The following is a 53,190-nucleotide window of genomic DNA, read 5'->3' as shown; positions in this document are numbered from 1 at the left end:
GCTGGTTGATCAGCGTGGCGTAGCGGGAGCTGTCCAGCGTGCGGATCAGCCGCCGTTTCGCGTTGCCGCGCTGGGTGACGAACTTCGACACCAGCCTGCGGGCGGACGGCTGATCGACGGCGCCGAACCCGGCGGTCACCGCCCGCAGCCGGATGATCAGCACGTCGAGGTCGCGGACCTCGCCGAGCGTGGTGCCCAGCCAGCCCAGCTCCGCCCGTACCGGCTCGGTGGTGGGGCCGAGCAGGTCACCGGACATCTTCAGCACGCTGCGCATGCGGCGGATGGCCACCCGCATCTGGTGTACGTGCTCCGGGTCGCTGCCCACTCTCGCGCCCGCCTCGTGGCCCAGCAGTGCACGCAGCTGCGCGTCCAGTTTGACCCGCAGGTGGGTGGCAGGCGGGTCCTTCGGCTTCGCGGCAGCGGGCTCGGCGGGCAGGCCGAGCTCGGCTGGGGAGAGGGCGCTCATCGGCCCAGTTTACGAAAAGTTCGACTCTCAGTCGTTGGCGTGCAACGCCGCGTTCAGCTCGATCCCCGTGCCGGTGCGGGCGACGACCTCGACCGCGCCGGTCGTCGAGTTGCGGCGGAACAGCGCGCCGGAGATGCCGGACAGCTCGCGGGCGCGGACCGTCCTGCCGTCCATGGTGACCTTGGTGCCTGCCGTGACGTACAGCCCGGCCTCGACGACCGAGTCGTCGCCGAGCGAGATGCCGACGCCGCCGTTGGCGCCGATCAGGCAGCGCTCGCCGAGGGAGATGACCTCCTTGCCGCCGCCGGACAGCGTCCCCATGATCGACGCGCCGCCGCCGACGTCGCTGCCGTCGCCGACCACCACGCCCGCCGAGATACGGCCCTCCACCATGGAGGCGCCCAGCGTCCCGGCGTTGTAGTTGACGAAGCCCTCGTGCATGACCGTGGTGCCGCTGGCCAGGTGGGCGCCGAGCCGGGCGCGGTCGGCGTCGGCCAGCCGCACGCCGGACGGGACCACGTAGTCGACCATGCGCGGGAACTTGTCGATGCCGTAGACGGTGACGTTGCCCCTGGCCCGCAGCCGCAGCCGGGTGGCCTCGAAGCCCTCGACCGGGCACGGGCCGTGGTTGGTCCACACGACGTTGGCCAGCAGGCCGAAGATGCCGTCGAGGCTCTGCCCGTGCGGCCGGACCAGCCGGTGCGACAGCAGGTGCAGGCGCAGGTAGACGTCGTGGGCGTCGGCCGGCGCGCTGGACAGCGAGCCGATCCGGGTGCGCACGGCCACCACCTCGACCCCGCGGGCGGTGTCCGGGCCGAGCAGCGCGGCGGCGTCCTCGCCGAGGGCGTCGGCGGCTTCAGCGGGCGAAAGTCGCTCGGTGCCGGTCTCGCCCTGCTCGGTCAGCTTGGGCTGGGGGTACCAGGTGTCCAGTACCGTGCCGTCGCCTGCGACGGTGGCGAGGCCGACGCCGTGGGCGCCGGTGGTGTCCGGGTTGTGCTCGGGGGCGTGTGCGGTCACGCCGACACCGTAACGCGACCGGTCAGCGGCTTTCGGCGGTGGTGTCCAACCGGGTCTTGACGGCCTCGACGGCGGCGGCGATGTCGGTCAGCGCCTTGCGGCACGGCTCGGCCGGGCCGGTGGTTCCGCAGGTGGCGGCCCGGTAGGCGTCGATGCCCGCGCGCAGCGCCCGGCCGGGCTCGGCCAGTGCGGGATCGCGCAACGCCAGCTCGTCGACCGAGCCGACGACCCCGCCGAGCTGGGTGACGTACTTCTCGCACCCGGCCGGGCGCTGCCGCGCCGGCTGGAGGAAGCACTGGTCGGTGGTCTGCGCGCCGAGCTTGGTCCGCAGCGAGGTCGCGTTGACCTCGGCCGGTACCCGGGTGCCGGTCTCACCACACGCGGTCAGGGCGAGCAGGAGAACGGCGAGCAGGGCTGGGATGCGCACGGGCTCACGGTACGGTGCGGCCCATGGACCTGGCTGCCGACCCTGTCGAGATCACCGCTGCCCTCGTCGACATCGAGAGCGTCTCCGGCGCCGAGGCGCGGATCGCCGACACCGTCGAGGCGGCGCTCCGGGAGCAGGCACCGTGGCTGGAGGTGCTGCGTAGCGGCAACGCCGTGCTGGCACGTACCGCGCTCGGCCGGCATCGCCGGATCGTGCTGGCGGGGCACCTGGACACCGTGCCGGTCAACCGGAACCTGCCGCTGCGCCGCGAGGGCAGCGGGCAGCAGGAGGTGCTGCACGGGCTGGGCACGGTCGACATGAAGGGCGGGGACGCGGTGTTCCTGCACCTGGCGGCCACCGTCGCGGAGCCCAAGCACGATCTGACGTTCGTGTTCTACGACTGCGAGGAGGTCGAGGCGGCCCGCAACGGCCTCGGCCGCATCGAGCGGGACCACGCCGGGTGGCTGGCCGGCGACCTCGCCGTCGTGGGGGAGCCGACCAACGCCGTCATCGAGGCGGGTTGTCAGGGCACGATGCGGGTGGAGCTGCGGATCACCGGTCAGCGGGCGCACACCGCGCGGGCCTGGCGTGGCTCCAACGCCATCCACGGCCTGGCCGAGCCGTTGCGGAGGCTGGCCGAGTACACCCCGCGCACGCCGAAGATCGACGGGCTGACCTACCGGGAGGGCCTGCAGGCGGTGAACGTCGCCGGTGGCGTGGCAGGCAACGTCGTGCCGGACGAGGCCGTGCTGGCGATCAACCACCGGTTCGCCCCGGACCGCAGCCCGGAGCAGGCCGAGCAGCACCTGCGCGAGGTGTTCGACGGGTTCGAGCTGACCGTCGTCGACACCGCGCCCGGCGCCCTGCCCGGTCTCGCCGCCCCGGCGGCGGCCGAGCTGGTGACCGCCGCGGGCGGTCAGCCGATGGCCAAACTCGGCTGGACCGACGTGGCCCGCTTCGCCGCGCTCGGGATGCCCGCGGTCAACTTCGGCCCCGGCGACCCGGCCCTTGCCCACACGCGGGGCGAGCACGTCCCGGCCGTCCAGATCCGCCAGGTGGCCGCGGTCCTGACCCGCTTCCTGTCCCCCTGACGGGTTTACCGCGGGTCACCGGAGCGGGCGCGCTCGATACTGCGCTCGGTTCCCAGTTCGGCGCGAGCTGACGGATTATTCAGGTAGAACATGACGAGGTGGTACAGCAGATTTCGATCGATGGCGAAGGCCGCGCAATTGATCGCGATCATCGGCTTCGGCGGTAGCTTGTCGATTTTCCAGACAGGCGTGTGACTTCGGCGTTCCCAGTGGGCATTCGCGTACGCGATGGCCAGTACATAGGGCGCCCCGCGGTAGGCGGAGGCCTTGCCTCCGGCCAGCGCCTCCCAGGACAGCTGTGACGAGAATGTCCAGCCTCGCTGGTAGATCCCATTGGGGGTGAGGACGACGTGGCCGGGGCGAATGCGGCCCGCCAGGACCAGCAGAGGGAAGCTGCCGAAGTAGAGCGCCGCCACGGCGCAGAGCCCGGCCGGTATCTGCTTGGCCGGAACGTCCGGGCCCGCTTGAAAGTAGTCCACCGCCGCCATGCCGAAGAAGACCGCCAAACACGATACTGTCCCGAAAACGAGCAGGATGATGAGTGCGGATCCACGTATTTCGGTTGCGGGCTCGTTATTGTTCCTGAGGGCGATGACTCGATCTGGGTTCCGGCGTCGCGGGGCCAGTTGTGTGACGTAGCCGTACGCCGCGACGAAGAACAACATCGCCGAGAAAACGAGAGAGTACCGAAGGCCGCCGGGAATTCCGGCGGCCACGAAGCCGAAGCCGACAGGGATAGCGAGTACCGCGAGGACGAGGACGAATGCCAGGCCTGCGGTAACCCGGCCGACGCGAGTACTTGGCCACTCCTCGGGCCGAGGAAGAGTGCTGGAAGACGGCATGCCGTTGCCCCCGTCGCATCGAGTGATGTAACGCAGTGCCATCGGCAAGTTACCGCGAGGGGCCTCTCACGGCACCAGGTGCCGTGAGAGGCCCCTTCACGGCATTCTCGGTGTAGGTGGCTTGTCTCGTTCGTGGTGGCCGGTGGGGCTGCTGAGTCCGTTGTGCCTGCTGTGCTCGCTGTGCTTACCGAGGTGGAGGCACCCAGGGCGGGAAGCGCATGAAGGCCACCTTCATCACGTCAGACGACACAAACTCGGCCTTCACACGACCCCGCCTGCCCCAGCCACCACAGCAGCACCAGCGATCACCGCGACAGACCCCACACCCGCAGCCAACGGCACCATCCTTGCGAGTTACGCAACCAAGGTGCCCCTCGTAACAGCGCCGCAGCCGCGGCCACCGGGCCGGGGCCGGGTCGGACGACCGTTGACGGAAATGGGCATTTCGGCTTCACTGTCTCTCTCGAAATAAACAGGAAACTTTCCTAACAATTCCAGATTCTCCGCCGCCAGAAACGGGGAAGCCATGCCCAGAGGTGCCAGAGCCACCGCACTCACCGCCGCCGTCCTCACGGCGACCGCCCTGTTCGCGGCGCCGGCCACGGCCGCCCGGGTCACCGGGGAGGTCCGGGTCGACCAGGTCGGCTACGCCATCGGCGAGACCAAACACGCCTACCTGCTCGGCACGGCCGCGACGCCCGGCGCGGCGTTCACCGTCGTCGACGAGCGCGGCCGGACCGTGCACCGCGGGACCGTCGGCGCCAGCCGGGGTGGCTGGAACGCCCGGTACACCGCCGTCCACCAAGTCGACCTGACGCCCGTGCGGCGGCCCGGCACCTACCGGGTCGTCTTCGACGGGGCGACCTCCCCGGCCTTCCGCATCGCACCGGCCGGACGCCTGTTCTCCCCGCTCGCCCGCGCCAACAACGAGTTCTTCCAGGCCCAGCGCGACGGCGCGGACGTCGTCCCCGGCCGCCTGAACCGCAAGCCCGCCCATCTGGCCGACCGCGCCGCGAGCGTCTACGAACCGCCGGTCTTCGGCGGGGAGTTCGGCGACGAGATCATGGAACCGCTCAAGCCCACCGGCGCGACGGTCGACGTCGAGGGCGGCTGGTTCGACGCCGGCGACTTCGTCAAGTTCACCTCCAACTCGGCCTACTCGCTGGCCGAGATGGGCTGGGTGCTGCGGGAAAGGTACGACCGGGCACTGGCAGGCGAGCTGCGGTTCGGCCTCAAGTGGCTGGACAAGATGTGGGACGCCGGCAGCGGCACGCTCTACGCCCAGGTCGGCATCGGCACCGGCAGCGAGAAGTTCGGCTTCCTCGGCGACCACGACGTCTGGCGTCTGCCGGAGACCGACGACGCGCTGCAGGTCAAGCCGGGCGACCCCAAGTACTACGTCAAGCACCGCCCGGTGTTCCCCGCCGGACCGGCCGGAGCCCCGATCAGCCCGAACCTCGCCGGCCGGGTCGCGGCCGCGTTCGCGCTCGGCGCGCAGGTCGAGCCGGACCGGCGGCTCGCCCGCCACTATCTCGCCGAGGCCGCGTCCGTGTTCGCCCGCGCCAAGACCACCGACGTCGGCGAGCTGGTCACCGCCTTCCCGCACTCCTACTACCCGGAGGACTCCTGGCTCGACGACCTCGAGCTGGGCGCCACCCAGCTGGCACTGGCCGCCCGCGAGCTCGGCGACCCGAGGGCGGGCGACTGGGCACGGCAGGCCACCCACTGGGCTCAGCAGTACATCGCCAGCTCCACCCGCGACACACTGAACCTCTACGACACCAGCGCACTGGCCCACACCGACCTCGCCGAGCTGGTCCGCGAGGGCCTGCCCGGCGCGAAGCTCGGCTACCGCGACCTGGTCGGCGACCTGCGCCGCCAGCTCGACCAGGGGGTGACGGCCGCGAGCCGCAGCCCGTTCGGTACGGCCGTGGACGTCACGCAGTTCGACGCGGCCACCAAGAGCTTCGGCTTCGCCGCCACCGCCCAGCTGTACCGGCGGCTCACCGGCGACGGCAGGTACGACGCCTTCGGCACCCAGCAACGCAACTTCACCCTCGGTACGAACGCCTGGGGTATCTCGCTGGTCGTCGGCGCGGGCACCAGGTACCCGCTGTGCCCGCACCACCAGGCCGCCAACCTGTCCGGTAACCCCGACGGCGGGCAGCGCATCCTGTACGGCGCGGTGATCAACGGCCCCAACGGCGCGAGCAACTTCGAGGGCCTCACCCCGCCCGCAGACTCGGTGCCGTGCACCAAGCCGCTGGACCAGTTCGACAGCACGCAGTCGCGGTTCTTCGACGACCTGAGCTCGTGGCCAAGCTCCGAACCGGCCATCGACTTCACATCCACCGCACTGCTCGCGTTCGCACTGGAGTCCCGATAGCCCTACTAGGCTCGGGGGCGTGACACAGCAAGACGAGGAAGTTCCTGGCGAGCGTTACCCCGAGAACCCGCCGGAGAAGCACCGCGGTCCGGTGGTGCTGCGGCGCGGACGCCGTTCCGAGCCCACCACCACCGACCAGCGGCTGCTCGACTCCCGCGGCCCCTCCGACTGGGTCCACACCGACCCGTGGCGGGTGCTGCGCATCCAGGCCGAGTTCGTCGAGGGCTTCGGCGCGCTGGCCGAGGTTCCGCGCGCGGTGACGGTGTTCGGCTCGGCCCGCACCAAGCGGGACCACCCGGAGTACGAGCTGGGCCGCAAGATCGGCGCCGCGCTGGCCGCCGCCGGGTTCGCCACGATCACCGGCGGCGGGCCGGGCGCGATGGAGGCGGTCAACCGCGGCGCGTCGGAAGCCGGTGGCTTCTCCATCGGGCTGGGCATCGAGCTGCCGTTCGAGCAGGGCCTCAACCCGTGGGTCGACCTGGGCGTCAACTTCCGCTACTTCTTCGCCCGCAAGACCATGTTCATCAAGTACTCGCAGGCCTTCATCTGCCTGCCCGGCGGGTTCGGCACGCTCGACGAGCTGTTCGAGGCGCTGACCCTGGTGCAGACGAAGAAGGTCACCAAGTTCCCGGTCGTGCTGTTCGGCCGCGAGTACTGGGGCGGCCTCTACGACTGGATCGCCGGCACGCTGATGAAGGAAGGCAAGATCAGCGAGAAGGACCTGGACCTGCTGCACGTCACCGACGACATCGACGACGCGGTGAACGTCGTGCTGGAGGCCTACCAGGCGTGGGAGGACACCCACTGATGGCCGGCCTACGGGCGGTCTGTGTGTTCTGCGGTTCGGCGAAGGGCACCGGCACGCACTACGCCGAGCGGGCGGCCGCCGTCGGCAGGCTGCTCGCCGAGCGCGAGCTGACGCTGGTCTACGGCGGCGCGCACGTCGGCACCATGGGCGTGCTGGCCGACGCGACGCTGGCCGCCGGTGGTGAGGTCGTCGGCGTGATCCCGCGGCACCTGCAGGACGCCGAGGTCGCCCACACCGGCCTGACGAAGCTGCACGTGGTCGAGACCATGCACGAGCGCAAGGCCATGATGGCCGACCTCTCCGACGCCTTCCTCGCCCTGCCCGGTGGCGCCGGCACGCTGGAGGAACTGTTCGAGGTGTGGACCTGGGCGCAGCTCGGGCTGCACGGCAAGCCGGTCGGCCTGGTCGACACGGCGGGCTACTTCGGGCAGCTGGTGGCGTTCGCCGACCACATGGTCGACGAGGGCTTCCTGCGGCCGCAGCACCGGGAGATGCTGGCCGTCCACCCGGATCCCGCCGTGCTGCTGGAGCGGTTCGCCTCCTACGTGCCGCCCGCCGTGCCGAAGTGGGCATGATGGCCAGCGACTGGTTCGCCAGCCGCACTTGGCAGACCCCCCGGCTGTCCCGGGAGGAACTGCTGGCGGCCAAGGCCGGGCGCACGGTGTCGGTCGTGCTGCCCGCGCTGGACGAGGAACACACCGTCGGCACGGTGGTCGAGTCGGTCCTGCCGCTGGCGGGCACGCTGGTCGACGAGATCGTCGTGGTCGACTCCGGCTCCACCGACCGCACCGCGGCCGTCGCCGAGGCCGCCGGGGCCAGGGTGGTGCGCCGCGAGGACGTGCTGCCGGAGCTGGAACCGTGGCCGGGCAAGGGCGAGGTGCTGTGGCGGTCGCTGGCCGCCACCCGGGGCGACCTGGTGGTGTTCCTCGACTCCGACCTCGTCGAGCCGGACCCGGAGTTCGTCCCGGCGCTGCTCGGCCCGCTGCTGTCGGTACCGGGGGTGCACCTGGTCAAGGGCTTCTACCGGCGGCCGCTACGGCTGGAGACGGCCGAGGTCGGCACCGGCGGCGGCCGGGTCACCGAGCTGCTGGCCCGCCCGGTGCTGTCGGCGCTGCGGCCCGCGCTGGCCGGGCTGGTGCAGCCGCTGGGCGGGGAGTACGCGGCGACCAGGGAGTTCCTGGAGTCGGTGCCGTTCGCCGCCGGGTACGGGGTGGAGATCGGCCTGCTGCTGGACGCCGAGCGGCGCTACGGGATGGACGGCCTGGCGCAGGTCAACCTCGGCGTGCGCAAGCACCGCAACCGGTCGCTGCTGCAGCTGGGGGTCATGGCGCGGCAGATCCTCGGCACCGCGCTGGCCCGCTGCGGGGTGGCGGCGGGCGACGCGCCGCTGACGCAGTTCGTGCAGGTGTCGGGGGAGTGGCTGCCGGACGCCACCGACGTCCTGGTGGCCGACCGGCCGCCGATGCGAACCGTGCTCGCGGAGCGATAGGTAGACTCACTAGTTATGAAGAGCGGCGCGAAGCGTCTCCGTTGAGGTGGTGGTGGGGCTGTGGATGGCATGAAGGCTGATGCCTTGCGGGGCCACCTGGACGCCCTGCTGCTGGCCGTCCTGGACGGCCGCACGCTGCACGGCTACGCGATCATCGAGGCACTGCAGTCGCGCAGCGGCGGCGCCCTCGATCTGCCGACCGGCACGGTGTACCCGGCACTGCGCAGGCTGGAGCGGGCCGGGATGCTGGCCAGCGAGTGGGATGTGGTGTCCGGCCGCAAGCGGCGCAGCTACCAGCTCACCGCCGCCGGGCGCGAGGAACTGGCCGCGGAACGGAAGCGCTGGCAGGAGTTCACGACCGTCATCGGTGGCGTCCTGCACGCCTGAGCGCGGTTGTCAGGGGCTTATGTCACGATCGTCGTTGTGACCACCGCGCTGTTCTACCTCGTCATCATGCTGCTCGTCGCCGCCGTGGTGTACCTGCTCGCCGCGGTCGTGTTCGGCAGAGGCGAGGAGCTGGCCCCGCTGGCGCCGGGTACGTCCCCGACCCGGTTGCCCGCCGAGGACCTCACGGCCGAGGACCTGCGTGCCGTGCGGTTCCAGCTGGTGCTGCGTGGATACAAGATGTCCGAGGTGGACTGGGTGCTTCGCCGCGCAGGTGCGGAGATCGACCAGTTGCGGGCCAGGGTCGCCGAACTGGAGGCCGGGCGGGCTCCGGCAGAGGAGCGTTCGTGACCGACGTGCTCGTGTCCGCCGACGTGGCCGCACCGGCCGGAACGACGTGGCTGGCGCTGACCGACTGGGAACGCCAGGGGGAGTGGATGCTCGGCACCAGCGTGCGGGTGACCGGCGGGAACGGGCGTGAGGTCGGCTCGACGCTGTCGGCGTTCACCGGCGTCGCCGGTGTCGGGTTCACCGACACGATGGAGATCGTCACCTGGGAGCCGCCGGTGCGCTGCACGGTGCGGCACACCGGGACGCTGGTGCGCGGCACCGGTTCGTTCCACGTCCGCGACGCCGGGCGGCAGCGGTCGGTGTTCGTCTGGTCCGAGCGGCTGGACCTGCCGTTCGGCCTGGTCGGCAAGCTGGGCTGGCCGGTAGCCAAGCCGGGGTTCCTGCTCGGCCTGCGGTACTCGGCGCGGCGCTTCGCGCGCTTCGCCGAGGCGTACTCGGTGGGGCAGCCGTGAGCGAGCTGGTCGGCGCCGACGGCGTCTCGCGGTGCAGCTGGGGCAACAGCGCGCCGGACTACGCCGTCTACCACGACACCGAGTGGGGCGTGCCGCTGCGTGGTGAGGCGGCGCTGTTCGAGCGGATGAGCCTGGAGGCGTTCCAGTCCGGGCTGTCCTGGCTGATCATCCTCCGCAAGCGGGAGGGCTTCCGGCGGGCGTTCGCGGGGTTCGACCCGGCAGCCGTCGCCCGGTTCACCGACGCCGACGCCGCCCGGCTGCTGACCGACGCCGGCATCGTCCGCAACCGCGCCAAGATCGCGGCGACCATCAACAACGCCCGTGCCGTCGCCGAGCTGGACCGGCCGCTGGACGAGCTGCTGTGGTCGTTCGCCCCGTCGTCGCCGGGCCGCCGCCCGCGCACGATGGCGGACGTGCCCGCCACCAGCCCGGAGTCGAAGGCCATGGCCAAGGAGCTGAAGAAGCGCGGGTTCAGCTTCGTCGGCCCGACCACCTGCTACGCCCTGATGCAGGCCACCGGCATGGTCGACGACCACGTGGCGGCCTGCTTCCGGGCGGGCGGCTAACCGGCGAACTCCTCGACCGGTCGCCACCCGACCGCGTCGGGAAGGGCACCGCCGGTTCTGACGAACTGGACAATCGCTTGGCGAAACCGCGTGAGCCCGACGCCCGAGCCTGCCGGAAACCCGACCTCGGACAGTTCCCGGAGGTCCGGCGAGCCGGGTTCGCCAACGCTGAAGCCGTACATGTTCTCGCCCGCGTAGAGCAGGTAGCCGAAGCCGTCGTGGATCTGAACGTCCAGGGTCGCGGTGGCGTCGTCGCCCTGGATCGACGCGTCGTGCGTGCCTGCTCGGCTGAGCAGGGTGATGAGCTGGTTCACGGCCTCGTCCGAGTCGAGGACGAGCCGCTCTCCCCGTCCGTAGCCGGTAGGTATGGCGGCGGTGTAGTTCACGACGCGGTGCCCTCCCCGCGATAGGTCCTGATCGTCCCGTCCGGCTCGGCCACCCGCAACCGCGCTCCTGGTGGGAGAAACCTCGGCAGGTAGCGGTGACAGGTCACCGGGTCTTCTCGATCGTAGTCGCGTGTTCCGCACACCTGTCGGTCGATGACCACGACTTCATCCGTCAGGTTGGCGGCACGCATGAGTACGGCGATCTTGATTTCGACGTGGGTCGCGAGCCGTCGAGCAGCGCGTTCGGTGACCGGCATCTGGTCGCGGACGAAGCGTGCGGCCGCAGCCGCATGAGGGTCGCCGTGACCGCTGTTCACGCGTATCGCCGAGCCGTCCGAGCAGACCCATTCGCCGCGCGCGGCGAGTCCGTCGCGGCCTTTCCCGACGCGACGTCGTGCGGTGCTGATCCGGTCGGCGAGGGGTGTATTCGCCGGGGCGGTCACGAGGTGGGATGGCGGCCGTCGGCCGATGTCGACCCCAAGTGCGGCCGAGTAGCGAGTCAGGGTGTCCTCGACTTCCCGTACGAGGTCGAGCAGGCGCGCACAATCGCCCACGGTCAGGTCGACCTCGCGCGCGATGTCGCCGGTCGCGCCCACGACAGCGTTCGCCCAGAGATCCCGAGCGCCGGACGCCAGGTCGCCGGCGGCCTGGATCGCCGAGCGCGCTCGCGCGCAGGCCCCAAGGACCTGCCGGAGTCGCCCGGCGACGTCGGCGACGGACACCGTGGAGCGGTCAGCGGCCGGTGAAGTCCGGCTTGCGCTTGTTGACGAAGGCGTCGACGGCCTCGGCGTGGTCGGCCGTCGCGCCGAGGGCGGCCTGCGCGGCGTCCTCCGCGGCGAGCGCGTCCTCCAGCGTGCCGCGGGCGGCGACGGCGAGGACGTCCTTGATCTTCGCGTAGGCCACGGTCGGCCCGGCCGCCAGCTTGGCCGCGAGCGCCTGCGCCCGGCCGGGCAGCTCCTCGTCGGGCACGATCTCGGACACGATGCCCAGCCGCAGCGCCTCCTCGGCGTCGACCGGCCGGCCCAGCAGCATCAGCTCACTGGCCCGGCCCAGCCCGATCAGCCGCTGCAGCGTCCACGACGCACCCGAGTCCGGCCCGAGGCCGACCCCGGCGAACGCCATCAGGAAGCTCGACGAGGCCGCCGCGATCCGCAGGTCGGCGGCGTAGGCGAAGGCGGCACCCGCACCGGCGGCGGTGCCGTTGACCGCGGCGATCACCGGCTTCGGGGCCTCGACGATCGCCCGCACGATCGGGTTGTAGTGGTCGGCGACCGTCCGCAGCGGCGACGGGTCGTTCGCCCGCAGCAGGCCGACGTGCTCCTTGAGGTCCTGACCGGCGCAGAACGCCTTGCCGGTGCCGGTCAGCACGATCGCCCGCACCGACTCGTCGGCCGCCGCCTCGCGCAGCGCGGCCAGCAGCCGCTCCTTCAGCTCGACGGTGAGCGAGTTGTACGCCTTCGGCCGGTTGAGCGTCAGGGTGCGGACTCCGCTTTCGTCGGCGGTGAGCAGAACGTCCTCTGTGGTCACTACTGAACTCCCTGTGAAGATTTCTCGTCCGGCGGCGAGTCTGACACCCCCGCGAGCCGCATACCAGCATCGATGTGACGGCAAAAGATCGGTCCGCGCGCGCGGGCCGGTGCTGATGAGGGAGAATGGTGGTAACCCGGTTGGCTTTGGCGAGCGCGAACCCGGGCGCGCCGGTTGAGACGGAGGGAGCACGCTTATGGCGGCCATGAAGCCCCGGACCGGAGATGGTCCCCTCGAGGTGACTAAGGAGGGGCGGGGCCTCGTGATGCGCGTCCCGGTCGAGGGCGGTGGGCGCCTCGTCGTCGAGCTGTCCGCGGAGGAGGCGAAGAACCTCGGCGATGCCCTGCAGAAGGCGACCGGCTGACAGCCGCTGACGCCCCGCAACGCGTACCCCGGTTTCCGTAGTTCCGGCTGGAGACCGGGGTCGCCGTTCGTCTGCCCGACTTTGGAGGAGCCCCGTGCCGACCGTGCCGTCCGTGCCGACCCCGCTGGTGGAGCTGGAGGTGTCCGGCGACAACCGCCGGGCGCTGGTGGCCGAGCTGGTCGCCCCGCCCGACGGCGACCCGGTCCCGCGGTACGGCGTCCGTGCCACCGGCGCGGCGGGCGAGGTGCACACGCTGCCGGCCGGCGGGGCCGTCCAGTGGCTGGTCGGCACCGGCAGCGGCAGTAGTGCCGACTGGCGCGGCGCGGGCGCGGCCCTGGTGCGGGCCGCGAACGAGTACATCGCGGCCGAGTCCGACGCCGGTGCCCGCCCGGCCCGCACGGTGGCGGTGACGCTGCCGGACGACGTGCCTGCGGAGGCCGTCGGCGACTTCGCGCTGGGGCTGCTGCTCGGCGGCTACCGGTTCGTGGTGACCGGCGAGCCGGACAAGCCGGGCTGCCGCACGATCCGGCTCGGCACCCGCCCCGAGCACGCCGCGGTGGTGGCGCGTGCCGCGGAGCTGGCGGCGGCGACGGCGTTCGCCAGGGACCTCGCCAACACCCCGTCCAACATCAAGGACCCGGCCTGGCTGGCCGACACCGCGGTCCGCGTCGCGGGTGCCGTGCCGGGGCTGGACGTGACCGTGCGCGACGAGCAGTGGCTGACCACGCAGGGCTTCGGCGGGGTGCTGGCCGTCGGTGGCGGCTCGGTGTCGCCGCCGCGGCTGATCGAGCTGACCTACCGGCCCCGCGGCGCCCGGCACCACCTGCTCCTGGTCGGCAAGGGCATCACCTTCGACACCGGCGGCCTGTCGGTGAAGCCCGCCGACGGCATGCACCTCATGCGCACCGACATGTCCGGCGGCGCCGCGGTCATCGCCGCGATGCGGGCCATCGCGGCGCTCGGGCTGAAGGTCCGGGTGTCGGCGCTGGTCCCGGCGGCGGAGAACCACGTCTCCGGCTCGGCGTACCGGCCGGGCGACGTCGTGCGGCACTACGGCGGCATCACCACCGAGGTGACCAACACCGACGCCGAGGGCCGCATGGTCATGGCCGACGCGCTGGCCTACGGCGTGCGCAGGCTGCGCCCGGACACGATCGTCGACGTCGCCACGCTGACCGGAGCGATGAAGATCGCGCTGGGGGTACGCACCGCCGGGCTGTTCGCCACCGACGACGACCTGGCCAAGCGGATCGAGCGGGCCGGTGAGCAGGTCGGCGAGGCGTGGTGGCGGATGCCGCTGCTGGACGCGCACGCCGACGACGTGCGGGGCGAGCTGGCCGACGTCCGCCAGGCACCCGGCGGGCCGGGCGGAATCACCGCGGCGCTGTTCCTGCGCGAGTTCACCGGCGGCCTGCCGTGGGCGCACCTGGACATCGCCGGGCCCGCGCGGGCCGACCGCAGCTACGCCGACGTCGTGCCTGGCGGCACCGGGTTCGCCGCCCGCACGCTGGTGGAGCTGGCCGCCTCCTACGCCTGAGCGACCACGTGGTCGCGGAACGCCCGCACGGCGGGCGTGAGCGGGGCGTCCGCCGACCAGACCAGGCCGATGGTGCGGGTGACCGGCGGGTCGATCGGCACCTCGACGACACCGGCGGGCGCGCCCGGTTCGAACCGCGGTAGCAACGCGACGCCGAGCCCCGCGGCCACCAGGCCACGCACGGTGTCGGACTCCTGGCCCTCGAACGCCACCCTGGGGGTGAACCCGGCGGCGGCGCACAGGTCGTCGGTGATCTGCCGCATGCCGTAGCCGTGTTCGAGCTGGACGAAGCTCTCGCCGGCGAGGTCGGCGACGTGCACTTTCGCGGCACCGGCCAGCCGGTGCCCGGCGGGGACGCTGAGCAGCAGGGGCTGCTGTTCCAGCGCGGCCGAGGCGAAGGCGGGCTCGTCGGGCGGGGGCGCGACGAGCGCGAGGTCCAGGTCCCCGGCGGCCAGCGAGTCGACCATCTGCTGCCGGGAACCTTGCACGAGGCTGAACCGGGTGTGTGGCCGGACCGCGCGGAAGTCCCGTACCAGCCGGGGCACGAGCGAGCGGCCCAGCAGGTGCAGGAAGCCGAGTACGACGTGGCCGCGTTCCGGCTCGATCTCCTCGCGTGCCTGCCGGACCCCGGTTTCGACGGCGGTCAGCGCACGCTCGGCCGCCTCGGCCAGCAGCGTGCCGGCCCTGGTCAGCCGGATGCCACGGCCCGCGGGGGCGGTGACCGGCCCGCCGAGCCGCCGGGCGAGCGCGGCGAGCCTGCGGCTGGCCGTCGGCTGCGGGATGCCGACGACGGCCGCCGCGGCGGTGAGGTTGCCGGTGCGGCGCAGTGCCGCCAGCAGTGCCAGGTCGGGAGCCAGCGCTACTGATTCATCCATGAATCAATTATGCGTTTAGGTGGCATTGGACGTATTGGTTAGCACCACTTAGCGTCGAGACGTGGTTACCGCCCCCGCCGTCGTCCGCCCGGTCTCCGACCGGAAGACCACCGTTGCCGTCGCCGCGGGCGGAATCGCCATGTTCGCCCTGCTCTACGCCCCGCAGCCACTGCTGCCGCAGCTCGCCGCCGAGTACTCGCTCGACCCCGGGACGGCGTCGCTGGCGGTCGGTGTGGCGACCGGCGGGCTGGCCGTCGGGGTGCTGCCGATCGCGTCGCTGTCCGAGGTGGCCGGCCGCCGCCCGGTGATCCTCGTCTCGGTACTGGCCGCCGCGGTGCTCGGCCTGCTGCTGCCGCTGGCGCCGAACTACCCGGTGCTGCTGGCCATGCGGGCGGTGCAGGGGCTGGCCGTCGCCGGGTTCGCCGGGGTGGCCGCCGCCTACCTGGCCGAGCGGCTGGGCAAGGCGGGTGTCGCCGCCGCGGTCGGCGCGATGATCGCGGGCAACACCGTCGGCGGCATGGTCGGCAGGGTGCTCAGCGGCGTGGTGGCCGACCACCTCGGACTGTCCGGCGCCCTGCTCACGGTCGGCGCGTTCGGCCTGGCCTGCGCGTTGCTCACCGTGTTCACCCTGCCCCCGATCCAGTACGCGGCAGCGCCGGCCCCGGGCGACGTGCTGCGGGGGCTGGGGGCGGCGGTGCGGCGGCCGGTGCTGCTGGGGCAGTACGCCGTCGCCATGCTGGCCATGGGGTCGTTCGTCGCGCTGTACAACGCGGCCGGGTTCCGGCTGACCGAGCCGCCACTGGCGCTGCCGCCCGCGATCGCGTCGCTGGTGTTCCTGGCCTACGCCATGGGCACGGTGTCGTCGAGCTTCGCCGGACGGCTGATCGACCGGTTCGGCCGGGTGCCGGCCGTCGTCGGCGCGCTGGCGGTGACCGTCGCCGGCGCCGGGCTGACCATCGTCGACTCGCTGCCGCTGGTCGCCATCGGCTTCGCCGTGCTCACCGGCGGGTTCTTCGCGGCCCACGCGGTCGCCAACGGCACGGTCGCGGCCGAGTCCCCGCCCGGCGCCAGGGGACAGGCAGCCGGTCTCTACACGCTGGCCTACTACCTGGGCAGCAGCGTCGGCGGCACCGTCGGCACGGTCGTGTTCGACCACGCGGGCTGGACCTGGCTGATCGGCACCGTCACGGTCTGGCTGACCCTGAGTGCCCTGGCCGCGGTGGCGGTGCGGTCACGTCACTGACGCCGCCAGCAGGCCCCCGCCCACCGGCAGCAACGCGGGCACCAGCCGGTCGTCCTCGCGCAGTGCCCGCGCCACCTCACGCATGGCCATGGTGTCCGCGTCCCGCCGGGCCGGGTCGATGACCCTGCCGTCGACCAGCATGTTGTGGAACACGATCACCCCGCCCGGCCGCAGCAGACCGACGCCGTGCTCGCGGTAGTGCGGGTACTCCAGCGGGCTGGCGTCGACGAAGACCAGGTCGTAGTTGCCGGCGGTGAGCCGCGGCAGCACGTCCAGCGCCCTGCCCATGATCAGCCGGGTCCGCCCCGGCGGGTAACCGGCGTCGGCGAACGTCCGGCGTGCCGCGCGGTGGAACTCCGGCTCGATGTCGATCGAGGTCAGTACCCCGTCCGAGGTCATGCCGCGCATCAGGTACAGGCCGCTCACGCCGACGCCCGTGCCGATCTCCACCACGGCCCGCGCCCGCACGGCCGCGGCCAGGAACCGCAGGGTGGACCCGCAGGCCGGTCCCACCGAGGGGCAGCCGAGCTCGTCGGCCCGGACCCGGGCGGCGAGCAGCGCGTCGTCGTCGGGCAGGTAGCCCTCGACGAAGCCGCCCAGGTCGACGGAGTGCGCCTGTGAAGTCACGGGGTGGAGATTAGCGGTGCCTATCGACAAATCGGTGTCGACGTGCCTGGGAGTGGGCAGACCTTCTCAGACTCTTCTCAGGCCGGTCTCACTATCACCATAAGGAGAGCCGCGAGACTACGTCTGACAGAACGGGAACACCCTGCGCCCGGACGGCGTTGGGGGAAGTAGTAGGGAGACCAGCCCAATGGAGGTGCCTTCCCCGCCGATGCCGAACACCGCTGACACTCTGGCGCCGATCGACGCCGAGGCCTGGACCCCGCCGTCGTGGGACGAGGTCGTGCGTGAGCACGCCGACCGCGTGTACCGGCTTGCCTACCGGCTGACCGGTAACACCCACGACGCCGAGGACCTGACGCAGGAGACGTTCATCCGGGTGTTCCGCTCGCTGGCCTCCTACAAGCCGGGCACGTTCGAGGGCTGGCTGCACCGCATCACCACGAACCTGTTCCTCGACATGGCGCGCCGCCGTTCGCGGGTGCGCATGGAGGGCCTGCCCGAGGACACCGACCGCATCGTGGGCGACGACCCGAGCCCCGAGCAGGTCTACTCGGACACCCACCTCGACCCCGACCTGCAGGCCGCGCTCGACGAGCTGCCGCCGGAGTTCCGCGCCGCCGTCGTGCTGTGTGACGTCGAGGGACTGTCGTACGAGGAGATCGGCGCGACCCTCGGGGTTAAGCTCGGCACCGTGCGCAGCAGGATCCACCGCGGCCGCCAGGCGCTTCGCGCCTCGCTGGAGCGCCGCCGTGCCATGAAGCGTGAGGCCATCCCCGCCGAAGACACCCACGCGAGGTCGTCGGCATGACCGAACTACGCGGTTGGTCCCTGCCCGAATCGCACCTTCTTCCGGACGCGGTCGTCGCGTTCGTCGACGGTGAGCTGAGCCACGGGGCCAGGGAGCGCGCGGCGGCGCACGCCGCGCGGTGCCCGAGCTGCGCGAGCGACATCGCCGCGCAGCGGCAGGCCCGTTCCGAGGTGAAGCGGGCCGAGGCGCCCGCCATGTCGGCGGGTTTCCTGGCCAGCCTGCGTTCGATACCGGAGCACACCGAGCTGCCCACCACGCCCGACAACCTCGCCATCACCGAGGACGGGCAGCTGGTCGCCATCCAGCGGCCGGACCGCGTCGCCGGGCTACGGCACGGCACCCTGACCAACCACGCCCCGCTCGGCTCGACGCCGCCGCTGGGCAACTCCCCGACCGTGCTCGGCGGGCGTCTGAGCAAGCGTGCCGCGCAGGGCGCGGGCGTCGTCGTGTCCGGGCTGGTGCTCAGCGCGCTGGCGCTCGTGGTCACCGCGGACGACGAGGGCGAGCCCGCCGCGCCGCTGCCCGACGTCAACGTGCAGATGGGCGGCCAGCTCGCGCCCGCGGCCGGCCCGCTGACACCCCGCTGACGTCCCCTTCACCGGGTAACCGGCAAGATTCCCGGTGATGAGCCAGCAGTCCCAGCCGCAGCGGCCCGACCCCGAGGGGCGCCTCGCGCCGCGCCCACTGAACCGGCCGCCGGTCGACCCCGCGCAGGCCAGCGCCTTCGGCAGGCCACACGGCGTGCAGGGCGCCTTCGACACGCTGCGCAAGCCGGGCACGCCCGCGGGGCAGGCCAACGGCCTGTCGCTGGCTCCGCCGACCCCCGAGTCATTGGCCGAGGCGTTCCGCCGCCCGCCGGAGGCGGCAGGCGTCGTGCTGCAGCGCCCCGCCGACGACCCGGGTGCCCCCACCAGCGACACCGCCGAGCCCCCGCTGTGGACCGAGACCGCCGACCCGTGGCGTGACCCGGGTGCGGCTGCCGTCCTGGGCAGCCCTGCGGCCCGTCCGGAGACCGAACCCGAGAAAAAGGGCGAGGACCGGCCGCGCGGCAGGCGGCTGAGCCTGTCCGAGGTGCTGTTCGGCCGCACCGTCAAACCGATCGCGCTGGGCATCCTGGCCGCGCTGGCCGTCGTCATCGGCGCCGCCGGCGGGCTGACCGGCTGGTGGCTGGCCGACGAGGGCGACAGCCTGACCGGCGAGCTGAACATCGCCGAGGCCGAGGCCGCGAAGGAACGCCCGGCCGGCTCGGTCGCCGAGGTGGCGCAGCGGGTCACGCCCGCGGTCGTCTACCTGGAGGTGGTGAGCGGCCAGGAGGGCGGCAGCGGCTCGGGTGTGGTGATCGACCCGGCCGGCTACATCCTCACCAACCACCACGTGGTCGCCAGGGCTGTGCAGAACCAGCAGGCGAAGATCAACGTCGAGTTCGTCGGCGGCACCCGCACCGAGGCGCAGCTGGTCGGCAGCGACCCCAAGACCGACCTCGCCGTCATCAAGGTCAACGTGCCGAACCTGGTGGCCATCCAGGTCGGCAAGTCCGGTGACCTGGCCGTCGGCGACACCGTGCTGGCCGTCGGGTCGCCGAGGGGCTACAAGAACTCCGTCACCCAGGGCATCGTCAGCGCCCTGAACCGCCCGACGCTGGCCCCCGGACTCGACGGCGGGCCGCCGGTGGCCATGGACGCGGTCCAGACCGACGCCGCCATCAACCCGGGCAACTCGGGCGGCGCGCTCGTCGACGCCACCGGGGCGCTGGTCGGCATCAACACACTGATCGCCACCGCGGGCGACTCCGACGGCAACATCGGCATCGGCTTCGCCATCCCGGTCGACTACGCCATCCGGATCAGCTCGGAGCTGACCGCGAACCGGCAGGTCAAGCACGCCGAGATCGGCATCAACGCGGCGTCGGTCGCCGGGCGGCGGTCGATGGGCGCGCAGGTGCAGAACGTCGTGCCGAACGGCCCGGCCGCCTCCGCCGGGATCGCCGAGGGTGACGTGATCACCAAGGTCGGCGACCGGACCGTGGCCGAGCCCGCGGAGCTGACCGTCGCGGTGCGCCAGCACGACCCCGGCGCGGTGGTGCCGGTGCAGCTGGTGCGCCAGGGCAGGCAGCTCGTCGTCGACGTGACCCTGGGCTCCGACTAGTGGTTGCGACCGGAAGTTCGTTGGGGGTATTCGGCGGAACCAGGTTTCTGCTGGGAGTGCGGCCGGGAGACCCTCGTACCGGTGTCGTACTCGGGTCTTCCGGCCGTGCGTCCAGCGGGAAGCTGGGCCGCCGAGACCCCCTACAGACTTCCGGTCGTGACCACTAGTCTGGAAGCCGGTTGCGACAGGCCGGAGGTATGCGGTGTTCGAGAGCGTGGGCTGGGGCGAGATCCTCGTCCTCATCGTGGCCGGTCTGTTCATCCTCGGCCCGGAGCGGCTGCCCGAGGCGGCGGCGTGGGTCGGGCGCAGCATGCGCAAGGTGCGTGACTTCGCCTCCGGTGCCCGCAACCAGCTCAAGGACGAGATGGGCCCCGAGTTCGAGGACTTCCGCAAGCCGCTGGAAGACCTGCGGGAACTGCGTAACTTCGACCCGAAGCGGGTCGTCACCAAGCACCTGTTCGACGACGACCCGGACCCGCTGGGCCTGAACAACATCAACGGCACGGCCCCGGCGAACGGCCACTCGACGGCCGCGGCCACGTCGCAGCCGTCGTCCCCCGAGCCCCTCAAGCCGGGCGAGAAGCCCCCGGTCGACCCCGACGCCACCTGACCAGGCGGCCGGGCGGACTTTGCCGTGAAGGGGGCCCTCACGGCATCAGACACCAGGGCGGCCCGTTCACGCGAGTCGTACGTTCTGACGCGCGAGTCGTAGGTTCTGGCGCGCGAGTTGTACGTTCGCGCGCAGCCCCGGCGAGGTCGGGTGGTGTGCGTGAAGGTGGAGTTCGCGTGCGGGAGCGTGGGACTCGCGTGCACGAAGGTGGGACTCGCGGGGTCACGGGGTGAGAGGCGTGTCTCACCGTATGAACTCCACGCTCGTGCACGCGAGTTCTGCGTTCCGGCACGCGAGTTCCACGTTCGCGCACGATCACCCGCCCTGGCTCGCCCGGGACGGGCCGCAGGGGTCAGGCGGGGCTGACGTTCAGCATCTTTCCGGCCAGGCCACGGGCCCGGACCGACAGCGACTCGGCGGCCTTCGTGATCACCTGCGAGGCTGGCGCGTCCGGCTCGGCCAGCACCAGCGGGGTGCCCGCGTCGCCCTGCTCGCGCAGCCGCGGGTCCAGCGGCACCTGGCCGAGCAGCGGCACGTTCGACCCGACGGCCTTCGACAGCGAGTCGGCCACGGCCTGACCACCGCCGGAGCCGAAGATCTCCATCCGCTCGCCGGAGGGCGTCTCCAGCCAGGACATGTTCTCGATCACGCCGGCGATCCGCTGCCGGGTCTGCAGCGCGATCGCACCCGCCCGCTCGGCGACCTCGGCGGCGGCCTGCTGCGGGGTGGTGACGACCAGGATCTCCGCGTTCGGGATCAGCTGCGCCACCGAGATGGCGATGTCGCCGGTGCCCGGCGGCAGGTCGAGCAGCAGGACGTCCAGGTCGCCCCAGAACGCCTCGGCCAGGAACTGCTGCAGCGCACGGTGCAGCATCGGGCCGCGCCACACCACCGGGGTATTGCCCGGCGTGAACATGCCGATCGAGATGACCTTCACGCCGTGTGCCTGCGGCGGCATCATCATCTTCTCGACCTTGGTCGGCTTCTCCGACGCGCCCAGCATGCGGGGGATGGAGTGGCCGTAGATGTCGGCGTCCACCACGCCGACCGACAGCCCCCGCTTGGCCATCGCCACGGCCAGGTTCACGGTCATGCTCGACTTGCCGACGCCGCCCTTGCCGGACGCCACGCAGTACACCCTGGTCAGCGAGCCCGGCTGGGCGAACGGGATCACCGGCTCGGCCATGTCCCCGCGCAGCGACTTGCGCAGCTCGGTGCGCTGCTCGTCGCTCATCACGTCCAGTTCGACCCGCACCGAGGTGACCCCGTCGAGTTTCTCGACGGCGGCGGTGGTGTCGTTGGTGATGGTCGCCTTGAGCGGACAGCCGGCCACGGTCAGGTAGATCCCGACGGTCACCACACCGTCCTCGGCCACGGTCACGTCCTTGACCATGCCGAGTTCGGTGATCGGCTTGCGGATCTCCGGGTCCTGGACGTTCTTCAACGCGGCGCGGACGTCCTCGACACTGGGGAGCTGCTGCGTGCTGGTCACCCCACCATGCTACGGACTGCCCTTGACCCTTCGAGGTTTGGTGTTGAGGTCCTCACGTAGCTTGTCCAGTTCCGAGCGCAGGTAGTCGCGGGTGGCGACCTCGCCGACGGCCAGCCGCAGCGCCGCCAGCTCCCTGGCCAGGTACTCCGTGTCGGCCTTCGTCTGCGCGGCCCGCGCGCGGTCCTCTTCCAGCGACACCCGGTCCCGGTCGTCCTGCCGGTTCTGCGCCAGCAGGATCAGCGGCGCCGCGTACGCGGCCTGCGTGGAGAACGCCAGGTTGAGCAGGATGAACGGGTACGGGTCCCACTGCAGCCCGACGGCCACCAGGTTCAGCGTGATCCAGACGATCACGATCAGCGTCTGGAGCAGCAGGTAGCGGCCGGTGCCGAGGAAGCGGGCCAGCCGCTCGGTGAGCCGCCCGAACGCCTCCGGGTCGAAGCTGACCGACCAGCGGGACGAGCGCGGCTGGTCCAGCCTGCGGTGCAGGTGCGGCTCAGGCATGCGGCACCCCCTCGGTGACGTCGTGCAGCCCGGTTTCCCGCCAGCCCCCTGGCAGCAGGTGGTCCAGCACGTCGTCGACGGTGATCGCGCCGACCAGGTGATCCTCGGCGTCGAGGACCGGCCCGCAGGCCAGGTTGTACGCCGCCAGGTAGCGGGTGACCTCGGCCAGCGACGCCTCCGGCCGCAGGCCGGGCAGGTCGGTGTCGGCGGCGCTGGCCACCAGCTCGGCGGGCGGCTCCCTGAGCAGCCGCTGGAAGTGCACGCAGCCGGCGTAGCGGCCGGTCGGGGTGTCGGTGGGCGGGCGGCAGACGAACACCATCGTGGCCAGCGGCGCGGGTAGTTCGGGGTTGCGGATACGGGCCAGTGCCTCGGCGACGGTGGCGTCCGGGGTGAGCACCACCGGCTCGGTGGTCATCAGGCCGCCCGCGGTGTCCGACGAGTAGGTCAGCAGCCGCTTCACCGGCGCCGACTCCCTCGGCTCCATCAGCTCCAGCAGCCGGTTCTGGTCGGCGGGCGCCAGCTCGGCCAGCAGGTCGGCGGCGTCGTCGGGGTTCATCGCCTCCAGGATGTCGGCGGCCCGTTCCTCGGCCAGATGCGCGAGCAGGTCCTTCTGGTCGTCCTCGGGCAGTTCCTCCAGCACGTCGGCCAGCCGCTCGTCGTCCATGGCGTCGGCGACCTCGTGCCTGCGCTTGACCGGCAGGTCGCGCAGGGTGGCGGCGACGTCGACGGCCCGCATGGTGTCGAACAGCATCAGCAGCTGACCTGCTCCCTGGACCTGGCCGGTGAGGTCGGTGAGCCCGAGCCCGCTGACCTCGCCCCACGGCAGGACCTGCAGCGACGAACGCCGCCTGCCCAGTCCCAGCCGGGTGCTGCGTTCCCGGACGGCGAGTTTGGCCAGCACCCAGTCGCGGGTGCGGGTGGGCTCCATGGCCGCGTCGGCGACCGTCACCCTGGTGTCGGTGCCGGTCAGGGTGGCGTGGGCGTCGGTCAGCTGACCGAGCACCAGCACCTCGTTGGGCCGCTGGTGGAAGCGGCGCATGTTGACCGATCCGGTCGCCAGCGTGATCGCGTTCGGCTCGATCGCGGTGACCCGCAGCATGGGCACGAACACCCGCCGCCGGGTGGCCAGCTCGACCACCAGGCCGAGCACGCGTGGCGCCTGCTGGTCCAGCCGGAGCCCGGCGACCAGGTCGCGGACCTTGCCGATCGACTCACCGTCCGGACCGAACACGGGCAAACCCGCCAGCTGAGCTGCGAAAACCCGGTTCACGCCTGCCATGCGGCGAGCCTATCCGGACCGTGCGGCCGACGCAGGGAACGACGTACCATCGGAAAGACACAGGGGTGCACCCGCGGGAGCCGCCGATGTTGGAGATCCTCATTGGGGCGCTGGTGGTCGTCGTGGCCGGTCTCGCCTCCACCGTGCGCGTCGTCAAGCAGTACGAACGCGGGCTGGTGTTCCGCTTCGGCAAGGTGCACCGCCGCCCGAGGGACCCCGGGCTGGCCCTGGTCATCCCCGGCGTGGACCGCATGCGCAAGGTCAACATGCAGATCGTGACGCTGCCCGTGCCCGCCCAGGACGGCATCACCAGGGACAATGTCACGGTCCGGGTCGACGCGGTCGTGTACTTCAAGGTGGTCGACCCGGTGCAGGCCATCGTCGGCGTCGAGGACTACCGGTTCGCGATGGGGCAGGTGGCGCAGACCTCGCTGCGGTCGATCATCGGCAAGAGCGACCTGGACGACCTGCTGTCCAACCGGGAACGCCTCAACGAGGGCCTGGAGCTGATGATCGACAACCCGGCGCTGAGCTGGGGCGTGCAGATCGACCGGGTGGAGATCAAGGACGTCGCGCTGCCCGAGGCCATGAAACGCGCCATGTCCCGGCAGGCCGAGGCCGAGCGGGAACGCCGGGGCAGGGTGATCGCCGCCGACGGCGAGCTGCAGGCGTCACACAAGCTGGCCGCAGCGGCGGCGCAGATGGCCGACACCCCGGCCGCGCTGCAGCTACGCCTGCTGGAGACCGTCGTCGAGGTCGCGGCGGAGAAGAACTCGACGCTGGTGCTGCCGTTCCCGGTGGAGCTGCTGCGGTTCCTCGACCACGCGACCCGCAGCGGCGAGACCCCGCCGACGGTGCCCGAGCAGCCGGGCCCGCCGTCGGCAAATGCACACTCCTAGCGGAATCCTCGCCAGTTGGTCGAGATACCGATGATGACCACGATGATCACCGTCAGCAGCACGAGACCGATCGCGACGTAGCCGATGATCACCCCGGCCAGCGCCATGCCCCTGCCGCCCGCTTCGCCCCGCTTGGCCTTGCTGAGCGCGATGTGCCCGAGGATGATGCCCACGATCGACAGCAGCCCGCCGCACGCGACCAGCCCGACGATCGAGCAGACCAGCGAGCCGACGGCCATGCCGCTGTCCTGGTTCTGTGGGGGCATCGGACCGTAGCCGTAGGGCTGCTGCGGGTACTGCTGCTGGTAGGGCTGGGGAAAGGCGCCCGACTGCGGTTGCTGGCCGTAGGGCTGCTGCTGCCCGTACGGATCCTGTGGATAGCTCACGGCGCAACACCGTAACCCGGTTCAGTAGGTGACACTGACTCCCGCGGCGAACACCACCAGAACCAGCCAGAGCACGAGCGGGATCAGCCAGAGGCCGACCAGGACGTAGCCGATGATCATGCCCGCCTGGGCCATGCCCTGGCCGCCTGCCTCGCCGCGTTTGGCCTTGCCGTAGGCGATGTGGCCGAAGATGATCCCCAGCGGGGCGCAGATGCAGATGAGGATACCCACCAGCGAGCAGACCAGCGACGCGACCGCCATCCCCTGGTCCGGTTGTGGTGGCAGGGGCGCGGCCGGGTAGCCGTAGGGCGCGGGCGGGTACCCGTGTTGCGGCAGGTTTCTGTACGGATCGGTCATGATCTTGTCCCCCTCTGTCGACCGGTTGCCACTCACCGTAGTGGGATGGTGAGCGTCCTCATAGCCGACAGCGCGGACTCGGGTCATACTCACCGGTAACCACGGACCCAGGGAGACCGAGATGGCCCGCCTCGCCCAGACCGCCGGACTGACCGACGTCCAGCAGGAGATCCTCGCGACCGTGCGGGCGTTCGTGGACAAGGAGATCATCCCGCACGCCCAGGCGCTGGAGCACGCCGACACCTACCCGGCCGACATCGTCGAGGGCATGAAGGAGATGGGCCTGTTCGGCCTGACCATCCCGGAGGAGCACGGCGGCCTGGGCGAGTCGCTGCTGACCTACGCGCTGGTGGTCGAGGAGATCGCCCGCGGCTGGATGAGCGTGTCCGGCGTGATCAACACGCACTTCATCGTGGCGCACATGATCTCCCGGCACGGCACCGGCGAGCAGAAGCGTGACCTGCTGCCGCGGATGGCGGCCGGCGAGGTCCGCGGCGCGTTCTCCATGTCCGAGCCCGACCTGGGTTCCGACGTCGCCGCCATCAAGACCAGGGCCCGCCGCGACGGCGACGAGTTCGTCATCGACGGCGCCAAGATGTGGCTGACCAACGGCGGCACGTCCAACCTGATCGCGTTGCTGGTGCGCACCGACGAGGGCCGGGAGAAGCCACACCAGAACCTGACGACGTTCCTGGTGGAAAAGCCCGAGGGCTACGGCGAGGTCGCGCCCGGCCTGACCATCCCCGGCAAGATCGAGAAGATGGGGTACAAGGGCGTCGACACCACCGAGGCGGTGTTCGACGGCTACCGCATCGGCGCGGACAGCGTGCTCGGCGGCGTGACCGGCGCGGGCTTCGCGCACATGATGGACGGCATCGAGGTCGGCCGGGTCAACGTGGCGGCGCGGGCCTGCGGCATCGCGATCCGGGCGTTCGAGCTGGCCGTGGACTACGCCCAGCAGCGGCGCACGTTCGGCAGGCCGATCGCCGAGCACCAGGCCGTGGCGTTCAAGCTGGCCGAGATGGCCACCAAGGTCGAGGCCGCGCACCTGATGATGGTCAACGCCGCCCGGCTCAAGGGCTCGGGCGCGCGCGGTGACGTCGAGGCGGGGATGGCCAAGCTGATCGCCAGTGAGTACTGCGCCGAGGTCACCCAGGACGCCTTCCGCATCCACGGCGGCTACGGCTACTCCAAGGAGTACGAGATCGAGCGGCTCATGCGCGAGGCGCCGTTCCTGCTCATCGGCGAGGGCACCAGCGAGATCCAGAAGACCATTATCAGCAGGGGCCTGCTGCGGGAGTACAAGCTGAAGGGCTGAGGGGCACCTGGCAGGATAGGACAGGACAAAACCCCCGAGCCACAGGTGAGTACAACGTGACCGGTCCTTTCGCCGGCCGTCCCGCGGCGGGACAGCCGAGGCTGCCCACGCCGCCGACCGGGTGGCCGATCGGTTCCTACGAGACGTACGCCCAGGCGCAGAACGCCGTGGAGTACCTGGCGTCCAACGAGTTCGAGGTCGCCGACGTGACGATCGTCGGCGTCGACCTGATGCTGGTCGAACGCGTCGTCGGCAGGCTGACCTGGGGCAAGGTGCTGGGTACCGGCGCGGTGTCGGGTGCCTGGATGGGTCTGTTCATCGGCGTGCTGCTGGGCCTGCTCGGCCCGGCCGAGATGAACCTGCTGTCGGTCCTGATCGGCCTCGGCATCGGTGTGCTGTTCGGGACGACGTTCGCCGCCATCAGCTACTCGGTCACCCGGGGCCGCCGGGACTTCTCGTCGGCCAGCCAGCTCGTGGCCGGGCGCTACGACGTCCTCTGCCAGCCCCGCAACGCCGAACGCGGCCGCGATCTGCTCGCCAGGCAGGCCATGGGCCAGACCGGCTGACCTCTCGCTACCCCATTGGTGCTTCCGTTTCGCGCAAATCGCTGAATCGTTACTGACATTGCTTGCGGGCCCTGATCGGCAGGAATAAGTTCTCAGCACCTGTCGGGCGGTACGTGAGGGCGCGTGCCGGCCCGACGCCATGCACGTCGGGGTGCTGGCGCGGTCTCTTTCCCAGCCGCTCAGTGCGTCTGACCGGCCCGGCAGCCGGGGCGTGCACGCTGGGAAGGAGGTCTGATGGGGAAAGTGACCGCCGGGCGATCACCTGGCCGGTTCGCATCCGTACTGGCCGCCGCCGCACTGGGGGCAGGGACGCTGACCGCGTGCGGTACGGGAGGCGGCCTGACGATCAACATCTACTACGCGCCCGAGGACAATTTCCAGAAGGTCGTCGACGACTGCAACGTCGCGGCCAAGGGGCGCTACGAGATCGTCTACAACAAGCTGCCACGCGGTGCCGACGGCCAGCGCGAGCAGATGGTGCGCAGGCTCGCCGCCGGTGACGAAGGTCTGGACATCCTGGGACTGGACGTCAACTGGATGCCCGAGTTCGCCGAGGCGGGCTGGGTCGAGGAGTGGACGGGGGCCAACAAGGAACAGGCGACCGCCGGGGTGCTGCAGGCGCCGCTGGAGACGGCGACCTGGAACGGCAAGCTCTACGGTGCGCCGAAGAACACCAACGTCCAGCTGCTCTGGTACGACGAGCGCGTCACCCCGACGCCGCCGCGCACCTGGGCGGAGATGATCGAGACGGCCAAGCGGCTCAAGGCCGAGGGCAAGCCGCACGAGATCCTGTTCACCGGAGCCCAGTACGAGGGCCTGGTCGTCGTTTACAACACGCTGGTCGAATCGGCGGGCGGCCGGATCCTGTCCGAGGACGGCAAGTCCGTGGTGATGGACGACGGCGCGGTCAAGGCGCTGGAGATCCTGAAGGAAGTCAGCTCGTCGGGGATCACCAACCCGTCGCTGACCAACCAGAAGGAGGACGAGGTCCGGCAGGCGTTCCAGCGTGGCACGGGCGCGTTCGAGCTGAACTGGCCGTTCGTCTACCCCTCCTACGTCAAGGAGAAGCCGGAGGACGCCGCGCACTTCAAGTGGGCGCGTTACCCGGCGGTCACCCCGGGCGGGCCGAGCAAGACCACCATCGGTGGCTACAACCTGTCGGTGAGCAAGGCCTCGCGGCACAAGCCGGAGGCGTTCGAGGCGGCACTGTGCCTGCGCAACGAGAAGAACCAGAAGTTCTCCGCGCTCAACGACGGTGTCCCGCCGACCATCGAGAACATCTACAACGACACCACGCCGCTGGACGCCACCAAGCCGGCCGGTGACGACAACCCCTCGATGGAGACCAAGTACCCGATGCGGGAGGAGATCCTCCAGGCGCTGCGCGAGGCGGCCGTGCGGCCGCTGACCCCGGCCTACCAGAACGCGTCAACGGTGATGTCCAAGCTGCTGTCCCCGCCGTCGGAGATCGACCCGCGGCGCACGGCCGAGGAACTGCGCGTGCAGCTCGCCGACGCGCTCGAGTCCAAGGGGGTGATCCCGTGACGACCACCGAGGTGGAAGGCGCCAAGGGCGCGACCGCGACCACGGGCAGGAAGGGCAAGCCGGCCCTGTCCGAGGGCAAGAAGGCGGAGCGGCGGCTCGGGCTGCTGCTGTGTGCCCCGGCCGCGATCGTGATGATCGCGGTCACCGGCTGGCCGATCATCTACTCGGTCTGGCTGTCCCTGCAGCGTTACGACCTGCGGTTCCCTGCGCTGCGTGAGTTCGTCTGGTTCGACAACTACGTCGCGGTGCTGTCCAACGAGTACTGGTGGACGGCGTTCGCCGTGACGATGGGGCTGACGATCGTGTCGGTGGCGATCGAGCTGGTGCTCGGCATGGCGCTGGCACTGGTCATGCACCGCACGCTGGTCGGCAGGGGACTGGTCCGCACGGTGGCGTTGATCCCGTACGGGATCGTCACGGTGGTGGCGGCGTTCTCCTGGTACTTCGCGTGGACACCGGAGACCGGCTACCTCGCCAACATGTTCGCCGGCGACTCGGCCCCGCTGACCGACCAGTGGGCCTCACTCGGCGCCATCGTGCTCGCCGAGGTGTGGAAGACCACGCCGTTCATGGCACTGCTGCTGATGGCTGGCCTGGCACTGGTGCCGGACGACCTGCTCAAGGCGGCGTCGATGGACGGCGCCACCGCGTGGCAGCGGTTCACCAAGGTGATGCTGCCGGTGATGAAGCCGGCGATCCTGGTGGCACTGCTGTTCCGCACGCTGGACGCGTTCCGCATCTTCGACAACATCTTCGTGCTGACCAACGGCGCGCAGGACACCTCGTCGGTGTCCATGCAGACCTACAACAACCTGATCAAGGGGCTCAACCTCGGGGTCGGCTCGACGATGGCGGTGCTGATCTTCATCACGGTGGCGATCATCGCGTTCATCTTCATCAAGTTGTTCGGCACGGCCGCGCCCGGCAGTGATCAGGGAGGGAAGCGCTGATGGTCATGGGTGGAGTGGCCACTCCGGGCCGCAAGGTCAAGTGGGGCCTGATCGACCTCGTCGTGGTGGTCTTCGCGCTGTTCCCCGTGCTGTGGATCGTGTCGCTGTCGTTCAAGACCAAGGAGACACTCAACGACGGCAACTTCATCCCTGCCGAGTGGACCCTGCAGAACTACGTGGACATCTTCGCCACCACGGAGTTCCTGCGCGCACTGGTCAACTCGATCGGGATCGCCGTGATCGCCACGGTCATCGCCGTCGTGCTCGGCACGATGGCCGCCTACGCGATCGCCCGGCTGGACTTCCCCGGCAAGCGGCTGCTGGTCGGGGTGTCGCTGCTGATCGCCATGTTCCCGCAGGTGTCGCTGGTGACGCCGCTGTTCAACATCGAGCGGGAACTGGGGCTGTTCGACACCTGGCCGGGCCTGATCCTGCCGTACATCACCTTCGCCCTGCCGCTGGCGATCTACACGCTGTCGGCGTTCTTCCGGGAGATTCCCTGGGAGCTGGAGAAGGCGGCGAAGATGGACGGGGCCACCCCCGGCCAGGCGTTCCGCAAGGTGATCGCGCCGCTGGCCGCGCCGGGCGTGTTCACCACGGCGATCCTGGTGTTCATCTTCTGCTGGAACGACTTCCTGTTCGCCATCTCGCTGACCTCGACCGACGCGTCGAGGACGGTGCCGGCGGCACTGTCGTTCTTCACCGGTGCCTCGCAGTTCGAGGACCCGACCGGGACGATCTCCGCGGCAGCCGTGGTGATCACCGTCCCGATCATCCTGTTCGTGTTGTTCTTCCAGCGTCGCATCGTGGCGGGGCTGACCTCCGGTGCGGTGAAGGGGTAGCACTGTGGCTGAGATCGTTCTGGACAAGGTGACCAAGCGCTATCCCGATGGCGCGCTCGCCGTACGCGAGGTCGACATCGAGATCGCCGACGGCGAGTTCATCATCCTGGTCGGCCCGTCCGGGTGCGGGAAGTCGACCACGCTGAACATGGTGGCCGGCCTGGAGGACATCTCCTCCGGCGAGCTGCGCATCGACGGCGAGCGAGTCAACGAGAAGGCGCCCAAGGACCGGGACATCGCGATGGTGTTCCAGTCCTACGCGCTCTACCCGCACATGAGCGTCCGGGAGAACATGGCCTTCCCGCTGCGGCTGGCCAAGGTGGCCGACTCGGTGGTGCGGGCCAAGGTGGAGGAGGCAGCGGAGATCCTCGACCTCACCCAGCACCTGGACCGCAAGCCGGCCAACCTCTCCGGTGGCCAGCGGCAGCGGGTGGCGATGGGGCGGGCGATCGTGCGCAGCCCCAAGGCGTTCCTGATGGACGAACCACTGTCCAATCTGGACGCCAAGCTGCGTGGCCAGATGCGTACGTCGGTGTCCAAGCTGCAGAAGCAGCTGGGCACCACGACGCTGTACGTGACCCACGACCAGACCGAGGCGATGACGCTGGGCGACCGCGTCGTCGTGCTGCGGGCCGGTGACGTGCAGCAGATCGGGTCGCCGCAGTTCCTCTACGACAACCCGGCGAACCTGTTCGTGGCCGGGTTCATCGGCTCGCCGTCGATGAACTTCGTGCCGGCGACGCTGGCCGACGGTTCCGTCCAGAGTCCACTCGGGACGGTGCCGCTGACCGACCGGGTGCGCAAGCTGGTCGAGGCCGCGGGTGGTGGCCGCGAGGTGATCCTGGGCATCCGGCCGGAGCACTTCGAGGACGCCGCGTTGATCGAGGACGCGCAGAAGGTGAACGGGGTGAGCTTCTCCGCCACCGTGGACGTGCTGGAGTCGATGGGCTCGGAGAAGTACGCGCACTTCACCGTGGAGGGCTCACAGGCAACGTCCGCCGAGCTGGAGGAGCTGGCCGCCGACGCCGGTGCCACCGACGTCCCGGCCAGCGGATCGGCCGTGATCACCCGCCTGTCGGCGTCGTCGGGTGTGCGGGAGGGCGAGCAGGCCGACATCTGGTTCGACGCGGACAAGATCCAGCTGTTCGAGCCGTCGTCGGGCAAGAACCTCACCTACGCCGGCTGAGTCCCGTCCGGCGGCCCCCGGGTGGTCGCCAAAGCACGTGAAGGCCACCTTCATCACGTCTCACGTAATGAAGGTGGCCTTCACGGCATCTCATGTCAGGTCCCGGGAAAGCCGGGAGTCGTGGTGGTGCGGGAGTGTGGAGTTCGCGTGCCAGAGCGTGGAACTCGCGTGCACGACGGTGGGACTCGCGGCGAGTGGCCCGTTCGACCAGGCGAAGACGGGTTCGTCCCGCGATCCGGACCGGGCGCGCCAGGTAGTGGGACCAGACGGGTGGGAACGTGCAACTCGCGGGTCCGGAACGGTGGACTCGCGGGTCGTGAACGGCGGACTCACGCGAACGGGCCGGTCACGCGGGCGCCGGGCACCCAAGTGAGAACCCAGTCCACATCGTGAGTTCTGCGCTCGCGCACGCGAGTTCTGCGTTCCGGCCCGCGAGTTCTACCTTCCGGCACGCGAGTTCCACGCTCGAGACCAGCCACCTCGCCTGTCGGCTCTGGAACGCGACAGGGGGCAACCGGATACACTGGGTTCAATGGTTACCCAGTGGGAGGACGGGCATTTCGTCGGCGGTCATCCGGCGCTGGACCTGGCCAACACGGTGTTCAACCGGGCGCATCCGGTGCCGGACAACGAGCTGCTGCGCACGCCGTCGGACGTGCTCGCCTGGTGTACGGCAGCCGGCGTCCCCGCCGCGGCGGACCCGGACGTGGCCGAGGTGCGGGCCGTCCGGGAGCAGGTCTGGGCGGTGTTCGACGCGCTGGCGCGTGGCGGCTCGCCGCCCGACGCACCGGTGGGCGCGCTGATGGAGCGGGCCGGTGCGGGCCTGCGGACGGGGTCCGCCGGGATTCCCGCGGTGCTGTCGCTGCTCGCCGTGCGGGCGCTGTTCACGTTGCCTGCCGAGCGGATCCGGGCGTGCGGGCGCTGCGGCTGGCTGTTCCTCGACTCGTCACGGGGCGGGCGGCGCCGCTGGTGCAGCATGAGCACCTGCGGGAACCGGGAGAAGGCAGGCCGCCACCGCCGGGCGGTCAGAGCGTCCGGCGCATGATCGGCCGGTCCTTGCGGTGGCGGGCGACCTCGGTGAAGCCCGCGTCGAGGAAGGCGCCGGCCACGCCGGTCATCACCGAGTCGGAGCCCGCGCGACGGCCGGGCCGCGGCTCGATCGGGTAACCCTCCACGATCGCGTACCCGGCGCCGCTGGCGTAGTCGCAGACCGCGTCGAGGACACGCCGGAGCAGGCCGGCGCCCCGGTGCCCGCGGCGGATGAGGACGCAGGTGACGGCGCAGACCGGCTCGTCGTCGACGCGCGCCAGCATGGGGGAGCGTTCCAGGCGCGGGTACCACTCGCGGGGCCCGAGGGCGCACCAGGCGGCCGGCTCGCCGCCGTCGTAGACGACGACCCCGGGCGCCCGCTCGCCCGCGGCGAGCTCGCGCATCGCCTGCCGGTTGCCCTCGCCCCTGCCGGCCATGAACTCCGCGATCGACAGGCGCCAGTGCATGCACCAGCACCCCCGGGAACCGCCGTTGCCGCCCAGCACCCGCTCGAAGTCGTCCCAGGTGTCCGCCCGCAGCTCCCGGACGGTGAGCGTGCTCATCCGTGCCTCCCAAGGTAACCGATAAATCCAGTTTCAAAGGTTACTCGATGCCCCCGTGATAGCATGCATGCATGCAGATGACGTGGCGGGCGCCGGACGAGCTGATGGAACGGGTGCGCAGGGTCGCGGAACGCGAGGGCCGCAGCATGAACGAGTACGTCACCCGCGTGCTCGACGCCGCCACGAACCCGGACTACGCGGAGGGGGACATGGCGCGACTGAGGGAACGGCTGGCACGCGCCGGCGTGCTGGCGGCGCCGGGAGCGCCACGGGTGCGGCCGGATCCGGAGGCGATCGCCGCCGCGGCGGCCGAGGCCGCGCGCGGCACGCCGCTGTCCGACCTGATCGCCGAGGGGCGCGGGCCGCGGTGATGGTGTTCGCCGACTCGTCGGCGCTGGTCAAGCTGTACGTGCCCGAGCGCGGCCACGAGCGGGTCGGATCACTGGCCGCCGTCGTGGTGTCGGAGCTGGCCGGGGTCGAGGTGCCGTCGGCGCTGTGGCGCAAGCACCGGACAGGGGAGCTGAGCGCGGCCGCCGCCCGGGTGCTGGTCGGGGCGTTCGAGGCGGACCTGCACGGCACGGCCGAGACGGAGCCGCGGTTCGTCGCGGTCACCGCGTCGCCGCTCGTGCTCGACACCGCGGCGCGGCTCACCGGCGTGCACGGCCTGCGGGCATACGACGCGGCCCAGCTCGCCACGGCGAAGGTGGTCGCCTCGGCCGAGCCCGCCTGCCGCACGTTCGCCACGTTCGACAAGTCGCTGGCCGACGCCGCGGCCGCCGAGGGCTTCGCCCTCCTGCCCGCCTGAGCAGCGCCGCTCACCGGCGGCGCTGGCGCACCGCCTCGATCACCTCGTCGTCCCACCGGTGCGTGCGGATGAGCCGGTACCGCTCACCGGCCACCCACATGTAGGCCTCCGCCTCGGTGCGTTCGCCGATCAGGTCGGCTTGGTTCAGCATCCGCACCACCGGCACGTACTCCTCGGCATACCAGCGCGCGGCCACCGTCGCGCGGTCCAGGAACCGGTTCTCGTCCTGCATCAGCCGGAACCCCCACGCCTCGACGTGCTCGCCCAGCTCGGCGTAGTCCCACGGCTCGGTCACCAGCACCGACGCCCTGGCCTGCCCGACCAGCGGTACCCGCTCCAGGAACAGCCGCCGGTAGTCCTTGACGATCAGGTCGCCGCGGTAGCGGATCCCGCTCGGGTCCAGTGTGGTCCGCACCTCGACGACCTGCGCCTCGATCGTCGTCAGCCCCATGGCGTGCGCCACCGAGACCCGGTGGTGGCCGTCGATCACGAAGTGCAGCTCGCCGATCCGGTACACCTCGATCGGCGGAATGCTCTCGCCACGCCGCGACGCCAGCGCGAGCCGCTCCCAGCGCTGCCGCACCCGGCCCGACGTCGGGCGGAACCGGCGATCGAAGTCCCGGCTGCGGTCCACACTGCCCACAATGGACTCCAGTGGGATCACCCGCAGGCCGATCCGCCGTTCGCCCGCCCAGCCGAGCGCGTCCACCACCTCGCTGAACGGCAGCATGATGTTGACGTCGTCCGGCTCGCCACGCAGCCACGTCGACAGCCGCGACAGCACCTGCCGCCTGCGGGCCCGCAGGAAGTCGTGCTCGGCGTCGGCCCGCGGGAACCCGGTGTCTCTACTCGCCATGGCCCACCTCGAACTCCATGATGTGCTGCCCGACGACGTTGCGCACCACCGTTTCCCCGATCCGGCGGTCGGGAACGGCCTCGCCGTGCGGGTGGATGTGCCCGTGCAGCAGCCAGCCGGGACGCAGCCGCTCGACCGTGTGGTGCAGGCACTCGAACCCGTGGTGCGGCGGGTCCTCCCGGTCGCCGAGCCGCCGGGGCGGGGAGTGCGTGAGCAGCACGTCGACGCCCCGGCCGTCACGGCGCGAGCGCCGCCGCGCCAGCCGCACCACCTTCCGCGCGCGCCGTGCCTGCTGCCGCTCGGTCCACTGGTTCGGGCCCTCGCGGTAGCGGATCGACCCACCCAGCCCGGCGATCCGCAGCCCGCACACGTCCACCACCCTGCCGTCGGCGTTCACCCCGCCGGCCGGGCCCGGCCAGCGTTCCGGGAAACCGTCCCGCATGGACAGACCGCCGTAGCGGGTGAAGCCACTCAGGTCCGGGTCGTGGTTGCCCGGAACGAACACACACGGCCGGTCCAGTGCGCCGGCCAGGAACTCCAGGTAGTCGAACGGCAGATCCCCGGCGGCCAGGACCAGGTCCACCGAGATTCCGCCGAGCCCGGTGCCGGCCCACAGCCGCTCGTCGACCTCGTCGGCGACCACCAGGGCACGCACCATGCGCCTCAGGGTAACGGCGGCAGCGCCGTCACCGCCCAGTTGCCGCCACCGCGGACGGCCAGCGGGTAGCTGAACGGCGTGCCGTCACCCAGCATGCCGGACACGACGGCCTGCCGCGGCGACGACTCGTCGGGCAGCAGGCGCACGGTGACCGCGTGCACCCCGGCCTCGGCGGCGGCCGAGGCGTATTCCTTGGCGAAGTCGGCGCGGGCGCCGACCGGGTAGTCGAGCACGCGCTCAAGCCCCGTCGCGTCGTGCTCGCTCAGTGCCGCTGCCAGCCGGGCACGCAGCTCGGCGGGACTGTCCACACCGGGATCCGGCTCGACCGCGATCAGCACGGTGATCACGACGAGCCAGCCGACCAGGACGGTCAGGGTCCCGGCGAGGACGAGCCTGCGGCGGGTCACTTTCCGTGCGCGGAGACGGGGTCGATCACGATGATCGCGGTGACCACCACGAGCCACATGACGCTGAACGCCAGCAGCCAGAACTTCGGGTTGGTGAGCAGCCTGGACATGGGGAACCTCCGGGAAGAACTACCGAACGGGGACTCAGAGCCAGCGGTTCTTCCGGAGTATTCGATAGAGGATCAGGCAGGCGAGCAGGATCACCAGGATCACCGCCGGGTAGCCGAACTCCCAGTGCAGTTCGGGCATGTAGTCGAAGTTCATGCCGTAGATGCCGACGACCATGGTCGGCACGGCGATGATGGCCGCCCACGAGGTGATCTTGCGGACGTCCAGGTTCAGCTGCAGCGTGATCTTGGCCAGCGTGGCGTCGACCAGCGTGGTCAGCATCTCGTCGAAGCCGGCGATGCGCTCGGACACCGTGGTCAGGTGGTCGTCGACGTCGCGGAAGTAGGACCGCACGTCGTCGGGCACCAGGCGGGTGTAGCCCTCGGCGAGCCGCTTGAGCGGCGTGGCCAGCGGCGTCACCGCGCGGCGCATCTCGAGCACCTCGCGCTTCATCAGGTAGATCTGCTCGGCGCTCACCGGCGACCGCGGCGCGAACACCAGCGTCTCCATCTCCTCGATGTCGCCCTCCAGGGCGTCGGTGACCTCGAGGTAGTGGTCGACGACGTGGTCGGCGATGGCGTGCAGCACCGCCGCCGGGCCCACCTTGAGCTGCTCGGACTCGCCGTCCAGCTCGCGGCGCAGCCGGGCCAGGCCGGAGTGGTTCCCGTGCCGGACGGTGATGACGAAGTCCAGCCCGAGGAACACCATCAGCTCACCGGTCTCGACGATCTCGTTGGCCGTCGTCGGCGACTCGTGCTCCACGTAACGCACGGTCTTGAGCACCATGAACAGGATGTCGTCGTAGCGCTCCAGTTTGGGCCGCTGGTGGGCCTGCACCGCGTCCTCGACGGCCAGCGCGTGCAGCCCGAACGTCTCGGCGATGCCCTTGATCTGCTCATCGTCCGGCTCGTGCAGGCCGATCCAGACGAAGCCCTCGCCACGTCGGCGGACCTCGCCGATCGCCTCGGCATGCGACCAGCGTCCGGGCAGGCGTTCGCCGTCGACGTACACGGCGCAGTCGACGACGTAGTGCGACACCGGAACCGGGAGCCTGCGGTCGGGATTCTCGCCGCGGCCGTTGCCGCGGCCGCGAAGCGACGGGATGGAAGGCATGGGATCTCCAGGCGAACGTCGGGGAGTTCACACGACGACACGCCGAGCGGTTCGTCCGCCCGGCACGGCCAGCGTCCCCGCGGCCTACCTGGGGAAGGGAGAGCCGGTGGGAGCAGGAGGGACGCTGGATTGACTAGGGAGCGGACTATCGCCAGTACTCATCGCGTACCTCACCTCCTCGCATCCGGCCGGACATGCCGCGTGTCGTTGCTCGCGTTGACGCACCGACACCGATGGTCGAGGGTACTCCTCAACGTTCCATGGTGTCGCCGCAGGTGGCGGTGGCGTTACCCACGAGGAGGGCTCGCGTGCGGTTCGGGCGCTATTTCGAGGAGTTCGAGGTGGGTGCGGTCTACAAGCACTGGCCGGGCAAGACCGTCACGGAGTACGACGACCACCTGTTCTGCCTGCTGACCATGAACCACCACCCGCTGCACCTCGACGCCCACTACGCCGGTGAGACCACCGACTTCGGCAAGAACGTGGTGGTCGGCAACTACATCTACTCGCTGCTGCTGGGCATGTCGGTGCCCGACGTGTCCGGCAAGGCCATCGCCAACCTGGAGGTCGAGTCGCTGCGGCACGTCAAGCCGACGTTCCACGGCGACACCATCTACGGCGAGACCGAGGTGCTGGACAAGACGCCGTCGAAGTCCAAGGACGACCGCGGCGTCGTGTACGTCGAGACCCGCGGGTACAAGCAGGACGGCGAGATCGTCTGCGTCTTCCGCCGCAAGGTGATGGTGCCCAAGGCGTCCTATGGCGAGGCCAGGGGCGGAGAGCAGCCGGGGCGGCCGGTGCCGCATGAGTGAACTCGCCGATATCAAGGCGCGGCTGCGCAGGTTCGCCGAGGCCGAGGCGGCGGGCAACTCGCCGCTCTACGAACACCTGGCGGCGAAGGCGGCCGAGGACGACGAGGTCGCCGGCCTGCTCACCGGTGCCGCGCCGGGTGAGGCCAGGGCGACGCTGCTGCTCGCCGTCGCGCACCGGCTGATCCAGGCCGATCCCATCCATCCGCTGTCGCGGTACTACCCGACGCTGGGCGGGTTCGACGGCGTCGACAGCGAGACCTGGCCGTTGTTCCGGGAGTTCATGCTGGGCAAGGCCGACCGGGTCCGCGAACTGGTCGCCACCCGGTACACCCAGACCAACGAGGTGCGCAGGGCCGCGCTGCTGTACCCGGCGGTGACGATGGCGGCCAAGCGCGCGGGCGGGCCGGTGGCTCTGCTGGAGGTCGGCTGCAGCGCGGGTCTGCTGCTGGGCATGGACCGGTACAACTACCACTACCTGTGCCCCGGCGGCGATCAGCTCACCGCGGGCCCGGCGAAGGCGCCGGTGGGCTTGCACTGCGCGGTCGAGCTGGCCGAGGGCGCCAAACTGCCGAAGATCCCGAAGAAGCTGACCGTGACCAGCCGGATCGGGCTGGACCGCTCGCCGGTGGACGTCAGCGACGAGGACGAGCTGGCCTGGCTGGAGGCGTGTGTGTGGGCCGACCAGCCGGACCGGGTGCGGCTGCTGCGCACGGCCGCCGCCGCACAGCGCAAGGCACCGCCGGAGCTGATCACCGGGGACGCGGTCGACGACCTGGCCGAGGTGGCCGCCCGAGTCCCCGCGGACCAGCCGCTGGTCGTGCTGACCAGCCACGTGCTCACCTACCTGCCGGAGGCCAAGCGCGAGGCGTTCCACGCCGCGCTCGGCGAGCTGGCCGGCAGCCGCCCGCTGTGGTGGGTCAGCCAGGAGGCCTACGAGGCCGGCCTGGCCGTGCTGGAGCCGGGCCGGGACGACCTGCTGTTCGCCAAGACCGCCCTGTCGACGCTGGGCTTCGCCGAATGGTCCGCTGACGGCACGCGAACGGTCCGTCCGCTGGCCCTGACCGCGCCACATGGCCAGCGCATGACCTGGCTCGCCTGAGCTGTTGGCGTCGTCAGGCCCTGGCAAAGCCGGGTGGTCCGGGGCGCGTGCCGTGATGGGGGCACTCGCGGCATGAGACGCCAGGGCCCGGCAAAGTCCGGGCGGTCGGGCGCTCGACCTGTTGTGCCCCCGGCGCGCACGGCCGACGATGGGGCGATGAACACCGACGACACCTGGTTCACGCCGCTGACCCCGTTGTCCTTCCTCGAACGCTCCGCCGAGGTGTTCGCGGACAAGGAGGCCATCGTCTACGGCGAGCGCAGGGTGACCTACCGCGAGTTCGCCGCGGAGGCCACCCGGCTGGCGCACGCGCTACGGGCCAGTGGCGTCGCGCCCGGCGACCGCGTCGCCTACCTGCTGCCGAACATCCCGGAGATGCTGGTGGCGCACTTCGGGGTGCCGCTGGCCGGGGCCGTGCTGGTGGCCGTCAACACCCGGCTGGCGCCCGCCGAGATCGACCACATCCTGCGGCACTCCGGCGCGCGGGTGCTGGTGGTGGACGCCGCGCTGCACTCGTCACTGCCGGCCGAGGTGCCGGTGGACGAGGTCGTCACGGTCACCGACCCGGCCTCGGGGGCGCAGCCGGCCGTCGACAGCGTCTCCTACGCCGACCTGCTGGCCAGGGGCAGCGACGAGCCACTGGACTGGGGTGTCGCCGACGAGCGCGGCATCATCTCGATCAACTACACCTCGGGCACCACCGGCAAGCCCAAGGGCGTGATGTACCACCACCGCGGCGCGCACCTCAACGCGCTGGCCGAGGTGATCCACTCGCGGCACACGCCGGAGTCGCGCTACCTGTGGACGCTGCCGATGTTCCACTGCAACGGCTGGTGCACCACCTGGGCGGTGACCGCGGTCGGCGGCACGCACGTCTGCCTGCGCGCGGTGGACGCCGCGGAGATCTGGCGGCTGCTGGAGGCCGAGTCGATCACTCACCTCAACGGCGCGCCGACGGTGCTGGTGACGATCGCCAACCACGCCGGCGCGCACCCGCTGTCCCGGGAGGTCGTGGTGACCACGGCCGGCGCGCCACCGAGCCCGACGGTGATCAGGAAGATGAGCGAGCTGGGCACCCGGCTGGTGCACGTGTACGGGCTCACCGAGACCTACGGCCCGTACAGCGTCTGCGAGATCCAGCCCGGCTGGGCCGGTCTCGACATCGACGCCGCCAGCAGGCTGCGGGCCCGGCAGGGCGTCGGGATGCTCGGCAGCGACGGCGTGCGGGTCGTGGACGAGAACATGCGCGACGTACCGCGGGACGGCGCCACCATGGGCGAGGTGGTCATGCGCGGCAACCTGGTGATGGCCGGCTACTTCGACGACCCGGAGGCCACCGAGAAGGCGTTCCGCGGCGGCTGGTTCCACTCCGGCGACCTCGGGGTCTGGCACCCGGACGGCTACATCGAGCTGCGTGACCGGGCCAAGGACATCATCGTCTCCGGCGGCGAGAACGTCTCCACCATCGAGGTGGAGGCCGCCATCGACTCGCATCCGGCGGTGCTTGAGGTCGCCGTCGTCGGGGTGCCCGACGACAAGTGGGGCGAGCGGCCCCGCGCCTTCGTCGTGCTGCGGCCGGGGCAGTCCGTCGACGCCGGTGAGCTGCGGGAGCACGTGCGTGGGCAGATCGCCCGGTACAAGGTGCCGGACACCGTCGAGTTCGTCACCGAGCTGCCGAAGACGTCCACCGGCAAGATCCAGAAGTTCCAGCTGCGCGAGCAGGCATGGGCCGGCCGGGACAGCCGGGTTCAGGGGTGAGGCAGGCAGTCCCAGCTCGCCAGCGTCTCGAACAGGCCGTCCACCAGGTCCAGCGTGTCCAGGTCGGCCCGGGACACCCAGCGCACGTCGGCGGCGTCGTCCCCGGCCGCCGGGGTCCCGGCACGCACGGTGCAGTGGTAGTCGTAGATGTGGAACGGCCCGCGCACCACCATGCCGGCCAGGGCGCCGGGCGTGACCAGCAGGCCGGTCTCCTCCCGCATCTCCCGCACCACGGCGTCGGCGTCGGACTCGCCGGGCTCCACCCGGCCGCCCGGAAGCGACCACTGACCGGCTCCGGGGGCGTTAGCCCGCTTGACCAGGAGTAACCGGCCGTCCTCCGCCCGGATCACGCCGCCTACGCAGCGTATGGCCTGATGATCTTCGGATGACACGCGTTGAGACTAGTCACATTGGCGGAGGTGGACCCAGCCTGTACACGGAGAGTAGTCGTACGGTACCGTAAGCTTGCGGTACTGACCCAAGCGCGGGACTTGCCTCCCGTACCGGTGGTCGGTGCGGTACAACGTAACTGGTGCAGTTGCAAGACCGGTGCTGACGCAAGAGACGGGATTGATCGTTGTGAACGCGAAGAAGCTTATCCTTCTGGCGGTTGTCGCGTTGGTTCTGTTCTTCGTGATCGCCCAGCCTGGCAACGCGGCGGGGCTGGTCAACAACGTCATCGGGTTCCTCCGGGACGCGGCCGAGTCGGTGATCACCTTCGTCAGCAACGTGTTCAGCTGATCTACCCACGGGACAGGAGCAGGCATGTTCGCGCCCCGCGACCCTGACGAGTACCTGCTCGACACCGAACGCCGGGTGATCCGCATCCGGCGGCACTGGGCCACGCTGCTCTGGGACACCTTCGAGGCCATCGCGCTGCTGGCGATCTGCGTGCTGATCTCCTACGTGCTGCCGCCCTCGATGTGGGTCGTGATCAACATCCTGTGGTACGTCGCGCTGCTGGTCATCCTGCGGTTCGCGTACATGGTGATGGAGTGGTGGGTCGAACGGCTGGTCGTCACGGACAAGCGGTTCGTCATGACCACCGGGGTGTTCACCACCAAGGTGCTGATGATGCCGATCAGCAAGGTCACCGACCTCACCTACCAGCGCACCGCGTGGGGCCGCCTGCTCGGCTACGGCACGATGGTCGTGGAGTCCGCCGGCCAGATCCAGGCGCTGAACAAGATCGACTACCTGCCCAAGCCCGAGGCGTTCTACGACACGATCTCCGAGCTGGTCTTCGGCGACAAGCAGAAGCAGGCCGAGCGCTTCTCCATGATCAAGGCGCAGCGGGCCGCGCGCGGGAAGAAGATGGTCGGCTGAGCCGCGCCCGCCGCGCGTGTGAGCTGCGGCATCGTCCAGAATGGACGTTGTGCGCATCGACCTGCATACCCACAGTGCGGTCTCGGACGGCACCGACACGCCGGCCGAGCTGATGGCCGCCGCGGTGCGGGCCGGGCTCGACGTGATCGCTCTCACCGACCACGACACCACCGCGGGCTGGGAACAGGCACAGGCCGCCCTTCCGCCGGGACTCACCCTGGTCAGAGGCGCCGAGCTGTCCTGCGTGACCGGCGGCGAGGGCCGTCGCATCGGGGTGCACATGCTCGCCTACCTGTTCGACCCGGTCGCGCCGGCCGTCGTGACCGAGCAGCTGCGGCTGCGTGCCGACCGCAGGGCCAGGGTCCGCCGGATGGCCGAGCGCATGGCCGCCGACGGCCTGCCGGTGGACGCCGACGAGGTGCTCGGCGCGCTGCCCGCCGACTCGCCCGCCGGGCGCCCGCACCTCGCGCAGGCGCTGGTTCGCGCCGGGCTGGTGGACAGCGTCGACCAGGCGTTCGCCGAGTACCTCGCCAACGGTCGCGGGTACTACATCCCCGGCGCCGACACGCTGGTCGCCGACGCCATCCGGATGATCGCCGACGCGGGCGGCGTCACGGTGATGGCGCACCCGTACGCCCGCTCGCGGGGCGCCACGGTCAGCCCCGAGACCATCGCCGAGTTCGCCGCTCTCGGGATGGCCGGTATCGAGGTCGACCACCCCAACCACGACGAGGCCGACCGCAAGGAGCTGCGGGGTCTCGCCGCCGACCTCGGCCTGCTGGTCACCGGCTCCAGCGACTACCACGGCACCAACAAGACCACCGCGCTCGGCGCCGAGACGACGGCGCCGGAGGTCTACGAGGAACTGGTGTCGCTGGCCACCGGGACCAGGGTCGTGGCCGGCTGATGGCGATCAAGGAGTACTTCGACGCCACGCTGTTCCTCGAGGCCACCATCACGCTGATCGTGATCATGGACCCGCCGGGGACCGTGCCGGTGTTCCTGAGCCTGACCGGCCGCAAGCCACCCGCCGTGCGGGCCAGGGCCGCCCGGCAGGCGGTGCTGGTGTCGCTGCTGGTGATCTCGCTGTTCGCGGTCGCCGGCCAGGCCATCCTGAGCTACCTGCACATCGGCATCCCCGCGCTGCAGGGCGCGGGCGGCCTGCTCCTGCTGCTGATCGCGCTCGACCTGCTCACCGGCAAGGGCGCGACCGATCCGGAGGTGGCCGACGACGTCAACGTCGCCCTGGTCCCGCTGGGCACCCCGCTGCTCGCCGGGCCCGGTGCCATCGCGGCGACCATCGTGTTCGCGCGGCAGGCCGAGGGGCACCTGGGTGCCTACATCGCGCTCGGGCTGGCCATCCTGACCGTGCACTTCGTGTTGTGGACCTGCATGCGCTTCTCCGGCGTGGTGATCAAGCTGATCAAGGAGAGCGGGATCACGCTGCTGGCGAAGATCGCGGGTCTGCTGCTCGCGGCCATCGCCGTCGAGCTGGTCGCCGACTCGGTGCGCGGGTTCGTCGCCGGAGGGTGAGCCCGGACTGTCGGGGGCGGTGCGTACGCTGTGTGCCGAGGTGACTGCATGAGCCAACTCGGCTTCGACTACGGGGTGCAGCCGAAGCGGCTGACGAAGGTGACCCCGGCCCGGCTTGCCACGTTCGACGACTGCCCCCGCCGGTACCGCCTGAGCTACCTGGACCGGCCCACGCCCAAGCGCACCGGGCCGTGGGCACACAGCACGCTGGGCGCCGTCGTGCACACGGTGCTGAAGTCGTTGTTCGACCTGCCGGCGAACCGCCGTACCCCGCAGCGGGCCGCGGCGATGGTGACCGAGCAGTGGAAGGACGGCGGGTTCGCCGACGCCGAACAGGCCGCCCGCTACCGGGCCCGGGCCAGGGAGTGGGTCAGCGACTACGTCGAGCGGCACGACCTCGGCTTCGAGCCCGCCGGGGTCGAGCGGTGGGTGTCCACGCCCGCGGGCGGGATGATCGTCGAGGGCAGGGCCGACCGCATCGACGACCGCGACGGCGAGCTGGTGATCGTCGACTACAAGACCGGGCGGCGCGAGCCCGACGAATACGAGGCGCGGGCGTCGCAGGCGCTGGCGATGTACGTCGTGGCCGCGCGCCGGACGTTGCGCAGGCCGTGCCGGCGGGTCGAGCTGCATCATCTGCCCAGCGGCACGATCGCGGCCGCCGAGCACACCGAGGAAAGCCTCGGCAGGCAGCTGCGACGGGCCGAGGAGACCGCGGGCGATATGCAGCGGGCGGTCGATACCCTGGCAGAGGACGGCGACCGCGACGAGCTGTTCCCCGCCCGGCCCGGTCCGCGCTGCTCGTGGTGCGATTTCCGGCCGAGCTGCGCCGAAGGACAGCAGGCGGCGCCTGAAGCGCGGTCGTGGCAGTTGCTGGCCCCGTGACCGGTTCCTGACGGAGGAAGGCGTGTACCAGACAGACACCGGCGAGCTACCCGTGCACGCGCCGCCCGGTGAGCCCGAGCGGCGGGGCCGCTGGTGGCGGGGCGTGTCCGGCGCCGTCGCCGCCGGGATGGCCGTGCTGGCCGTCGCCGTGGTCGGCGTGCAGGTGCTGGCCTGGACGACCGACGTCGCGGGCCCGGGCACGGCCGCCGTGATCGGTCACCCGGCGGTCGCCGTGGTGCTCCTGCTGCTGCAGCGCCTGGTCGACCGCCGCCCGCCCCGCGCCGCCGCGGTCGCGGCCGTCGCGGTCCTGCTCCTGTCCCTGGCCACCCTCTGGTTCTTCTGGTGGCTGTAGCGGCTCGGTGGCACCAAAGCTCGTGAAGGCCACCTTCATGACGTGTGACGTGGTGATGGTGGCCTTCACGTGCTTTGAGGCGTCGCCGGGGCCACACCAGCCCCACCAGCCACACCCGTAAGGCAGCAAGGGAGCTTTACTACCCTTCTTCGCTAGTAAAGCTCCCTTGCTGCACGCCTGGCGCCCGGCGTTGCCGGGCCCTGACGTGAGCGTGGTGAAGGTGGCCTTCACGTGCCGGCGGCTCCGCGCTGGCTGGCGCGGAAGCGGGCCTTCTTCTGCCGGTTCCCGCAGGTGTTCATGTCGCACCAGCGGCGGGTGCGGCTCTGGCTGGTGTCGAAGAAGGCGGCCTGGCAGGTCGGTGACGCGCACAGCGCCAGCCTGCCGTCCCGTTCACCGGACAGGATGCCGATCGCATCGGCGGCGATCACGCTGAGGGCGTCCTCCACGCTCGAAGCCGGGCTGAGCTGCCACCGCCGTTCACCCTCGGGCGTCAGGACGGCCGCGGCCCGGCCCTGAGTGCTGCGGTCGTTGATGACCCGCACGGCGGACGCGGGCAGGGCCTCCCCGGTGGCGGCCGCCGTCGCGGCGGCGTGGATCGACTCCCTCAGTTCCCGGGCGAGGTCGAGCTGGGCGGGGGTGCAGGAGTCCACGGCCAGGCCGTACACCGCCAGCCAGTCGACGAGCCGGTGCGGCACGGGAATGCGCTCCACGGCCTTGCCGCGACGCTCGGTCAGCGTCGCCGTGAAGCTGGTCGCCAGCACGGTGCCGAGGCGGAAGTCGGGGAACTCGGCCGTCATGGAACCACCTTAGCAGGTTGTCCCAGGTCGTCGCGGCCTGATAGAACCGTCTAAGCCGGTTCCATCTTGGAGGTTCCATGTCCAGCGACGTGCACGCATTCGAAGCCCACGCGACCGACGCCGACCTCGCCGAACTGCGCGCGCGACTGGCCGCGACACGGTTACCGGAGGCCGAGACGGTCGGCGGCGATCGCCGGTGGGACCAGGGCGTCCCGCTCGCCGATCTCGCCGACGTCGTGGACTACTGGCGCACCGGGTACGACTGGCGGTCGTTCGAGGAGCGCCTCAACCGGATCGGCCAGTTCCGCACGACCGTCGACGGCCTGGGAATCCACTTCCTGCACCGCCGGTCCGCCCGTGCGGACGCCACGCCGCTGATCGTGACGCACGGCTGGCCGGGCAGCGTCGCCGAGTTCGCCGACGTCGTGGACGAGCTGGCGGATCCGGCAGACCCGGACGCGCCGGCGTTCCACGTCGTGGCCCCGTCGCTGCCGGGCTTCGGCTACAGCGACAAGCCCGCCACGACCGGCTGGGGAACCGAGAAGATCGCGGCCGCGTGGGTGCAACTGATGGGCAGGCTCGGCTACCGCGAGTTCCTGGCCCACGGCGGCGACTGGGGAGGCAACATCACGACGGTCCTCGGCGGCAGGTTCCCCGAGCACGTGCTCGGCATCCACTCGACGTTCGCGGAGGGGCCGCCCGGGCTGAGCATGGACGGGCTGACGGCGGCCGAGCGCCGGTGGGCCGAGGACACCCGCCACTTCTGGCGCCACCGCGCGGCGTACGCGAAGCAGCAGGCGACCCGGCCGCAGACCATCGGCTACTCGCTGGTCGACTCACCGGCCGGGCTTCTCGCCTGGATCCTCGACAAGTTCGCCGAATGGTCGGACACCGGGGACAGCCCGTTCGAGACGATCTCCCGGGACCGGATTCTCGACGACGTCACGCTGTACTGGCTGACCCGCAGCGGCGCGTCGGCGGCCCGGATCTACTACGAGAGCCACAACTCGCTCGATCCCGGGCTCCGGGTCGACGTCCCGTCGGCGATCACCATGTATCCCCGCGACATCGAGAAGTGCCCGCACCCCTGGGCGCGGGAGCGGTACCGGCGGATCGTCCGCTGGAACGAGGCCGGACGCGGGGGCCATTTCCCGTCGCTGGAGGTGCCCGGGTACTTCGTCGAGGACCTGCGGGCGGGCCTCGCGGCCGTGCTGGCCGCGGGCCGGTGACGGTCAGAGCACCCAGGACCGCCAGACCGGGACGATGACCTTGAGCAGGGCCGCCGGGTTCTCCGTGTTGGGGGAGTGGGCGGCGCCGGGGACCAGCTCGAACCGGGCGTCCAGGCGCCGCGCCATGTCCCGCTGGGTTTCCGGCGACCAGGCGTCGTCGTTCTCGCCGGCCACCACCAGGCACGGCGCCTCGCGCGAGCGCAGCGCCGCGGCCAGCTCGCCCACCCGGTCCGGTTCCTCCCGCAGCGCCCGCGCCATGCCGAGCAGCCCGGCCGCGCTCGACGCCACGAACCGCGCCCGCAGGAACGCCTTCACCTCGGCGGGAATGCGCAGCCAGGCCTCGAACCTGGCCGAGATCTCCTCACGCAACGCGTAGGCGGGCTCCAGCCCGCCCTCCCGCAGCAGTTCCTCGCCGATGCCGAGCGCCTGGTACCGCATGCCGTCCGCCGGCAGGTGTTCCGGGCCCGTGTCCATCAGCGTCAGCCCGGCGACCGGTGCCCCGGCGAGCACGGCCGACCTGGCGACCAGGCCGCCGTAGGAGTGCCCGAGCAGCAGCACCGGCTGTCCACCGGCGGCCAGTTCGGTGACGACGTCCGCGACGACCTGCCCGAGCGCGCCGGGCAGGTAGGCCTCCTCGTCGACCGGGCCACCGGACTCGTACTGTCCGGGCAGATCCAGCGCCACCACCTGGAATCCGGCGGTCACCAGCTCGTCCAGGACCGGCGCGAAGTCCTCCTTCGAGCCGGTGTAGCCGGGCAGCAGCAACGCGATCGGCCCCCGCTCGCCGGCCCGCAGCGCAGCCAGGCCGGCCAGTTCGGTGCGTACGGCACTGTGCGGCGACAGCTGCGAGTGACCCATCGGTCCGTCCTCAGCGTAGGGCGGCGAGCGTGTCGCCGCGTTGTTCCAGCAGCACCGGGCCGAGCGGCTCCAGCCGGACCGGGCCGGGGTAACCGTGCCGGTCGACACCGATCGTGCGCAGGGTCCGCCCGCTCGCCTCGTCCACCACGGCAAGACCACCCGGGATCGGCACGACCAGCTGCGAGGCGAACGCCCGGCCCGGACCCAGCGTGCCGTTCAGTGTCCACTTCGGAGTGAGGTCCGCCTTCGACAGCGCCATCGTCTTCGAACCGGTGAACCAGTACAGGTTCTCCATGCCCTCGTCGACGACCGGCGCGCCGTGCGGCGGGTCCTGCGCGAGGTCGCCGGGCGGCAGGTCGAGCGGGTAGGCGGTGCGCTGGTTGCCCTCGGCGTCGAACAGCACCAGCACCTTCTGCTCGGGCAGCGCGACCGCCGTGGTCTTGCCCGTCATCGCCACGAGCTGTGCGCGGCGGCCCGCCAGCACCGTCGTGAAGATCTCCTCCGGGGTGTCGGCTTCCTTCGGCGTCGCCTTGAACACGCTCAGCCGGTCGGCGGGGTCGCCGGGGCAGCGTTCGATGACGCCCACCCTGCCGGACGCGGTGCCGACCGAGCCGAACACGCACCCGGTGCGGGGCTGCCGGTTCGGGTTGACGATCGCGGGCACCTCGCCGTACTCGACGCTCTTGACCAGGTCGTCACGCCAGGTGTTGAGCAGCTTCGTCCCGGTGGCGGTCACGTGCGAGTCGTCGCCGACCAGCCGCGTGCCCAGCTCGGCGTCGCCGTTGCGCTGCGCTGTGCGCTTGCCGGTGCTCGGGTCGAGCATCGTGACCTCGCTGCACTGCGTCTCCTTGCGGTAGACGGCCAGTGCCTTCGACCAGGCGCCGCCCACCGTGCACAGCGGGATGTCCCTGGCGTAGCGCCAGCGGACCTGGCCGGTGACCGGGTCCCGGCCGAGCACCTCGTTGCCCGCCCCGGTGACCACGCTGGTGTCCTCGGCCACCGGCACCGGCGTGGCCGGGCTCGGCGCCTGCCACACCTGGGTCAGCGAGGCCGGCACGCTGGTGGGCGGATCGGGCAGCGCGGGCCCGGCGTCGGCGGTCTCCGACGTCGTGTGCCGGATGTCGCTGTTCAGCCAGAGCACCGTGCCGGCCACCGCCACCACCACGACGATGGCGACGGCGACCGCCCGGTCCCTGCCGCGGTTCCACGGCGAGCGCCGGACGGTCTCCGGCGCGGCGTGCCTGCCCTCGCCGAACGTCGGCACGACGGGCGTGCGCAGCACGTCCTCGGCCAGGACGGCCGACTGGTTCGGCGCGGCGGCCGGATGTGGCCGGCGGTGCCTGCCGCCCGCGTCCTGTTCGGGCTCGGTGGGCTCGTCGTTCACACCGTCAGTCTGCCGAAGCCGGTGTTTCGCTGGAGTTGGCCGTGCCGGAACGCCTGCGACGCCGCCTCCGGGCGGGCCGCTCACCGTTCTCGCCTGCCGCGCTGTCCTGCTTGTCGCCGCCCGCGGGTGCCTCACCGGACGGCTTGCGGCCGCCCCGGGTACGGCGCCGGGGACGCCGGTTCTCGGCGTCCGGGCCGGCCTCGCTCTGGTCCTTCGCCGCCGCGTCGGCCGCCTCGATGGCCGCGGCGGCGTCGGCGCCGCCCCGGGTGCGCTTGCGGGGACGGCGGGTACGCGTGCTCGCCGAGCTCTTCGATTCCGAACGGCCCTTGCGCCCGCCCAGGTTCTCCTCCGGCTCGGCCGACAGGCCCGCGCGGGTCCGCTTGGCCAGCGGCAGCCTGCCGGTGGCGTCGGCCGGGATGCCCAGGTCGCTGAACAGGTGCTTCGAGGTGGAGTAGGTCTCGACCGGCTCCGGCTTGTCCAGGCCCAGCGTGTCCGAGATCAGCTTCCAGCGCTGCTCCTCGTCCCAGTCGACCAGCGTGATCGCCACACCGGTCTTGCCCGCGCGGCCGGTGCGGCCGATGCGGTGGACGTAGGTCTTCTCGTCCTCGGGCGTCTGGAAGTTGATGACGTGCGTGACGTCGTCGACGTCGATGCCGCGGGCCGCGACGTCGGTGGCCACCAGCACGTCGATCTTGCCGGAACGGAACGCCCGCAGTGCCTGCTCGCGGGCACCCTGGCCGAGGTCACCGTGCACGGCCGCGGCGGCGAAGCCACGCTCGGCCAGCTCGTCGGCGACCTTCTGGGCGGTGCGCTTGGTGCGGGTGAAGACCATGGTCAGCCCGCGGCCCTCGGCCTGCAGTGCCCTGGCGATCAGCTCGGTCTTGTCCAGCGCGTGGGCGCGGTAGACGAACTGGGTGGTCCGCTCGTGCACGGCGCCCGCGTCGTTCTCCTCGGCGCGGATGTGCGTCGGCCGGTTCAGGAACGTCCTGGCCAGCGTGATGATCGGCCCCGGCATGGTTGCCGAGAACAGCATGGTCTGCCGCTGCTCGGGCACCATGCCGAGAATGCGCTCGATGTCGGGAAGGAAGCCCAGGTCGAGCATCTCGTCGGCCTCGTCCAGCACCAGCGAGCGGACCTTGCCCAGCACCAGGTGCCGCTGCTCGGCGAGGTCGAGCAGGCGGCCCGGCGTGCCGATGACGACGTCGACGCCCTTGCGCAGCGCCGCGATCTGCGGCTCGTACGGGCGGCCGCCGTAGACGGCCAGCGTCCGGATGCCGAGGTGCTTGCCCGCGTCGGTGAGGTCGTGCGTGACCTGCAGGCACAGCTCCCGGGTCGGCACGACGACCAGCGCCTGCGGCGTGCCGTCGCCCGGCGTGGTGACGCGGTGCAGCAGCGGGACGCCGAAGCCCAGCGTCTTGCCCATGCCGGTGCGTGCCTGGCCGATCAGGTCGTCGCCGGCCATGGCCAGCGGCAGCGTCAGCGCCTGGATGGCGAACGTGCGCTCGATGCCCGCCTCGTTCAGTGCCCGGACGATCTCCGGGTGGACGCCGAACTCGGCGAACGTCGGCGACTCGGGCTCGACCGGGGCGTCGGCCCGCAGCGGGTGGGAGGTGTCGGTGTCGGGAAGGCCGGTCTCGCTGTGTTCCAGTTCCACGGGATCGGTTTCGGGTGTTGCGGTCAGGGCGATCGCCTCTCTCGTACCAGTGCGCACTGCCTGGTCCGGTTCTCGACACTCGACCGCTGGAATGTGGTTGGCGGGAATGCCGCGCGAGGCGTGCACACACTGTAGTCTCCGCCACGCTTCGCGTCCGGTCCCGAACGTCTGGGTCAGGGGACGCCGTGGGCGTGTTGCGGGGGATCCGTGTTGATCCACCCCGCAGTGTACAGTGCCGAGTCCCGATCACCGGTACGCCACGCTCGGCGCGTGAGGTCCGTCACCGTCGGGCCGTAGCTAGGGTGGCACTGTGACGGAACCCAGCGCACAGATCAGTGACGGCGTCGTCGACCTGCTCGGCGTGCTCGCCTACGGCGAACTGTCCGCCTTCGACCGCATGGCCGAGGACGCGCGGTCGGCGCCGACGCTGACCGGCAGGGCGGCGCTGGCCTCGATGGCGGCCGCCGAGATCGGCCACTACGACATGCTGTCACGGCACCTGGCCGCGCACGGGGTCGCCGTCGAGGACGCGATGGCGCCGTTCGTGCGCAACATCGACGCCTGGCACGCCTCGACCGCGCCGAAGTCGTGGCTGGAGTCGCTGGTCAAGGCCTACGTCGGGGACGGGCTGGCCGCCGACCTCTACCGGGAGATCGGCTCGTGGCTGGACCCGGAGACCAGGGACCTGGTGCTCGCGGTGCTCGCCGACACCGGCCACTCGGCGTTCGCCGAGCGCGAAGTCGCCGCCGCGATCGAGCGGGACCGCAAGCAGCGGGACCGGCTCGCGCTGTGGGGCCGCAGGCTGCTGGGCGAGGCGTTGACGCAGGCCCAGTACGTGGTGGCGGACCGGGACGGGCTGGCCGAGCTGATCGTGAACGGCTCGGGTGATCTGTCGGGAATCGCCGCGTTGTTCCGGCGGTTGCAGCAGGGGCACACCAAGCGGATGCAGGTGCTTGGGTTGGGCTGAGCCTCGGATAACCTGGGCTCAAGAACGCGCACTACGAACGGCGGAGGTTCACAGGTGGAGGTCAAGATCGGCATCAAGGACGCCCCGCGCGAACTCGTGGTGTCCAGCAGCCAGTCGCCCGACGAGATCGAGGCGCTGGTGGCCGACGCGGTGAAGTCCGCCGAGGGCCTGCTCAGCCTGTCCGACGACAAGGGCCGCAAGTTCCTCGTGCCCGCCGACCGGATCGCCTACGTCGAGATCGCGCCGAGCGACGTCCGCAAGGTCGGGTTCGCTGTCGGTACCTGATCCGCTACCCGGGGTGATTTATTACCTCGATCGGGTTCTTATCGTTATCCAGCGCACACTCTAAGGTCTGTCTCAGCTACGCGTTGCATCCTCCACTGGACTGGGGACAACGCGAGCGAGAAATGGGGTGTGCGGTATCACCGCCGTCGAGGCACGCCGGACCCCCAGGGTGGGCAGGCTCGCCGGGGTGGACGTCGCCAGAGGCGTCGCCGTCCTCGGCATGTACGCGACCCACGTCGGCCCCGACCCGGCCGACGGTGGGGCGGCGTCGGTGTTCCGGTTGTTCGAGGGCCGCTCGGCGGCGTTGTTCGCCGTGCTCGCCGGGGTGTCCGTCGCGTTGATGTCCGGCGGGCGGGAGCCCAAGGCCGGTGGCGGGCGCCGCCGGGTGGCGTTGCGGCTGGCGGCGCGGGCGCCGTTGCTGGTGGTGCTCGGGCTGTTCCTGACCAGCCTGGAGACCGGCTACCTGGTGATCCTGGCCTACTACGGCGCCTGTTTCGTCCTGGTGATCCCGTTCCTCGGCCTGCGGGTGCGTTCGCTGGTGGTGGCCGCGGTCGTCGGGGCGCTGGCGATGCCGCTGATCTCCTACGGCCTGCGGGTGCAGCTCGCGCCGCGGGATCTGGTGCTGCTGATGCCGGACGCGACGCCGGAGACGTTCGCCGGCTCGGGGCTCGGCTACATCCTGCTGGTGCTGCTGGTGAGCGGGACGTTCCCGGCGCTGGGGCTGATGACCTACCTGTTCGCGGGCATGGCGATCGGCAGGCTGGACCTCGGCTCGCCGGTGGTCTGCCGCAGGCTGGTGATCGGCGGCGCCGTGCTCGCCGCGGTCGCCTACACCGCGTCCTGGGTGGCCACCGACGTTCTCGGCGGCATGCGGACGATCTACGCCGCGGCGGCGCCGGCCGCCGCTGCCGCCGGGATGCCGCCGGAGGAGTTCGTCCAGCTGCACATGTACAACATCCACGGCACCCCGCCGACGACCACACCGGCGTG

63 protein-coding genes (2 of these 63 running past the window's edge) are annotated in these 53,190 nt (G+C 71.2%); 39 read left to right on the top strand and 24 right to left on the bottom strand.

The genetic code is table 11. The features are described from left to right. The 3 genes in view from EWH70_RS17190 to EWH70_RS17180 are tightly spaced (at most 27 nt apart) and all read right to left on the bottom strand, a layout consistent with a single transcriptional unit that may run on beyond the window. Window positions 1-466, bottom strand: the 5' portion of a protein-coding gene (locus EWH70_RS17190) for a CHAD domain-containing protein (protein ID WP_130476434.1). 491 nt of this gene lie to the left of the window's left edge; only the first 466 of its 957 coding nucleotides appear in the window; it begins with the start codon at window positions 464-466; its stop codon lies beyond the left edge, outside the window. Window positions 467-493: 27 nt separating this feature from the next. Beyond that, window positions 494-1,483 carry a 2,3,4,5-tetrahydropyridine-2,6-dicarboxylate N-succinyltransferase gene (gene dapD / locus EWH70_RS17185; protein WP_130476433.1) on the bottom strand — a complete coding sequence of 330 codons (990 nt, stop codon included), beginning with the start codon at window positions 1,481-1,483 and terminating at the stop codon, window positions 494-496. A 22-nt stretch (window positions 1,484-1,505) separates the two neighbouring features. Beyond that, window positions 1,506-1,910, bottom strand: coding sequence for a hypothetical protein (locus EWH70_RS17180; protein WP_130476432.1), 405 nt, complete (start codon window positions 1,908-1,910; stop codon window positions 1,506-1,508). A gap of 23 nt (window positions 1,911-1,933) precedes the next feature. On the opposite strand from EWH70_RS17180, the gene dapE reads away from it, so the two are divergent. Next, window positions 1,934-3,001, top strand: coding sequence for a succinyl-diaminopimelate desuccinylase (gene dapE / locus EWH70_RS17175; protein WP_130476431.1), 1,068 nt, complete (start codon window positions 1,934-1,936; stop codon window positions 2,999-3,001). A gap of 5 nt (window positions 3,002-3,006) precedes the next feature. Here the strand turns inward: dapE and EWH70_RS17170 are convergent, their stop codons facing one another. Further along, window positions 3,007-3,885: a hypothetical protein gene (locus EWH70_RS17170; protein ID WP_130476430.1), complete on the bottom strand. Its 879-nt coding sequence runs from the start codon at window positions 3,883-3,885 to the stop codon at window positions 3,007-3,009. 484 nt (window positions 3,886-4,369) lie between these two features. Here EWH70_RS17170 and EWH70_RS17165 point away from each other — a divergent pair, with 484 nt between their 5' ends. The 8 genes from EWH70_RS17165 (at window position 4,370) to EWH70_RS17130 (ending at window position 10,279) form a co-directional block, all read left to right on the top strand. Then, a complete protein-coding gene (locus EWH70_RS17165) occupies window positions 4,370-6,229 on the top strand; it encodes a glycoside hydrolase family 9 protein (RefSeq protein ID WP_130476429.1) in 1,860 nt (619 codons plus the stop codon). Window positions 6,230-6,248: 19 nt separating this feature from the next. After that, on the top strand, window positions 6,249-7,037 hold the full coding sequence (locus EWH70_RS17160; protein ID WP_130476428.1) for an LOG family protein: 789 nt from the start codon (window positions 6,249-6,251) through the stop codon (window positions 7,035-7,037). Then, on the top strand, window positions 7,037-7,612 hold the full coding sequence (locus EWH70_RS17155; protein ID WP_130476427.1) for an LOG family protein: 576 nt from the start codon (window positions 7,037-7,039) through the stop codon (window positions 7,610-7,612). The genes EWH70_RS17160 and EWH70_RS17155 overlap by 1 nt, the downstream gene beginning before the upstream one ends. Further along, complete coding sequence (locus tag EWH70_RS17150; RefSeq protein ID WP_130476426.1) at window positions 7,612-8,526, top strand: glucosyl-3-phosphoglycerate synthase; 915 nt, start codon at window positions 7,612-7,614, stop codon at window positions 8,524-8,526. The genes EWH70_RS17155 and EWH70_RS17150 overlap by 1 nt, the downstream gene beginning before the upstream one ends. 69 nt (window positions 8,527-8,595) lie before the next feature. Further along, complete coding sequence (locus EWH70_RS17145) at window positions 8,596-8,913, top strand: PadR family transcriptional regulator (protein WP_130476425.1); 318 nt, start codon at window positions 8,596-8,598, stop codon at window positions 8,911-8,913. A 36-nt stretch (window positions 8,914-8,949) separates the two neighbouring features. Further along, window positions 8,950-9,261 (top strand): DivIVA domain-containing protein, encoded by a 312-nt coding sequence (locus tag EWH70_RS17140; protein WP_130476424.1) that lies wholly within the window; start codon window positions 8,950-8,952, stop codon window positions 9,259-9,261. Continuing rightward, window positions 9,258-9,713, top strand: coding sequence for an SRPBCC family protein (locus tag EWH70_RS17135; protein ID WP_130476423.1), 456 nt, complete (start codon window positions 9,258-9,260; stop codon window positions 9,711-9,713). The genes EWH70_RS17140 and EWH70_RS17135 overlap by 4 nt, the downstream gene beginning before the upstream one ends. Then, the gene (locus EWH70_RS17130) at window positions 9,710-10,279 is read left to right on the top strand and encodes a DNA-3-methyladenine glycosylase I (RefSeq protein WP_130476422.1); all 570 of its coding nucleotides are present in this window, start codon (window positions 9,710-9,712) and stop codon (window positions 10,277-10,279) included. Before EWH70_RS17135 ends, EWH70_RS17130 begins: the two co-directional genes overlap by 4 nt. Here the strand turns inward: EWH70_RS17130 and EWH70_RS17125 are convergent. From EWH70_RS17125 to EWH70_RS17115, 3 genes are read right to left on the bottom strand one after another with little or no spacing between them, the layout of a single operon-like run. Further along, window positions 10,276-10,665 carry an Imm1 family immunity protein gene (locus EWH70_RS17125; protein WP_130476421.1) on the bottom strand — a complete coding sequence of 130 codons (390 nt, stop codon included), beginning with the start codon at window positions 10,663-10,665 and terminating at the stop codon, window positions 10,276-10,278. The two genes, EWH70_RS17130 and EWH70_RS17125, sit on opposite strands and share 4 nt — an antisense overlap. Beyond that, the gene (locus EWH70_RS17120; protein WP_130476420.1) at window positions 10,662-11,387 is read right to left on the bottom strand and encodes a DddA-like double-stranded DNA deaminase toxin; all 726 of its coding nucleotides are present in this window, start codon (window positions 11,385-11,387) and stop codon (window positions 10,662-10,664) included. Before EWH70_RS17120 ends, EWH70_RS17125 begins: the two co-directional genes overlap by 4 nt. Before the next feature lie 10 nt (window positions 11,388-11,397). Next, window positions 11,398-12,192 carry an enoyl-CoA hydratase-related protein gene (locus tag EWH70_RS17115; protein WP_130476419.1) on the bottom strand — a complete coding sequence of 265 codons (795 nt, stop codon included), beginning with the start codon at window positions 12,190-12,192 and terminating at the stop codon, window positions 11,398-11,400. Window positions 12,193-12,388: 196 nt separating this feature from the next. Between EWH70_RS17115 and EWH70_RS17110 the strand changes: the two genes are divergently transcribed. Together EWH70_RS17110 and EWH70_RS17105 are read left to right on the top strand one after the other, a co-directional pair. Then, entirely contained in the window at window positions 12,389-12,556 is a 168-nt protein-coding gene (locus tag EWH70_RS17110) for a DUF3117 domain-containing protein (RefSeq protein ID WP_130476418.1), read from the top strand. Window positions 12,557-12,650: 94 nt separating this feature from the next. Then, window positions 12,651-14,093 carry a leucyl aminopeptidase family protein gene (locus EWH70_RS17105; RefSeq protein WP_130476417.1) on the top strand — a complete coding sequence of 481 codons (1,443 nt, stop codon included), beginning with the start codon at window positions 12,651-12,653 and terminating at the stop codon, window positions 14,091-14,093. Here the strand turns inward: EWH70_RS17105 and EWH70_RS17100 are convergent. Further along, complete coding sequence (locus EWH70_RS17100) at window positions 14,084-14,968, bottom strand: LysR family transcriptional regulator (protein ID WP_130476416.1); 885 nt, start codon at window positions 14,966-14,968, stop codon at window positions 14,084-14,086. The genes EWH70_RS17105 and EWH70_RS17100 overlap by 10 nt on opposite strands. 139 nt (window positions 14,969-15,107) lie before the next feature. Here EWH70_RS17100 and EWH70_RS17095 point away from each other — a divergent pair, with 139 nt between their 5' ends. Further along, entirely contained in the window at window positions 15,108-16,211 is a 1,104-nt protein-coding gene (locus tag EWH70_RS17095; protein ID WP_130476616.1) for an MFS transporter, read from the top strand. Here EWH70_RS17095 and EWH70_RS17090 read toward each other — a convergent pair. Continuing rightward, window positions 16,200-16,838 (bottom strand): O-methyltransferase, encoded by a 639-nt coding sequence (locus EWH70_RS17090; protein ID WP_130476415.1) that lies wholly within the window; start codon window positions 16,836-16,838, stop codon window positions 16,200-16,202. The genes EWH70_RS17095 and EWH70_RS17090 overlap by 12 nt on opposite strands. Before the next feature lie 187 nt (window positions 16,839-17,025). On the opposite strand from EWH70_RS17090, the gene sigE reads away from it, so the two are divergent. The 4 genes from sigE (at window position 17,026) to tatB (ending at window position 20,401) form a co-directional block, all read left to right on the top strand. Beyond that, window positions 17,026-17,646 carry an RNA polymerase sigma factor SigE gene (sigE, locus tag EWH70_RS17085; protein WP_130476414.1) on the top strand — a complete coding sequence of 207 codons (621 nt, stop codon included), beginning with the start codon at window positions 17,026-17,028 and terminating at the stop codon, window positions 17,644-17,646. Then, window positions 17,643-18,233: a zf-HC2 domain-containing protein gene (locus EWH70_RS17080; RefSeq protein ID WP_130476413.1), complete on the top strand. Its 591-nt coding sequence runs from the start codon at window positions 17,643-17,645 to the stop codon at window positions 18,231-18,233. Before sigE ends, EWH70_RS17080 begins: the two co-directional genes overlap by 4 nt. Window positions 18,234-18,270: 37 nt before the next feature. After that, window positions 18,271-19,791: a S1C family serine protease gene (locus tag EWH70_RS17075; RefSeq protein WP_130476412.1), complete on the top strand. Its 1,521-nt coding sequence runs from the start codon at window positions 18,271-18,273 to the stop codon at window positions 19,789-19,791. 202 nt (window positions 19,792-19,993) lie between these two features. Then, window positions 19,994-20,401 carry a Sec-independent protein translocase protein TatB gene (gene tatB / locus EWH70_RS17070; protein ID WP_130476411.1) on the top strand — a complete coding sequence of 136 codons (408 nt, stop codon included), beginning with the start codon at window positions 19,994-19,996 and terminating at the stop codon, window positions 20,399-20,401. 352 nt (window positions 20,402-20,753) lie between these two features. Here the strand turns inward: tatB and EWH70_RS17065 are convergent, their stop codons facing one another. From EWH70_RS17065 to EWH70_RS17055, 3 genes are read right to left on the bottom strand one after another with little or no spacing between them, the layout of a single operon-like run. Next, the gene (locus tag EWH70_RS17065; RefSeq protein ID WP_130476410.1) at window positions 20,754-21,893 is read right to left on the bottom strand and encodes an Mrp/NBP35 family ATP-binding protein; all 1,140 of its coding nucleotides are present in this window, start codon (window positions 21,891-21,893) and stop codon (window positions 20,754-20,756) included. A 9-nt stretch (window positions 21,894-21,902) separates the two neighbouring features. Continuing rightward, window positions 21,903-22,394 carry a DUF1003 domain-containing protein gene (locus EWH70_RS17060; RefSeq protein ID WP_130476409.1) on the bottom strand — a complete coding sequence of 164 codons (492 nt, stop codon included), beginning with the start codon at window positions 22,392-22,394 and terminating at the stop codon, window positions 21,903-21,905. Continuing rightward, complete coding sequence (locus tag EWH70_RS17055; protein WP_130476408.1) at window positions 22,387-23,673, bottom strand: magnesium transporter MgtE N-terminal domain-containing protein; 1,287 nt, start codon at window positions 23,671-23,673, stop codon at window positions 22,387-22,389. The genes EWH70_RS17060 and EWH70_RS17055 overlap by 8 nt, the downstream gene beginning before the upstream one ends. An 86-nt stretch (window positions 23,674-23,759) precedes the next feature. On the opposite strand from EWH70_RS17055, the gene EWH70_RS17050 reads away from it, so the two are divergent. Continuing rightward, window positions 23,760-24,572 (top strand): slipin family protein, encoded by an 813-nt coding sequence (locus EWH70_RS17050; RefSeq protein WP_130476407.1) that lies wholly within the window; start codon window positions 23,760-23,762, stop codon window positions 24,570-24,572. On the opposite strand, the gene EWH70_RS17045 is transcribed toward EWH70_RS17050, so the two are convergent. Both EWH70_RS17045 and EWH70_RS17040 read right to left on the bottom strand, forming a co-directional pair. Then, window positions 24,569-24,958 carry a DUF4190 domain-containing protein gene (locus EWH70_RS17045; RefSeq protein WP_165436303.1) on the bottom strand — a complete coding sequence of 130 codons (390 nt, stop codon included), beginning with the start codon at window positions 24,956-24,958 and terminating at the stop codon, window positions 24,569-24,571. The two genes, EWH70_RS17050 and EWH70_RS17045, sit on opposite strands and share 4 nt — an antisense overlap. A 21-nt stretch (window positions 24,959-24,979) precedes the next feature. Further along, window positions 24,980-25,315 (bottom strand): DUF4190 domain-containing protein, encoded by a 336-nt coding sequence (locus EWH70_RS17040; protein WP_130476406.1) that lies wholly within the window; start codon window positions 25,313-25,315, stop codon window positions 24,980-24,982. Between the two features lie 121 nt (window positions 25,316-25,436). Between EWH70_RS17040 and EWH70_RS17035 the strand changes: the two genes are divergently transcribed. The 7 genes from EWH70_RS17035 (at window position 25,437) to EWH70_RS17005 (ending at window position 32,767) form a co-directional block, all read left to right on the top strand. Further along, window positions 25,437-26,633, top strand: a complete 1,197-nt coding sequence (locus EWH70_RS17035) for an acyl-CoA dehydrogenase family protein (RefSeq protein WP_130476405.1) — start codon at window positions 25,437-25,439, stop codon at window positions 26,631-26,633. A 56-nt stretch (window positions 26,634-26,689) separates the two neighbouring features. After that, complete coding sequence (locus EWH70_RS17030) at window positions 26,690-27,199, top strand: YflT domain-containing protein (RefSeq protein ID WP_130476404.1); 510 nt, start codon at window positions 26,690-26,692, stop codon at window positions 27,197-27,199. A 234-nt stretch (window positions 27,200-27,433) separates the two neighbouring features. Then, window positions 27,434-28,744: an ABC transporter substrate-binding protein gene (locus tag EWH70_RS17025; RefSeq protein WP_130476403.1), complete on the top strand. Its 1,311-nt coding sequence runs from the start codon at window positions 27,434-27,436 to the stop codon at window positions 28,742-28,744. Then, the gene (locus tag EWH70_RS17020; RefSeq protein ID WP_130476402.1) at window positions 28,741-29,694 is read left to right on the top strand and encodes a carbohydrate ABC transporter permease; all 954 of its coding nucleotides are present in this window, start codon (window positions 28,741-28,743) and stop codon (window positions 29,692-29,694) included. The genes EWH70_RS17025 and EWH70_RS17020 overlap by 4 nt, the downstream gene beginning before the upstream one ends. Beyond that, a complete protein-coding gene (locus EWH70_RS17015) occupies window positions 29,694-30,536 on the top strand; it encodes a carbohydrate ABC transporter permease (protein WP_130476401.1) in 843 nt (280 codons plus the stop codon). Before EWH70_RS17020 ends, EWH70_RS17015 begins: the two co-directional genes overlap by 1 nt. Window positions 30,537-30,540: 4 nt before the next feature. Continuing rightward, window positions 30,541-31,722, top strand: coding sequence for an ABC transporter ATP-binding protein (locus EWH70_RS17010; protein ID WP_130476400.1), 1,182 nt, complete (start codon window positions 30,541-30,543; stop codon window positions 31,720-31,722). Window positions 31,723-32,254: 532 nt separating this feature from the next. Continuing rightward, window positions 32,255-32,767: a CGNR zinc finger domain-containing protein gene (locus EWH70_RS17005; protein ID WP_205669150.1), complete on the top strand. Its 513-nt coding sequence runs from the start codon at window positions 32,255-32,257 to the stop codon at window positions 32,765-32,767. On the opposite strand, the gene EWH70_RS17000 is transcribed toward EWH70_RS17005, so the two are convergent. Then, on the bottom strand, window positions 32,748-33,314 hold the full coding sequence (locus EWH70_RS17000; RefSeq protein ID WP_130476398.1) for a GNAT family N-acetyltransferase: 567 nt from the start codon (window positions 33,312-33,314) through the stop codon (window positions 32,748-32,750). The two genes, EWH70_RS17005 and EWH70_RS17000, sit on opposite strands and share 20 nt — an antisense overlap. Before the next feature lie 71 nt (window positions 33,315-33,385). Here EWH70_RS17000 and EWH70_RS16995 point away from each other — a divergent pair, with 71 nt between their 5' ends. After that, window positions 33,386-33,685 (top strand): Arc family DNA-binding protein, encoded by a 300-nt coding sequence (locus tag EWH70_RS16995; protein ID WP_130476397.1) that lies wholly within the window; start codon window positions 33,386-33,388, stop codon window positions 33,683-33,685. Next, complete coding sequence (locus tag EWH70_RS16990; RefSeq protein ID WP_240687046.1) at window positions 33,685-34,119, top strand: type II toxin-antitoxin system VapC family toxin; 435 nt, start codon at window positions 33,685-33,687, stop codon at window positions 34,117-34,119. The genes EWH70_RS16995 and EWH70_RS16990 overlap by 1 nt, the downstream gene beginning before the upstream one ends. Window positions 34,120-34,129: 10 nt before the next feature. Here the strand turns inward: EWH70_RS16990 and EWH70_RS16985 are convergent, their stop codons facing one another. The 4 genes from EWH70_RS16985 to EWH70_RS16970 form a co-directional block, all read right to left on the bottom strand. Beyond that, window positions 34,130-34,975: a ParB N-terminal domain-containing protein gene (locus tag EWH70_RS16985; protein ID WP_130476395.1), complete on the bottom strand. Its 846-nt coding sequence runs from the start codon at window positions 34,973-34,975 to the stop codon at window positions 34,130-34,132. After that, window positions 34,965-35,633: a metallophosphoesterase family protein gene (locus EWH70_RS16980; protein ID WP_130476394.1), complete on the bottom strand. Its 669-nt coding sequence runs from the start codon at window positions 35,631-35,633 to the stop codon at window positions 34,965-34,967. The genes EWH70_RS16985 and EWH70_RS16980 overlap by 11 nt, the downstream gene beginning before the upstream one ends. A 5-nt stretch (window positions 35,634-35,638) precedes the next feature. After that, window positions 35,639-36,040 carry a hypothetical protein gene (locus EWH70_RS16975; protein ID WP_130476393.1) on the bottom strand — a complete coding sequence of 134 codons (402 nt, stop codon included), beginning with the start codon at window positions 36,038-36,040 and terminating at the stop codon, window positions 35,639-35,641. 144 nt (window positions 36,041-36,184) lie between these two features. Next, window positions 36,185-37,261: a magnesium and cobalt transport protein CorA gene (locus EWH70_RS16970; RefSeq protein ID WP_130476392.1), complete on the bottom strand. Its 1,077-nt coding sequence runs from the start codon at window positions 37,259-37,261 to the stop codon at window positions 36,185-36,187. Between the two features lie 308 nt (window positions 37,262-37,569). On the opposite strand from EWH70_RS16970, the gene EWH70_RS16965 reads away from it, so the two are divergent. From EWH70_RS16965 to EWH70_RS16955, 3 genes are all read left to right on the top strand, one after another. After that, window positions 37,570-38,073 (top strand): MaoC family dehydratase, encoded by a 504-nt coding sequence (locus EWH70_RS16965; protein ID WP_130476391.1) that lies wholly within the window; start codon window positions 37,570-37,572, stop codon window positions 38,071-38,073. Then, a complete protein-coding gene (locus EWH70_RS16960) occupies window positions 38,066-39,172 on the top strand; it encodes a DUF2332 domain-containing protein (RefSeq protein WP_130476390.1) in 1,107 nt (368 codons plus the stop codon). Before EWH70_RS16965 ends, EWH70_RS16960 begins: the two co-directional genes overlap by 8 nt. A gap of 156 nt (window positions 39,173-39,328) precedes the next feature. Further along, the gene (locus tag EWH70_RS16955) at window positions 39,329-40,930 is read left to right on the top strand and encodes an acyl--CoA ligase family protein (RefSeq protein WP_130476389.1); all 1,602 of its coding nucleotides are present in this window, start codon (window positions 39,329-39,331) and stop codon (window positions 40,928-40,930) included. Here the strand turns inward: EWH70_RS16955 and EWH70_RS16950 are convergent. Further along, complete coding sequence (locus EWH70_RS16950; protein ID WP_130476614.1) at window positions 40,921-41,298, bottom strand: NUDIX hydrolase; 378 nt, start codon at window positions 41,296-41,298, stop codon at window positions 40,921-40,923. The two genes, EWH70_RS16955 and EWH70_RS16950, sit on opposite strands and share 10 nt — an antisense overlap. A 145-nt stretch (window positions 41,299-41,443) precedes the next feature. On the opposite strand from EWH70_RS16950, the gene EWH70_RS16945 reads away from it, so the two are divergent. Genes EWH70_RS16945 through EWH70_RS16920 form a run of 6 tightly spaced genes read left to right on the top strand, consistent with a single transcriptional unit; the run spans window position 41,444 to window position 45,026 of the window. Beyond that, window positions 41,444-41,671: a hypothetical protein gene (locus EWH70_RS16945; RefSeq protein WP_130476388.1), complete on the top strand. Its 228-nt coding sequence runs from the start codon at window positions 41,444-41,446 to the stop codon at window positions 41,669-41,671. Between the two features lie 24 nt (window positions 41,672-41,695). Continuing rightward, window positions 41,696-42,256 carry a PH domain-containing protein gene (locus tag EWH70_RS16940; RefSeq protein WP_130476387.1) on the top strand — a complete coding sequence of 187 codons (561 nt, stop codon included), beginning with the start codon at window positions 41,696-41,698 and terminating at the stop codon, window positions 42,254-42,256. A gap of 40 nt (window positions 42,257-42,296) precedes the next feature. Continuing rightward, complete coding sequence (locus EWH70_RS16935) at window positions 42,297-43,163, top strand: PHP domain-containing protein (protein WP_130476386.1); 867 nt, start codon at window positions 42,297-42,299, stop codon at window positions 43,161-43,163. Beyond that, window positions 43,163-43,789, top strand: a complete 627-nt coding sequence (locus tag EWH70_RS16930) for a MarC family protein (protein ID WP_130476385.1) — start codon at window positions 43,163-43,165, stop codon at window positions 43,787-43,789. Before EWH70_RS16935 ends, EWH70_RS16930 begins: the two co-directional genes overlap by 1 nt. A 48-nt stretch (window positions 43,790-43,837) precedes the next feature. Continuing rightward, window positions 43,838-44,674, top strand: a complete 837-nt coding sequence (locus EWH70_RS16925; RefSeq protein ID WP_130476384.1) for a RecB family exonuclease — start codon at window positions 43,838-43,840, stop codon at window positions 44,672-44,674. Window positions 44,675-44,696: 22 nt separating this feature from the next. Then, on the top strand, window positions 44,697-45,026 hold the full coding sequence (locus EWH70_RS16920) for a hypothetical protein (protein WP_130476383.1): 330 nt from the start codon (window positions 44,697-44,699) through the stop codon (window positions 45,024-45,026). Between the two features lie 227 nt (window positions 45,027-45,253). On the opposite strand, the gene EWH70_RS16915 is transcribed toward EWH70_RS16920, so the two are convergent. Beyond that, the gene (locus tag EWH70_RS16915) at window positions 45,254-45,823 is read right to left on the bottom strand and encodes a CGNR zinc finger domain-containing protein (RefSeq protein WP_130476382.1); all 570 of its coding nucleotides are present in this window, start codon (window positions 45,821-45,823) and stop codon (window positions 45,254-45,256) included. A gap of 77 nt (window positions 45,824-45,900) precedes the next feature. On the opposite strand from EWH70_RS16915, the gene EWH70_RS16910 reads away from it, so the two are divergent. Then, complete coding sequence (locus tag EWH70_RS16910; protein ID WP_130476381.1) at window positions 45,901-47,052, top strand: epoxide hydrolase family protein; 1,152 nt, start codon at window positions 45,901-45,903, stop codon at window positions 47,050-47,052. A 3-nt stretch (window positions 47,053-47,055) separates the two neighbouring features. Here EWH70_RS16910 and EWH70_RS16905 read toward each other — a convergent pair whose 3' ends face one another. The 3 genes from EWH70_RS16905 to EWH70_RS16895 are packed head-to-tail and all read right to left on the bottom strand — an operon-like array spanning window position 47,056 to window position 50,948. Beyond that, window positions 47,056-47,910 carry an alpha/beta fold hydrolase gene (locus tag EWH70_RS16905; protein WP_130476380.1) on the bottom strand — a complete coding sequence of 285 codons (855 nt, stop codon included), beginning with the start codon at window positions 47,908-47,910 and terminating at the stop codon, window positions 47,056-47,058. 10 nt (window positions 47,911-47,920) lie between these two features. Continuing rightward, the gene (locus EWH70_RS16900; RefSeq protein WP_130476379.1) at window positions 47,921-49,294 is read right to left on the bottom strand and encodes an Rv3212 family protein; all 1,374 of its coding nucleotides are present in this window, start codon (window positions 49,292-49,294) and stop codon (window positions 47,921-47,923) included. Between the two features lie 4 nt (window positions 49,295-49,298). Then, window positions 49,299-50,948 carry a DEAD/DEAH box helicase gene (locus EWH70_RS16895; protein ID WP_165436302.1) on the bottom strand — a complete coding sequence of 550 codons (1,650 nt, stop codon included), beginning with the start codon at window positions 50,946-50,948 and terminating at the stop codon, window positions 49,299-49,301. Between the two features lie 310 nt (window positions 50,949-51,258). Here EWH70_RS16895 and EWH70_RS16890 point away from each other — a divergent pair, with 310 nt between their 5' ends. From EWH70_RS16890 to EWH70_RS16880, 3 genes are all read left to right on the top strand, one after another. Further along, a complete protein-coding gene (locus tag EWH70_RS16890; protein WP_130476378.1) occupies window positions 51,259-51,915 on the top strand; it encodes a ferritin-like fold-containing protein in 657 nt (218 codons plus the stop codon). 54 nt (window positions 51,916-51,969) lie between these two features. Continuing rightward, window positions 51,970-52,200 (top strand): DUF3107 domain-containing protein, encoded by a 231-nt coding sequence (locus EWH70_RS16885; protein WP_130476377.1) that lies wholly within the window; start codon window positions 51,970-51,972, stop codon window positions 52,198-52,200. 127 nt (window positions 52,201-52,327) lie between these two features. Continuing rightward, window positions 52,328-53,190: the 5' portion of a heparan-alpha-glucosaminide N-acetyltransferase domain-containing protein gene (locus EWH70_RS16880; RefSeq protein ID WP_240687028.1), read on the top strand. It continues 403 nt past the right edge of the window; 863 of the gene's 1,266 nt are visible here — the first part of the coding sequence; it begins with the start codon at window positions 52,328-52,330; its stop codon lies off the right edge, out of view.

The sequence above is a fragment of the Amycolatopsis suaedae genome, from assembly GCF_004214935.1.
In the GTDB taxonomy this organism is placed as follows: domain Bacteria; phylum Actinomycetota; class Actinomycetes; order Mycobacteriales; family Pseudonocardiaceae; genus Amycolatopsis; species Amycolatopsis suaedae.
The sequence above is the reverse complement of the archived record's forward strand: the minus strand, read 5'-3'. Positions and strand labels throughout refer to the sequence as shown.

What these genes read in the sequence shown, in the direction of transcription:
- EWH70_RS16970 (WP_130476392.1), bottom strand. Translation starts at nt 37,261, where the DNA reads ATGCCTTCCATCCCGTCGCTTCGCGGCCGCGGCAACGGCCGCGGCGAG.
- EWH70_RS17080 (WP_130476413.1), top strand. Translation starts at nt 17,643, where the DNA reads ATGACCGAACTACGCGGTTGGTCCCTGCCCGAATCGCACCTTCTTCCG.
- EWH70_RS16990 (WP_240687046.1), top strand. Translation starts at nt 33,685, where the DNA reads ATGGTGTTCGCCGACTCGTCGGCGCTGGTCAAGCTGTACGTGCCCGAG.
- EWH70_RS17025 (WP_130476403.1), top strand. Translation starts at nt 27,434, where the DNA reads ATGGGGAAAGTGACCGCCGGGCGATCACCTGGCCGGTTCGCATCCGTA.
- EWH70_RS16915 (WP_130476382.1), bottom strand. Translation starts at nt 45,823, where the DNA reads ATGACGGCCGAGTTCCCCGACTTCCGCCTCGGCACCGTGCTGGCGACC.
- EWH70_RS17110 (WP_130476418.1), top strand. Translation starts at nt 12,389, where the DNA reads ATGGCGGCCATGAAGCCCCGGACCGGAGATGGTCCCCTCGAGGTGACT.
- EWH70_RS17060 (WP_130476409.1), bottom strand. Translation starts at nt 22,394, where the DNA reads ATGCCTGAGCCGCACCTGCACCGCAGGCTGGACCAGCCGCGCTCGTCC.
- EWH70_RS16935 (WP_130476386.1), top strand. Translation starts at nt 42,297, where the DNA reads ATGGACGTTGTGCGCATCGACCTGCATACCCACAGTGCGGTCTCGGAC.
- EWH70_RS17005 (WP_205669150.1), top strand. Translation starts at nt 32,255, where the DNA reads ATGGTTACCCAGTGGGAGGACGGGCATTTCGTCGGCGGTCATCCGGCG.
- EWH70_RS17015 (WP_130476401.1), top strand. Translation starts at nt 29,694, where the DNA reads ATGGTCATGGGTGGAGTGGCCACTCCGGGCCGCAAGGTCAAGTGGGGC.
- EWH70_RS16910 (WP_130476381.1), top strand. Translation starts at nt 45,901, where the DNA reads ATGTCCAGCGACGTGCACGCATTCGAAGCCCACGCGACCGACGCCGAC.
- EWH70_RS16985 (WP_130476395.1), bottom strand. Translation starts at nt 34,975, where the DNA reads ATGGCGAGTAGAGACACCGGGTTCCCGCGGGCCGACGCCGAGCACGAC.
- EWH70_RS17040 (WP_130476406.1), bottom strand. Translation starts at nt 25,315, where the DNA reads ATGACCGATCCGTACAGAAACCTGCCGCAACACGGGTACCCGCCCGCG.
- EWH70_RS16980 (WP_130476394.1), bottom strand. Translation starts at nt 35,633, where the DNA reads ATGGTGCGTGCCCTGGTGGTCGCCGACGAGGTCGACGAGCGGCTGTGG.
- EWH70_RS17170 (WP_130476430.1), bottom strand. Translation starts at nt 3,885, where the DNA reads ATGGCACTGCGTTACATCACTCGATGCGACGGGGGCAACGGCATGCCG.
- EWH70_RS17150 (WP_130476426.1), top strand. Translation starts at nt 7,612, where the DNA reads ATGGCCAGCGACTGGTTCGCCAGCCGCACTTGGCAGACCCCCCGGCTG.
- EWH70_RS17095 (WP_130476616.1), top strand. Translation starts at nt 15,108, where the DNA reads ATGTTCGCCCTGCTCTACGCCCCGCAGCCACTGCTGCCGCAGCTCGCC.
- EWH70_RS16995 (WP_130476397.1), top strand. Translation starts at nt 33,386, where the DNA reads ATGCAGATGACGTGGCGGGCGCCGGACGAGCTGATGGAACGGGTGCGC.
- EWH70_RS17075 (WP_130476412.1), top strand. Translation starts at nt 18,271, where the DNA reads ATGAGCCAGCAGTCCCAGCCGCAGCGGCCCGACCCCGAGGGGCGCCTC.
- dapE (WP_130476431.1), top strand. Translation starts at nt 1,934, where the DNA reads ATGGACCTGGCTGCCGACCCTGTCGAGATCACCGCTGCCCTCGTCGAC.
- EWH70_RS16930 (WP_130476385.1), top strand. Translation starts at nt 43,163, where the DNA reads ATGGCGATCAAGGAGTACTTCGACGCCACGCTGTTCCTCGAGGCCACC.
- EWH70_RS17050 (WP_130476407.1), top strand. Translation starts at nt 23,760, where the DNA reads ATGTTGGAGATCCTCATTGGGGCGCTGGTGGTCGTCGTGGCCGGTCTC.
- EWH70_RS17155 (WP_130476427.1), top strand. Translation starts at nt 7,037, where the DNA reads ATGGCCGGCCTACGGGCGGTCTGTGTGTTCTGCGGTTCGGCGAAGGGC.
- EWH70_RS17055 (WP_130476408.1), bottom strand. Translation starts at nt 23,673, where the DNA reads ATGGCAGGCGTGAACCGGGTTTTCGCAGCTCAGCTGGCGGGTTTGCCC.
- EWH70_RS16940 (WP_130476387.1), top strand. Translation starts at nt 41,696, where the DNA reads ATGTTCGCGCCCCGCGACCCTGACGAGTACCTGCTCGACACCGAACGC.
- EWH70_RS17000 (WP_130476398.1), bottom strand. Translation starts at nt 33,314, where the DNA reads ATGAGCACGCTCACCGTCCGGGAGCTGCGGGCGGACACCTGGGACGAC.
- EWH70_RS17145 (WP_130476425.1), top strand. Translation starts at nt 8,596, where the DNA reads ATGAAGGCTGATGCCTTGCGGGGCCACCTGGACGCCCTGCTGCTGGCC.
- EWH70_RS16905 (WP_130476380.1), bottom strand. Translation starts at nt 47,910, where the DNA reads ATGGGTCACTCGCAGCTGTCGCCGCACAGTGCCGTACGCACCGAACTG.
- EWH70_RS17100 (WP_130476416.1), bottom strand. Translation starts at nt 14,968, where the DNA reads ATGGATGAATCAGTAGCGCTGGCTCCCGACCTGGCACTGCTGGCGGCA.
- EWH70_RS16955 (WP_130476389.1), top strand. Translation starts at nt 39,329, where the DNA reads ATGAACACCGACGACACCTGGTTCACGCCGCTGACCCCGTTGTCCTTC.
- EWH70_RS16925 (WP_130476384.1), top strand. Translation starts at nt 43,838, where the DNA reads ATGAGCCAACTCGGCTTCGACTACGGGGTGCAGCCGAAGCGGCTGACG.
- EWH70_RS17165 (WP_130476429.1), top strand. Translation starts at nt 4,370, where the DNA reads ATGCCCAGAGGTGCCAGAGCCACCGCACTCACCGCCGCCGTCCTCACG.
- EWH70_RS17035 (WP_130476405.1), top strand. Translation starts at nt 25,437, where the DNA reads ATGGCCCGCCTCGCCCAGACCGCCGGACTGACCGACGTCCAGCAGGAG.
- EWH70_RS16960 (WP_130476390.1), top strand. Translation starts at nt 38,066, where the DNA reads ATGAGTGAACTCGCCGATATCAAGGCGCGGCTGCGCAGGTTCGCCGAG.
- sigE (WP_130476414.1), top strand. Translation starts at nt 17,026, where the DNA reads ATGGAGGTGCCTTCCCCGCCGATGCCGAACACCGCTGACACTCTGGCG.